Source organism: Streptomyces marokkonensis, assembly GCF_008312835.1.
GTDB classification, from domain to species: domain Bacteria; phylum Actinomycetota; class Actinomycetes; order Streptomycetales; family Streptomycetaceae; genus Streptomyces; species Streptomyces marokkonensis_A.
The window spans coordinates 1-54,260 of record NZ_VSKS01000023.1 but is presented as its reverse complement, the minus strand read 5'-3'; the positions used below and the strand labels follow the sequence as shown (position 1 = coordinate 54,260).

Below are 54,260 nucleotides of genomic sequence, written 5' to 3'. Positions count from 1 at the left end.
ACCGAGCTGCCGCTCACAGGGCGGGTTTCCCCACCAGCAGGACGAGCAGCACCGCTCCGGCGGAGCTGACGCCCGGCCTGTTGGCCCGGATGCCCACCGTGAGCAGCAGGAGGCCGACGATGCCGGCCGCACCGTACTTCCACTGGACGAGCTGTTCGACGGTGACGACGAGGACGGCGGAGATCAGAGCGATGAAGTGCATGGTGTCCCCCTTGACGGTTGAGCCAACTTGGCAAAGTTGGCGACCAACTCTGATTAAGTTGTCCCCAATTGGCAGCTGGTCTCAAACAACTTTCAAACAACTCCCGTAAGGTGGATCGAAGTTGTAGCGTTTGGTCGTGGCCCAGGAGAACGTGGCAGTGAACGGCAGTGGCAAGCACTCGCCCCAGGAGATCGCCGACATCCTGCGGGAACGCATCCGGGGCGGCGAGCTCAAGGCGGGCGACCGGTTGCCGACCCAGGCCGAGTTGGCCGAGGAGTTCGGCGTGGAGCGCGGAACCGTCCGCCAGGCCCTGCGCGCCCTCCAGGAGGACGGCCTGCTCAGCAACGTCAGCAAGGGCAGCCCGCCGCGGATCGCCGGACCGGCCCCCGTGCGGGAGGAGCCCCAGCCGACGATGGTGGGCCTCGCACCCCGCCTGACGGACGCGTTCGAGTCGGCCCGGGTGCGGATCGACGCGGTGTGCCTGACCTCGGAGAGCTTCATGGTGGCGCTCGGTGAGCCGCTGCGGCACATCCATGAGGGCCGTACCCGCCCCGAATCCGTCGACGTCCGCATCCTGCTGCCCTCCCGGAACATCAACCTGGCCTTCCCGGTCCCCGTCGAGGAGGGCAGCGGCGGCGGCAACCCGGTGCACGAGCGCTGGCTGTCGATGCGCAACGCACAGGCCCGCGTGCTCCAGCACAACCTCCTCGCCCTGCGCGCCACCCACGGCATCGACGTGCACGTCTCGTTCCGCGCGCTGCCCTTCACCCCGCCGGTGAAGCTGTACCTGCTCAACGGGGAGGAGGCACTGCTCGGCTACTACCTCCTCACCCGGCGCGAGGAGGAGTGGGAGAGCCGCACCCTGGAGATGTACGACGCCCTGGGCTCCACGTCCCTGCTCTTCTCCTTCGTCAGGCAGGCCGGCCAGCGGGACCAGGCGTTCGTGGACGAATCCCAGAAGTGGTTCGACGCCCTCTGGGAAACCATCACCACGGACCTGACACTCTCCTAGTGACTTCTGAGACGACACAGACTGATGCGGTGACGGCCGAGACCGAGACGGAACGGAACGAACTGCGGGCCCTGTCCAGAGGTGTCCGTGTCGTGCTGTGGGACTTCGACGGCCCCATCTGCAGGCTGTTCGCCGGGCACTCGGCGGAGCGGGTGGCGAACGACCTGGCGGCCTGGCTCGAGGGACGCGGCCTGCACGGCCTGCTCACGGAGTCCGAACGCGAGTCACTGGACCCGCATGTCGTCCTGCGCGCCGTCGACCGCCGGCACCCCGGCAGCGACCTGGTCGCGGAGCTCGAGGAGCGCCTCACCCAGGAGGAGCTGCGGGCCACCGCCTCCGCGATGCCCACCCCGTACGCCGATCCCCTGATCCGCACCTGGACCGCGGTGGGCGCCCGCCTGGCCATCACCACCAACAACTCTCCGCGCGTCGTGCGCGAATACCTCGCCTCCCGCCGGCTGGTCCCCTGCTTCGCCCCCCACATATACGGCCGGACCCAGGAGCTGAACCACCTGAAACCGCACCCCCATTGCCTCAACCGCGCCCTGAACGCGATGGGCGCCGCACCCACGTCTGCACTGATGATCGGCGACACCCCGTCCGACCTCTTCGCCGCGCGGGCCGCCGGCGTACCGTTCCTCGGCTACGCCCGCAGCGACCGCAAGAGCAAGCTCCTGCGTGACGCGGGCGCCACGACGGTCGTGGACTCCCTGGAGCCCGTACTCCGCCTGGTCCGTGACCTGCGTCAGGCCTGAAGCATCAGCACGGTGAGCATCATCGCCGCGCCGACGGCGAGGCCGTCCCGGCGCGCCCGTGCCCACACGCCGATGAGGAAGAGGAGCACGAGGCCGACTGGGCCCAGCCGTGTCTCCGCGAGCACGCTCAGGGACAGCTCGCCGAGGCCCATGAGCACGTGGGACAGGGGCATGGTCCGACCAACTCCTTCCGCCTTCGGATAAGTGCTCAACTTGTCGTCCAATTGGACTGGTTGTGCTGATTGTGGTCTGCCCGGCCCGGTTGATCCCTTAACCAACTTGGTACATAAGGGAATTGGCGGGGTGCGGCGACTGGTTGGTTTGTCGGTGGACTGAAAGCGGTATGTCCCGGTTGTGGGCGGACAGCGGACCGGCAAAGGCGGCGGTGGCAGGGAGTTCCAGCGGGTCGCGGACGAGCTGCGCGGGCGGATAGGGGACCCGTACCCACTGGGGGCGTTCCTGCCTGCGCAGCGTGCCCTGGCCGAGGAGCTGAGAGTCTCCCGTGACACGGTGCAACGGGCGCTGCGCGAGCTGGAGAACGAAGGCTGGATCCAGTCGCGGCGGGGCAGTGGCTCGCGGGTGATCAAAACCCAGCGCATACAGTCCTCGGCCGCCAAGGCGACGCGGTTGCGCGGGCAGGTGACGCTGGCCCCTTTCATCAGTGAGGCCTTCGAGCAGCCCGATGTCATCCTGGACGTCTACACGCTGACGTCCGAGTCGCTCGACGCGCACATCCGGCTCCAGTCGGAGCGCATTCGCGGCGGCTTCATCTCACCGCAGCGCATCACCTTGCGCATGCTGCTGCCGGACTCGACACTGCCGCTGCCCTATCCCCGGGTCAAGGACGACCGGAACGACACCCGCCTCAGGGAACGGTTGCGCACCATCACCGAGTCGCACACCGCGTCGCTGCTGGGTGCGCTCAGAGACCTGCAGACGGAAGGTCTCGTGCCCTCGGTCGACGTGCGGATCCGGCACACCCCGCTCACTCCCACCTTCAAGCTCTACCTTCTCAACGCCGTCGAGGTCCTGCACGGCATGTACGAGATCATCGAGCGGCCGCTGGAGCTGGAGCGCGGCGAGGTGGTGACCGCGCTGGACGTCCTGGGCCTCGGTGCCACCCTCACCCATCACGTGATGACCGGCGATCCGACCGCTCCGGGGTCGGTCTTCGTCGACAGCATGCAGCAGTGGTTCGACTCGGTCTGGCACCTGCTTTCGGATTGAACGGCATGCTGTAGCCTGCGCGCACCGATTGAGCGACCGCTCGCCCCCGCCCGTACCAGGAAGCACATCAGCCGACTCGGACGGGCTTCCGCAGCCTCGGGCAGACGGGTGACACAGCGCCCGACGCGACCCGGCATGCGGTACTTCGCGTGCGGGACAGCGCGCCGCATGCCTACCGTCAGTTGTGACTCCTCTCGTACCTCCTGGAGCGGCCAGTGGGCGCACCCCCTGTTCCCCGACCCGCCCTCGGGGGACCCGTCGCGCCCGACGGCCGGCTCCGGGATTTCGTGGAACTCGCCACCCGGTGCGGGCAGGCGAGCAGCGGTCACCACAACCAGAACTACGTACTGCCGCTGACCGACGCGACGGCACGGCTGCTGGGCCGTGAGGCGGGGTCCTCCGTGACGGTGCGGATCCGCCGGGCCGAGGCACTGCCGGTCGTGATCAGGACCTGGGCCAACGAGGACGAGATCCTGGGCGCGGTCAGGGGGATCCTGCCGCATGTACCGCAGTGCCTGGCCAAAGGGGCCGGCTTCGCGATCCACAGCTATGTGGAAGGAGTGCCGCTCTCCAGCGTCTGCGGGAACGACAAGCCCGTGGACACGCTGCTCATCAAGGCGCTGGCCGGACTGCTTGCCCAGATGGCCCAGGTGCGGCGCAGCGCGCTGCCGCCTTTGCCGGCGGGCTGGCCTCGTAACGACACCGACAGCCAGGGTTTTCTGCGCAAGCTCGCGCACCTGGCGGACCAGCAGATCCGCCAGCCCAATTGGGCTGCTTTCGGTGGACTGTTCGCGGCACTGGGCATGCCGGAGGACGCTCTGGTCAGGTTGGCCGAGCGGGTCCCCGTCATGGCGCGGCGCCCTTACAGCCTGCTGCACGCCGACCTCCACCGCGACAACCTCATCGTCGCCTACGGAGCTCCCCCGCTCATCTGTGTCGACTGGGAGCTGGCGACCTACGGTGACCCGCTGCATGACCTGGCGACCCACCTGGTGCGCATGCGTTACCCCGCCCACCAGTGGTCCGAGGTGATCGACGCGTGGGAGGAGGCCATGCGGGGCATCCGCCCCGCCGCCGTCAACGGACTCGCGAAGGACCTCGGCCACTACCTGGCCTTCGAGCGTGCGCAGTCCGTCTTCCCGGACGTGATGAGGGCCGCGCGGTCCCTGGAGGAATCGTTCTCTCAGAAGAACCTGGACGAGGCGACGGCGGAGGTGGGCCGGGCGCTGGAGGCGGCCGCCCTGCCCCTGCGGCTCAGGAACGTGCCAGGTCCGCAGGAGATCGAACGGGCGCTGTTCCGCTGGCTGGCGTCCCGCCGTGACCGGGGCCGCGGTGGCCGCGGCCTCATCGCCCAGGCCTTCGGCTGGCAGCCGGACCGGCGGCTGTCGCTGCCGGACGACTTCCCCGAGACCGCTGTTCTGGGCGCACTGGAGGTGGAGGGGGCGGCCCCCGCGGGCCGGGTGTTCAAGGGGACTGCCCATCTCAACACCGTGGTGCGGGTTCCGGCCGTCGACTGTCCCGTCGTGGTGCGACGGAGACTGCCCGAGGTCTTCAGACGGGAACCACGCCTCCTGAGTGAGCACGCCGTGCTGCGCGCCATCGAGGAGGCACCCGTCGCCGTGGCGGCGCCGAGAGCCCTGGCACTGGGCGAGACCTACCTGAACGACAGCTTCGCCATCCACACGTACGTGGGTCCGCACGACATCAACCGGCCCCCGGATCATCCCGTGAACGGCCTGCTGCCGCACGAAGCGGACGGACTCGTGGACCAGCTCTGCGCCCTGACCCGGGTGGACTACAGGCAACTCGATCCGCTGGCGGGCGAGCGGGGCTTCCACCGGTGGCTCAAGAGCGAGCTCGTCCGTCTGGTCAGGGAGCTGCCCAGGAAGACGCGGCAACTGGCCCGGCAGCTGGGCCTGCCGGACGCCGAGCGTCTGGATCAGATCCTGTCCCGCCAGGAAGTGAGCCATCGGGAGCCGTCCCTGCTGCACGGTGACCTCAACCCGTGGAACCTGGTGCGCCGGGACGGCTCCGACGCGCTCACCATCATCGACTGGGAGATGGCCCTGATCGGCGACCCCCTGTACGACCTGGTCCGGCACATGCACCTCACTCCGACCCGGCCGGAGATCCGGGACCGGATGTTCCGCCGCTGGGAGGCCGGGCTGCCGGCCGAGTACACCCGTGACTGGCGCGCGGACTGGCAGGTGTACCGCCGGCTGGAGATCGTCCGCTCCGCCTACATCGACCTCGACCGCATCGTCACCGGCGCGAGCCTGGACGCGCCCAATGTCCGCCGCGCCGTGGACTCCTACGCGGTGACCCTGGCTGTCGCCACGGGGGCGCTCGGTCTTCCGGTCCGCTCCACGGCGAACCCGTATCTTGTCCGGGCCCTGGTGTAGGAAGGCCGCGGGCCTGCGGGATCCGGTGCGTAGGCTCACCGCATGAGTGAGATCGGGCTGCGTGAGCGCAAGAGGCTGCGGATGTACCGGACCGTGTCGGACACCGCGATCCGGCTCTTCCTGGAGCGGGGCTTCGACGCGGTGTCCGTGGCCGAGGTGGCCGCCGCGGCGGAGATCTCCAAGCCGACGCTGTTCCGGTACTTCCCGGCGAAGGAGGACCTCGTCCTGTACCGGATCGCCGATCACGAGGGCGAGGCCGCGCGGGTCGCCGGGCGGGGGCCGGCGCCCGTCGAGGCGCTGCGGCGGCACTTCCTGGAGGGGCTTCAGCGGTGCGACCCGGTCACCGGGCTAAGCGACGATCCCGAGGTGCTCGCCTTCCACACGCTGCTGTACGGCACCCCGTCGCTGGTCGCGCGGCTGTACGGCCACCTGGAGCGGGCCGAGGAGGCGCTGGCCGGGGCCCTCGGGGGCGGGCTCGGCGCGCGGCTGGCGGCCGGGCAGATCATCGCCGTACGGCGGATCCTCGCGCAGGAGAACTGGCGGCGGATCGCGGCGGGGGAGCGGATCGAGGAGGTGCGCGGCGACGCGGTGGCGGCGGCGGAGCGGGCGTTCGGGGTGCTGGCGGAGAGCCTGCCACAGCTCTGTGACTGAGTAAAAAATGTGACTCAATCACTTTATTCGCTACGCTCGGTGGAATGACGTCACCCGAACCCGCCCTCCGGCACGCCCTCGACCAGGAACGCGCCCACCACGACCGCTGCCGCTCCGCCCTCGCCCTCATGGCCGAAGGCGCCGACGAGCAGGTCGTCACCGGAGAGGACGTCTCCGCGTCCGGCGCCGACGCCGAAGTCCTCGGGTACCGGCTGCGCAGCCGGGCCGTGGAGCTGCGCGAGCTGCCCCCGGGGCCGCTGTTCTTCGGGCGGCTCGACTTCGGCCCGCACGACCCCCGCCACCGCGGGCAGAGCTACCACGTCGGGCGGCTGCGGATCACCGAGCAGCCGGCCGCCCCGCCCCTCGTCGTCGACTGGCGGGCGCCCGTCTCCCGCGCCTTCTACCAGGCCTCCGCCCGGGATCCGCAGGGCGTCGCCGTACGCCGGCGGTTCGGCTGGGCCCCCGGCAGCCGGGGTGATGCCGCCGACCTGACCGGCCTGGAGGACGAGCACCTGGAGCAGGGGGAGGAGCGGTCCGGCGGCATCGTCGCCCGGGAGATCGAGCGGCCCCGCGTCGGCCCCATGCGGGACATCGCGGCCACCCTCCAGCCCGAGCAGGACGACCTCGTCCGCGCGGACCTGGACCTCTCCGTGTGCGTGCAGGGCGCGCCCGGCACCGGCAAGACCGCCGTCGGCCTCCACCGGGCGGCGTACCTGCTCTACACCCACCCGCAGCGCGTCCGGCGCGGCGGGCTGCTCGTCCTCGGACCCAACCGCACCTTCCTCTCCTACATCGCCGAGGTCCTGCCCGCCCTCGGCGAGACCGGCGTACGGCAGTCGACCCTCCTCGAGGAGATCGCCCGGCACCCCGTGACCGGGACCGACGACGAGCGCGCGGCCGTCGTCAAGCACGACGTCCGGATGGCCGAGGTGCTGCGCAGGGCCCTGTACGCGCGGGTGCGCACCGACCGGACCGACTCCCTCGCCGTCCCCGACGGCTCGTACCGGTGGCGGGTCGGGGCGGAGGAACTGGCACGGATCGTGGCGGACGTGCGGGCCGGTGAACCGCCCTACGGAGTGGGACGGGAGCGGGTGCGGGCCCGGATCGTGCGCGCCGTGCGGGAGCGGGCCGAGCGGCGCGGCGGGCCGCGGGGCACCGCCTGGGTGCGCCGGATCGAGCGGGCACGGCCGGTGTCGGCGTACGTCGACGCCGTCTGGCCGGAGGTGCGGGCGGAGGAGGTGGTGGCGGAACTGCTCGGTGACCCCGGGCGGCTGGCCGCTGCCTCCGGGGGACTGCTGGACGCCGGGGAGCGGAAGGCCGTGCTGCGGGCGGGGCCGCCGCGGTCGTGGAGGTCGGTGCGCTGGTCGGCCGCCGATCTGGTGCTGCTGGACGAGGTGGCCGGGCTGATCGGGCATCCCGCGGGATACGGGCACGTCGTGGTCGACGAGGCGCAGGACCTGTCCCCGATGGAGTGCCGGGCCGTCGCCCGCCGGGCCGCCTTCGGCTCACTCACCGTGCTGGGCGATCTGGCGCAGGGGACCACGCCGTGGGCGGCCCGTTCGTGGCCGGCGGTGCTGCGGCACCTGGGGAAGCCGGATGCGGCCGTGGTGTCGCTGACCACCGGGTTCCGGGTGCCGCGGGCGGTGGTCACGCTCGCCAACCGGCTGCTGGAACGGCTGGACGTCGACGTTCCGCCGTCCCGTTCGCTGCGCGGGGACGGCGAGGTGCGCGTCCGGGAGGTCCCCGACGAGGGCGCGGTGCCCGGCGCGGTCGTCGCCGCCGTACGGGACGCGCTGGAGCGGGACGGCTCGGTCGGGGTCGTCGCGGCGGACGCCGACGTGCCCCGGCTGCGGCGGGCGCTGGCCGGGGCGGGAGTGGCGGCGGCCGGACCGGAGGACCTCGGCGCGCGGGTCGCCGTGGTGCCGGCGAGCGTCGTCAAGGGACTGGAGTACGACCATGTGGTGGCCGTCGAACCGGCGGCGATCGCTCAGGCGGAGGAGCGCGGCCTGCACCGGCTGTACGTGGTGCTGACGCGGGCGGTGTCCCGGCTGGAGGTGGTGCGGGCGCGCCCGCTCCCCTTCTGACTCCTCGGCGGCGGCCTGACTCCTCAGCGGCGCCCGATCACCTCCGCCACCCGGGTGTACCCGTCCGTGCCGTGCCCCAGGGCGACGACCCGCCGGGCCTGGCCCTCGATCACGCGCATGAGACTGGCGTCGATGCCGTGGGCCTCGGAGGCGTGGACGACGTGGGCCATGGTCGACACGGCCGAGGTGACCGGGTTCAGCTCGCCCGAGTAGGTGCCGGCGTCGCTGTCCGCCGCGAACTCGGTGAACAGCGGCGGCAGGATGGCGGCGATGCCCTGCGCGAAGGGGGCGAGGTCCGCGCCGGTGACGCCCTCCGCGCGGGCCAGGGTGAGGGCGTGCACGTAGCCGGCCATCGCCGTCCAGAAGATGTCCAGGAGCGCGATGTCGTACACGGCGGCCCGGCCGGCGTCCTCGCCGAGGTGGGTGTGGGTGCCGCCGAGCGCCGCCAGCACCGGCCGGTGCTCCTCGTACAGGTCCGCCGGGCCGCTGTGCAGGAACACCGCGTCGTCCGTGCCGATGGCCGGCGTCGGGGTCATGATCGCGCCGTCCAGGTAGCGGATGCCGTGCCGGCCGGCCCACTCGGCCGTGTCCCGGGCGCGTTCGGGGGTGTCGGCGCTCAGGTTCACGACCGTACGGCCCTTGAGCGCGGTGGTGACCTCGGGCCGGCGCAGTACGGCGTCCGAGGCGTCGTAGTTCACCACGCAGACGACGGTCAGCGGGGCGGCGGCGACCGCCTCCTCGGGTGAGGCCGCCGGGACGGCGCCCCGCGCGAGAAGGTCGCCGTCCCGGCCCGGGGTGCGGTTCCAGACGGTGGTGTGCAGACCCGCGTCCAGGAAGGCGGCGGCCAGCGCGCGCCCCATCGGGCCGAGACCGATGACGGTCACGGATGCGGAGGGGGCGGTGTTCTCGGGCATGCGGACAACTCCATTAAGGTATAGGGCAATTGCTGAGGAAAGGGGCGCAGATGGTGCACCGACGCCACGATCCGGACGTCTGCGGGGTGACCGCCGCGATCGCCGTGATCGAGGGCAAGTGGAAGACCACGTTGCTGTGGATGCTGGAGTCCGGTCCGCACCGGCCGGCCGAACTGCGCCGACGGGTGCCCGGGCTCAGCGAGAAGGTGCTGACCGGCGCGCTGCGCGAGATGGAGGCGGACGGCCTGGTGCACCGGGAGGTGCACGACGTGCTGCCGCCGAAGACGGTCTACTCGCTGACCGCTTTCGGCCGTGAGCTCGCCGAGGCGCTCGCGCCGCTGTCCGACTGGGGACACCGCCGTCTGGAGAGGCTGACCGAGGCCGTTCCCCCGGTCTCCTGACGCATACCCGCACCACCTCCGTTCCCCGTGCGTCCCGGCCGGCTCACCTCAAGGTTCGCCCGCGCGGCGCGGGCTGCCAAGTACGCACAAAAAAGTGGGTGGGCCGCCGTCAGACGGAGGTGCCGGGCTCCTCCTCCACGGGCGGCATCAACGCGCGCAGCCAGCGTTCCGTCTGGGCGACGTGTGCCTCGGCCGCGCCCGCCGCCGCGCCCGGGTCGCGGTCGGCGATGGCGGTGGCGAGGATCCGGTGGTCCGCGTCGCTCTTCTGGCGCAGCTCGGGGCCCTCGGGGAGGGTGAAGACCTGGTACTTGCGGGAGCGGGCGCGGAAGACCGCGAGCAGGGAGGCGAGCGTGGGGTTGCCGCCCGCGCGGGCGATCTCGGCGTGGAAGCGGTGGTCGAGTTCCGAGGCCTCGGTGGGGTCCTCGGTGGCCTCCATGGCCTCGATGAGGGAGAAGAGCGTCTCGACGGTCCCGGATGTCGCCCGGGCGGCGGCCTTGGCCGCGACGTGGGCCTCCAGGACGCGGCGGATCTCGTAGACCTCCAGCAGTCCGGGCAGCGGCAGGAGTTGCAGGGTCAGCGAGAGGCTGCCGATCAGGTCCTCCGGCCGGAGCTGGGAGACGTACGTGCCGGAGCCGTGGCGGGGCTCGATGACGCCCAGGGCCGCGAGCATCCGCACCGCCTCGCGGAGCGAGCCGCGGGAGACGCCCAGTTCCTCGCAGAGGTCCGCCTCGGGGGGAATGCGTTCCCCGGCGCCGAGCCGTCCCGTCGCGATCATGTGCCGTAGGCCGTGGAACGCCTTGTCGACTGCGGACATCCGATTCCTCCCCTGACCGACCGGCGTCGGCGCGCGCCTGCCCCGACTGCACTGTAGCGAGGCGAGAGGTCGGATGTCTTCGACGTGTCAGTCGTGAGTCATCCGATATCTCTTGGCGCAGAGGTCTTGTCATGGCCGAAAAACGCATGCCACCATCCCGAGTCATCATACGTCTCGGCCTGAGGGTCTGATGTCCCCGGCCCGATGTCCCTCGCGGATGGGAGTCATGTGAGCGAGACCGAGGTCACCACCGCGCCCCGCCCCCTGCTGCTGGCCGACGGCCGGCCGGCGGCGCGGGCGTGGTCGCTGGACCCAGCCCTGCGCCATCTCAACCACGGCTCGTTCGGTGCCGTACCGCTGGTCGCCCAGGAGCGGCAGCAGGAACTGCGCGGGGAGATGGAGGGCGCGCCGGTGGTGTGGTTCCCCGAGCTGCCGCGGCGGCTCGCGGCCACCCGGGTCGGCCTCGCCGCCTTCCTCGGCGCGGACCCCGGCGACCTCGCCCTGGTGCCGAACGCGAGCGCGGGCGTGAGCGTCGTGTACGCCGGTCTCGAGCGGCGGGGCGGCGGGGAGATCGTGGTCACCGACCACGGCTACGGCGCCGTGACGATGGGCGCCGAGCGACTGGCCCGCCGCTGGGGCGGCCGGGTGCGCACCGCCCGGGTGCCGCTGGACGCGGACGAGGAGCAGGCGTACGAGGCGGTGATGGCCGAGGTGGGGGAGGCGACCGGTCTCCTGGTCGTCGACCAGATCACCTCGGCGACCGCCCGCCGGCTGCCGGTGGAGCGGATCGGCGCGGAGGCACGGCGGCGCGGTGTGCCGCTGCTCGTCGACGGCGCGCACGCACCCGGGCTGATCGCCTCCCCGCTGTCCGGGCTTCCGTGCGACTTCTGGGCGGGCAACCTGCACAAGTGGGGCTGCGCGCCGCGCGGTACCGCGGCCCTGGTGGCGCGCGGGCCGCTGCGGGACGGGCTGTACCCGCTGATCGACTCCTGGGGCGCCGCCGACCCCTACCCCGACCGCTTCGACCAGCAGGGCACGGTCGACGCCACCGGCTACCTGGCCGCGGCGACGGCGCTCGACTTCGTCGACACCACCTGGGGCTGGCCCGCCGCCCGCCGGTACATGGACGACCTGGCCGGGTACGCCGAGCAGGTCGTGGGCGCCGCGATCGCCCGGCTGACCGGGGCCGACGCCTTCGTCGACGTCGGCATGCCGGTGCCCGGCATGCGGCTGGTGCGGCTGCCCGACGGGCTCGCCGACAGCCGCGTGGCCGCCGACGCCCTGCGCGACCGGGCCGCCGCCGACCTGGGCGTCGAGGCCGCGTTCACCAGCTTCGGCGGCGTGGGCTACATGCGGCTGTCCGCGCATGTCTACAACACGGCCGAGGACTACGAGTACTTCGCCGAGAGGTGCGTTCCCGTGCTCGGCGAGTGGGCCCGCGCGGCGCGCGCGCAGCGGGACCGCACCGTCTGAGGCCACGCCGCCGTATCCCCGTCACACCCAAGGAAGAGGTCAGCACGATGAGAAGAAGGACGGCAGCCCTCGCGCTCGGCACCGCCGCCGCGATGGTCCTGACCGGCTGTTCCACCATGAGCCCGGGTGAGAGCGGGACGGTCACCCTCAACATGGTCGAGAGCCTGACCAACCCCGCCCGCACCGATCTGCTGAAGGAGCTGATAGCCGACTTCGAGAAGCAGAACCCGAAGACCGAGGTCAACCTGGTCTCCCCGCCCACCGAGCAGGCCGACCAGAAGATCCAGCAGATGCTCCAGTCCGGCAGCGGCGTGGACGTCCTGGAGGTGCGGGACATCACCGTGGGGCCGTGGTCGAACAACGGCTGGCTGTACGACATGAAGAAGGACCTCGCCGGCTGGAAGGGCTGGGAGGCGCTGACCGACAACGCCGTCGCGGCCTCCGAGGACGGCGAGGGCCGGACGTACTTCGTCCCCTACGGCTTCTACGGGCTGAGCCTCTTCCACCGCACCGACCTGATCGAGGAGGCCGGCTTCGACGAGCCGCCGGCCACCTGGGAGGAACTGCTGGAGCAGGCCTCCGCGATCCACGACCCGTCCGAGCGGCGGTACGGATACGCCTTCCGGGGCGGCGCCAACGCGCACAGCAACGCCACCGCCGCGATCGAGGCGTACGTCGCCGACGACATCGACCCGGCCAACGGCTACCGGCTGAAGGACGGCAGCACGATCTTCTCCGCGCCGGGGGCGCTCGACGCGATGGAGACCTATCTGAAGCTGTTCCGGGAGGCGTCGCCCAAGTCGTCGGTGGCCTGGGGCTATCCGGAGATGGTCGAGGGCTTCTCCAACGGCTCCACGGCCTTCCTGCTCCAGGACCCCGAGGTCATCGCCACCGTCTCGGAGTCCAAGTCGATCCAGCAGGACCAGTGGAGCACCGCGCCGCTGGTGGCAGGCCCCAGCGGCAAGACCGTGCAGCCGCTGGCCACGGCCGGCTGGGGCGTGGCCGAGGGCAGCGAGAACAAGGCGGCGGCGGTGAAGCTCGTCGAGTTCCTCTCCCAGGGCGAGGCGTCGACGGCGTTCACCAAGAAGAACAGCCTGGTGCCGATCCTGAAGTCGGCGGCCGAGGACGAGTTCTACCGGACCGGCCCGTGGGCCAGCTACGTCACGATGACGGAGAACCCGGACAAGTACCTCGTCGTCACCCAGCCGCGCGGTGTCGCCTGGTGGGCGGAGTGGCAGCAGCGGGCCGACACCGACGTGCAGAAGATGATCCTCGGCAAGCTCTCGCCGAGGGAGCTGCTGGCGGGCTGGGACGCGTACTGGACCGAGAAGTGGAAGAAGTAGACATGTCCACCACGTCCACGTCCGGCGACCGGAAGGCGCCCCCCGTGCGGAAGGGGGGCGCCCCGCCCGGCCGCGGTACGGCGGGGCGCCGCAAGCGGGAGTTCACCACCCGGCGCGGCCTGGTCATCGCCGCCTTCATGGCGCCGGCGGCGGTCTTCGTGGCGGTCTTCACGTACTACCCGATGATCGCCGGCAGCCAGATGGCGTTCCGGAACTGGAACCTGACCGACCTCACCGACACCTCCTGGGTGGGCCTGAAGAACTTCCGTGACGTCTTCACCGACCCCGCGTGGAGCACGGTGCTGGACAACACCGTGCTGTGGGTGGTCGGTTCGATCGTGCCGCAGCTGGTGATCGGGTTCGCGATCGCGCTGTGGCTGCGCCGGCGGTTCCGCTTCCGGGGGCTCTACCAGGCGCTGATCTTCTTCCCCTGGGCGATCTCCGGGTTCCTCATCGGCATCCTGTTCCGCTGGCTGTTCAACAGCGAGTTCGGCGTCGTCAACGACCTGCTGCAGAGGGCGGGGCTGATCGACGAGCCGATCGCCTGGCTGGCCGATCCGCGGACGGCGATGATCGCCGTGCTGGTCGCCAACGTCTGGTACGGCGTCACCTTCTTCGCGATCATGATCCTGGCCGCGCTCCAGTCGGTCCCCGACGAGCTGTACGAGGCGGCGGCGCTGGACGGCGCGAGCAGGACGCGCACCCTGTTCCAGATCACCATCCCTTACATACGGGTCACGCTGGCGCTCACGGTGCTGCTGCGGGTGATCTGGATCTTCAACTTCCCCGACCTGATCTTCGGCATGACCGGGGGCGGGCCGAACAACGAGACGCACATCGTGACCACCTGGATGATCAAGATCACGCAGCAGGGCGACTACGGCAAGGCGTCCGCCCTCGGCCTCCTGGTCGTCGCCATCCTGCTGGTCTTCGCGGTGTTCTTCCTGCTGGCGACGCGGGAGCGGGGGACCGCCACACATGGCGCCAAAAAGCGAGGTGTACGGGCGTGATCGGCAAGGAAACCACGGCCGGCCGGGCCACCAAGTTCACCTTCCTGGGCCTGTGGCTGGTCTTCTCCCTCTTCCCCCTCTACTGGATCACCATCACCTCGCTCAAGGCGCCCGGTGACATCTTCACCTTCCCCATCGCCTACTGGCCCGAGCGGTTCTCGCTGGAGAACTACCAAGGCCTGTTCGGCACCGCCGACTTCGGGACGTACCTGGTCAACAGCCTGGTGGTGGCGACCGTCGCGGGTGTGGTCGCGACGGCGATCTCGACGCTGTCGGCGTACGTCCTGGCGCGGTTCGAGTTCCGCACGAAGTCGGCGCTGCTGATGGCCGCGCTGGTCACGCAGATGATCCCGTCCTTCATCGCGCTGGGCCCGCTGTACCTGCTGATGACCGACCTCCGGCTGGTCGACAACCGGCTCGGGCTGATCCTCGTCTACATCGCCGTGTGCGTCCCCTTCTGCACGGTGATGCTGCGCGGCTTCTTCGCGAACGTCCCGGACGCGCTGGAGGAGGCCGCCATGATCGACGGCCTGTCCCGGTTCGGGGCGCTGGTGCGCGTCCTGCTGCCGGTGATGCGGCCCGGGATCGTGGCCGCGTTCATCTTCAACTTCGTCAACTGCTGGAACGAGCTGTTCCTGTCGGTGACGCTGATGAACAGCGACGAGAACAAGACCGTGCCGACGGCCCTGAACGGCTTCATCTCCAGCTTCAACATCGACTGGGGATCGATGTCCGCGGCGGCCGTGCTCACCATCCTCCCCACCATGGTCCTCTTCGCCTTCGCCAGCCGCCACATCGTCCAGGGGCTCACGTCGGGGGCGGTGAAGGGGTGACCCGGGGGACCGGCGGCGTTCAGGTCCGCCGTCCGGCCTCCCGGGCCGCGTGCTCCAGACGCTTCCGGTAGGCCTCCCACCAGGCCGGGTCGGCCGACGGCAGGCTGGAGTCGGCCCCGCTCAGTCCCGCGGTGCCGTCGATGAGTTCGCGGAGGATGTCGGCGTGACCGGCGTGGCGCTGGGTGTCGGCGATCACGCGGACCACGGCGTGGTGCAGCGTCAGCTCGTCCCTGCCGTCCGGCCACCACGGCACCCTGCCGGTCGTGTCCAGCGGCAGGGCGTCGAGCGTGGCGTCCGCGTGCGCCCACGCCCGGCGGTACAGGTCCACCACGAACGCGCGTGACTCGTCCGCGGTGGCCCACATGTCCGCGTTGCTCTCCGCGGCGTCCGCGAGCCAGGGAAGGGGTTCGCCGGACGGGCGGCCGAAGGTGTCGCCGAGGTAGCCGAGTTCCACACCGGCCACGTGTTTCACCAGGCCCAGGAGGTTGGTGCCGGTCGGCGTCATCGGGCGGCGGACGTCGTACTCGGAGAGGCCTTCGAGCTTCCACAGCAGGGCGTCGCGGGCCTGCTGGAGATAGCGGTGGAGGTCGGACTCGGCGGTACCGGCTGCGGCGGTCATGCGGGTCAGTCTGCCGCCTGCGGTCCGCCGCCCTTCCGGTCGGGGGCCGGTGCGCCGGCAGCCGCTGCCCAGGATCGGGAACCCGGCGGAACCGGTCGGGGCCGCGTGCGCCGTCAGCCGGTGTGCAGGACCCGGAAGCGGCCGGGTTCCGCCGGGTCCCGGTCGACGACCTGGACGGGCGCCCACTCCCACTGCCACACGCCGGTGCCCGGCGTGCGGGAGAACCGGATCCGTCCGCGGGTGCCGTCGACCGCGACACGCGCCCAGGACGCGGCGGTGCGCGCCCGGTCACCGCCGTGCGGACGCAGCACGTCGGCGAGGACGGCGACCGTGTCGTAGCCCTCGAAGGCGACGAAGGAGGGGGCCTCGGCCAGCCGTTCGCGCAGGGCCGTTCCGACGCGATCCCCGAGCGGGGTGAGGCGCTCGGGCAGGTAGCGCAGGAACGGGATCGCGGCGCCGTCCTCGCCCAGCGCCGTCGCCCACTCGTGGAACTCCGGCTGCCCGGCCGGAGCGCCGATCGTGATCCCGGCGAGGCGCCGGTCGCGGCGGACGGACCGGACGATCGGCACCGCCGGCTCCGGGTGGCCCGCCAGCAGGAGGAGCGCGGTGGCGCGGTGCGCGGCGAGCGCGTCGCACACGGCCGCGGGGGCGAGCGCGCGCAGGTCGAGTGCGGTGACGGTGGCGCCGCGCGGCGCGAGGCGGTCCCGCAGGATGCGGGTCCCGGACGCCCAGTAGACGCTCGGTTCGGCCGCCACGGCGACGCGTCGGTGCCCCGCGCCGAGGAGGAAGTCCGCGTAGAGCCGCCAGCCGTGGGACTGCGCCGGGGCGATGCGGGCGACCCGTTCCGTCGGCTGTTCGGTGAGCGCGTCGAGAACCGCCGAGGAGCACAGGAACGGCAGGCCGAGGGCGTCGGCCCGGGCGGCGGCGGCGCGCGCGACGACGCTGTGGTACTCCCCCGCGAGGGCGGCCACGCCCAGCCGGGCCAGCTCGTCCACGGCCGCCGCGGCCCTCACCGGATCGGCCGCGGTGTCCCGGACCACCAGTTCCAGCGGCCTCCCGCCGATCCCGCCGGCCTCGTTGACGTCGTGGACGGCCAGCTCGAGTCCGGCGAGCAGGTGCCGGCCCGCCTCGGCCCAGCCGGGCCGGGTCAGCGGGGCGAGCGCGCCGATCAGCACGGATGATCCGTCGGTGCGCTCCGTCTCGTCCCGCCGTGACCGGCGCGCCTGGGTGACCATGCCGCACATTGCATCCGCCGCCGGCGCCGGAGGGCAACCGGTTTCCCGATCTGTGCCGTGGCGCACTCTTGCAAGCAGATGCTTGCAATAGTTAGCGGGGTGGGGCAGGGTGGAGGCATGGCATCGCTCAACGTCGGCAATCTCGGTGAGTACCTGCGCGAGCAGCGGCGCAACGCGCAGTTGTCGCTGCGGCAGCTCGCCGACGCCGCCGGGGTGTCCAATCCGTATCTCAGCCAGATCGAGCGCGGGCTGCGCAAGCCGAGCGCGGAGGTGCTGCAGCAGGTCGCCAAGGCGCTGCGGATCTCCGCCGAGACGCTGTACGTCCGGGCCGGCATCCTCGACGCGGAGCGTGGCCGGGACGAGGTGGAGACGCGGGCCGCGCTGCTCGCCGATCCCACACTGACCGAGCGTCAGAAGCAGGTGCTGCTGCAGATCTACGAGTCCTTCCGCAAGGAGAACGGGTTCGGCGGCGCCGATGACGGTGAGGCGACGGTGGAGCCCGGGGCGGCGGACGCGGCAGCCGGGTTCTCGGAGGTCGTCGACGCGCGCGACCGCGCGGTGACCGCGCCGGACGGCGGTGCCGTGATACGCCGGAGCGGTACGGCCGACGGCGGCACGTCCGACAGTGGTACGTCCGCCGAGCGCCGCCCCCGTGCGAGCGGCGGCAGTGACAACGGTCCGCGGCGGACGGCCGGCTGAGCCGGACCAGGGCACCGGCCGCCCGCCGCGGACCACAGGAAAAGACCCTCAGCCGAAACGAATCCGGGAGGACCATCACCATGGCCATCACCGACGACCTGCGCAAGACCCTCAGCGACCCGACCCCGCTCTACTTCGCCGCCGGCACCGCCGACCTGGCGCTGCAGCAGGCCAAGAAGGTGCCGGCTCTGGTGGAGCAGCTGCGCGCCGAGGCCCCGGCCCGCATCGAGGCCGTCCGCAACACCGACCCCAAGGCCGTCCAGGAGCGGGCGACCGTCCGGGTCCGGGAGACGCAGGAGAACCTCCAGGCCAAGGTCGGCGAGCTCATCGGCTCGCTCGACACCGACCTGAAGAAGCTCGGCGAGAACGCCCAGGACTTCGCGCTGCGCGGCGTCGGCATCGCCGCCGAGTACGCGGTCAAGGCCCGGGAGACGTACGAGAAGGTCGCCGAGCGCGGCGAGCAGACCGTGCGGACCTGGCGCGGCGAGGCCGCCGAGGGCATCGAGGACATCGCCGTGGCCGTCGAGCCGGAGCCGGCGCCCCGGCCCCAGCCGGTCGAGGTCACGAACGGCAAGCCCGTCGAGGCCGCCGCCGCGAACGGGGACACGGCGGGGAAGAAGCCCGCCGCCGCCAAGAAGGCCCCGGCGCGCAAGGCCACCGCGAAGAAGACGACCCCGCCCGCCCAGTAGGCGCCGTGCGGACGAAGGGGACGGGCCGGGCACTCTCGTGGTGCCCGGCCCGTTCTCCGGGTATCCGGACCGGGGATGCGGGTACGGTGACGGCGTGAAGACGGCGTAAGAGACGAGCCGAATCGGGTGGTGGACGTTGTGCTGATGCAGGGCTTCGCGGGGTTCATGTGGCTGCTGAGCATGGCCCTGATCGTTTTCAGTGGCTTCGCGCTGATCGACGCCGCCACGCGCCGTGAGGACGCCTACCGCGCGGCCGACAAGCAGACCAAGCCGTTCTGGCTGATCATCCTCGCCATCGCCTTCGTCGTGAACCTGATCTTCAACATCCTGTCGTTCCTGCCGATCATCGGGCTGATCGCGACCATCGTCTACATGGTCGACGTCCGCCCGGCCCTGCGTGGCCTGCCCGGCGGCGGCCGTGCCCGCAGGGGCGGCTCCAGCAGCGACGGCCCCTACGGCCCGTACAACGGCGGCCGCTGAACCACCGCGGGCCGGCCCCGCGCCGCACGGGCGCGGGGCCGTGTCACACCGCCCGGTCCAGCAGCAGGACCGCCACGTCGTCCGTCAGCTCACCGCCGTTGAGGTCGCGCACCTCGTTCACCGCGGTCCGCAGCAGTTCCTCGCCGCGCAGCCCCTCGGAGAGCTGGCGGCGGATCATCTCGACCATGCCCTCCTGGCCGAGCCGTTCGCCGGTGCCGCCGACCCGGCCCTCGATCAGGCCGTCGGTGTAGAGCATCAGGCTCCACTCGGCACCCAGCTCCACCTGCGTCCGCGGCCAGCGGGCGCCCGGCAGCAGTCCGAGCGCCGGGCCGTTGTTGTCGTACGGCAGCAGGCGCGCCGGCACACCCGGGCGGGCGAGCAGCGGTGACGGGTGGCCGGCCAGGCACAGTCCCGCCCGGCGGCCGTCCGGCGCGATGTCCACCGTGCACAGGGTCGCGAAGATCTCGTCGTCCGCGCGTTCGTGCTCCAGCACTTCCTGCAAGGTGCCGAGGAGCTGGTCCCCGCACAGTCCCGCCAGGGTCAGCGCGCGCCAGGCGATGCGCAGCTCCACACCGAGGGCGGCCTCGTCCGGGCCGTGCCCGCAGACGTCGCCGATCATGGCGTGCACGGTTCCGTCCGGGGTGCGGACGACGTCGTAGAAGTCGCCGCCGAGCAGGGCGCGCGAGCGGCCGGGGCGGTAGCGGGCGGCGAAGCGCAGCGGGGAACCGTCAAGGAGCGGGGTCGGCAGCAGGCCGCGTTCCAGCCGGCGGTTCTCCTGGGCGCGCACCCGGCCCTCGGCGAGCCGGCGCTCGGCGGAGTCGGACCGCTTGCGCTCCACCGCGTAGCGGATCGCCCGGCTCAGCAGCCGGCCGTCCAGCTCGTCGCGGACGAGATAGTCCTGGGCGCCCACCCGTACCGCCTCGGCGCCGCGCTCGGCGTCGTCGGCGCCGGTGAGGGCGAGGACGGCGTGCCGGGGCGCGAGCTCCAGGACGTGCTTGAGCACGGCGAGCTCGTCACCGTCGCCGGTGCGGCCCGGTGCGGGCAGGGCGAGGTCCAGCAGGATGCAGTGGACGTCGTCGGTCAGCAGCCGCTCGGCCTCGGTGAGATTGCGGGCGGTGCGGATGCGAATCGGCTTGCCGGACTGGTCGAGCAGGTCCGGCACGATCGGTGAACCGCCCGGATCGTCCTCGATCAGCAGCAGTGTGAGGTTGGTGTGGGCGGCCGTCTCGGCCCGGTCCGGCGCGGTGCCGGTCCGGTCCGGGGTGCCGCTCTGGGACGGGTCCGCCGCGCGGGGGGCCGTCGTCCGGGCCTCCGGGGAGACCGGGGCGGAGCCTGTGCTCTGTGCGGCGGCCGGCGCCTGACCACTTTCCGCGGCCGGGATCGCTCTCTGCCGCGGTACGGGTGCGGGCATTGTTCCGGGTTCCTTCCCTCCCCCCGAGGGCATGGCACGGGCGACGGATCTCGGCCCTGTCCCCGGCTCCCACCTCCGTGTGCGAGCAGGGGATGCCCCTTCGAACGGGGACCATAGCGGTTGACGGCGCCGCAGCGGAATGGTGTGAGCGGCGCCGCTCCGCCATCGGCCGCTGTCATATGCCGCGTTTGCTACCGCAGTTGGACAGGCCGGAGATGCCGCGTGAATGACGAACGTCACGTCCGCAGGGGGTTTGGCGGCAAGATCCACGTGTGATGGGTCACGTGGCCCATGTCACGGGGGTGTTGGGCGGACCGGGGCGGGGTTCGCCCGCCGGTCAGTCCGCGGCCGCGTCCGGCCGTACGACCCCGAGGATCGGCATCGACCCGGCCCCCGCGAGCGTCACCGACCGCCCGGGACGCGGGGCGTGCACCATGACGCCGTCGCCGACGTACATCCCGACATGGCTGGCGTCGCCGAAGTAGATGATGAGGTCACCGGGCCGCATGTCCCTGACGGCCACCCGCTTCAGCTGCTTCCACTGGGCCTGCGAGGTGCGCGGGATGCCCTGTCCGGCCGAGATCCAGGCCTGTGAGGTGAGCCCGGAGCAGTCGTACGTGTTCGGCCCCTCCGCGCCCCACTGGTACGGCTTTCCGATCTGCGCGGTGGCGTAGGCGACGGCCTTCCTGCCCTGCTTCGTCGCCCGGCCGTCGATGTCGTCGAGGATGCCGGAGCTCAGCCAGCTCGCCTGTGCCTGATCGGCGGCCCGCTGCTCCAGCAGGGCCAGGCGCTCCTTCTCCACCTGCTCCAGCTCGGACTCGACCTCCTCGGCCGCCTCGATCTGCTTCTCGATCTTCTTCTGCGCCGTGGCCTTGGCCTTGCGGCCCGCCTCCAGCTTCTTCCACTGGGCGTCCGCGTCCTGCGCGTACTGCTCCAAGTCCTGCTGTGTGCGGGTCATTTCGCCGATCAGCCCCTTGGCCGCGTGCTCGCCCTGCCGCACCCGGCCCGCGCCGTCGAGGAAGTCCTGCGGATCGTCGCTCAGCACGAGGTGGGCCTCGGGAGGCAGCCCGCCACCGCGGTACTGGGCGGCGGCCGCGGCGCCCGCGCGCTCCTTCAACCCGTCGAGCTTCTCCCGGCCCTCGACGATCTTCTTCGCCAGCCGGACGATCTCGGCGGACTGCTGCCGGGCCTTCTCCTCGGCGGCGTTGTACTCCTCGGTGGCGACGGCCGCCGCACGGTAGAGCTTGTCGAGCTTCTTGCGTACGGCTTCGAGTTCCTCGTCCTGGTCGCCGACCACGGTGACGCTCGCGGTCGTGCCCGGAGGCGGTGGGGGAGTGGGGGCCGCGAACGCCGTACCGGGCACCGCCAGTACGGTGACCGCGCAGACCACGGCCACGGCCGCCGTGAGCAACCCGCGCTTGCCCGTCCCCATGACGCACCCCCGCCTGTTTAACCGTCAGTAACATTCAGTCGCCGGGGGGATGCTGCCATGCCGGCGCGCGAAACGACAGGGGGAGTACTTCCCGCCTCTCCCGGCCGGGCGTTCCCCGGCACGGCGATCGCCCCGCCGATGTGACGAACGACTCACGGAGATCGTTCCCGCCGCCGGGTCAGCCCCGCGGCGCCAACGCCTCCCACCGCACCGTGACTTCCCCCTGCCGCCATCGCGCCGGCCCGTCCGTCACCGGCCAGCCGGCCGTGAGGTCCCGTACCGTGCGGATCCAGCGCTGCCGGGCGCCGTACGCGGCGTAGGGCGCGGCGGCGGCCCAGGCGCGGTCGAAGTCGCGCAGGAAGGCATGCACCGGTTCGCCGGGGACATTGCGGTGGATGAGCGCCTTAGGGAGTCGTTCCGCCAGGTCCGAGGGGCGTCGGAGCGAGCCCAGCCGGGTCGCGAAGGTGACGGTGCGCGGACCCTCGGGGCCGAGCGCGACCCACACGTGCCGGCGCCCGATCTCGTCACAGGTGCCCTCGACCAGCAGTCCGCCGCGCGAGCCCGTGGCCGGGTCGGCCGGCGCGAGCCGTGCGCACAGCCGCCGCCACGCGGCGTCGACCTCCGCCTCGTCGTACTGGCGCAGCACGTTCGCCGCGCGGATCAGCACCGGCCGTCCCGGGACCGGCACCTCGAAGCCGCCCCGCAGGAAGACCAGCCCCTCGCGCTCGTACGGCCGCGCGGCCGCGACCCGGTCCGGTTCGATCTCGACGCCCGCCACGCATGTGCGCGGCGCCACGGTACGCAGCCGGTGCAACAGCTCGACCGGCGTCCAGGGCGCCGCGCCGTAGCCGAGGTCGACGGCGAGGGGGTCCCGCGCGCGGCGCAGTTCCGCGCCGTGCGCGGCCGCGATCCAGCGGTCCATGCGGCGCAGCCGGTTGGGGTTGGTGGTTCCGCGCGTCACCGTGCCCACGACGGAGCGGGAGGCGGCGCGGACTGTCATAGGGACGAGGGTAAGGGGCTCCTCGAGCGGAGCGCGGATACCGGTACCAGTACGGGTATCACCGCACGGGGAGACGCGTCCCGCGCTCGAACGGTTGAGCGACTCCCGGTAATGATTCGGCAAAGACCGGAATCGGGGAGGGCGTCCGGAAATTGCGACGCGGCCTGCCGCTGTTGACGTCCCCGAGGGCAGCACACCCTCCGCATGCCATGCCCGCAGCGAGGAGGAACGCCACGTGAGCCAGTACATCGCGAGGCTCGGGCGGCGCTCCCCCGCCGCACCGCCGCGGCTGCGCCTGCACCGCAGGCCCCGCCGCGTGGCGATGCTCTCCGTGCACACCTCCCCGCTCCACCAGCCGGGCACCGGCGACGCCGGCGGCATGAACGTCTACATCGTGGAGCTCGCCCAGCGCCTCGCCGCGATCAACATCGAGGTCGAGATCTTCACCCGGGCGACCACCGCCGCCCTCCCGCCCAGCGTCGAGCTCGCCCCCGGTGTCCTCGTCCGGCACGTCGACGCCGGCCCCTACGAGGGACTCGCCAAGGAGGACCTGCCCGCCCAGCTGTGCGCCTTCACCCACGGCGTGATGCAGGCCTGGGCCGGACACCGCCCGGGCCACTACGACCTGGTCCACTCCCACTACTGGCTCTCCGGCCACGTCGGCTGGCTCGCCGCCCAGCGCTGGGGCGTCCCCCTGGTCCACGCCATGCACACCATGGCCAAGGTCAAGAACGCCAACCTGGCCGACGGCGACACCCCCGAGCCCGCCGCCCGCGTCATCGGCGAGACCCAGATCGTCGCCGCCGCCGACCGGCTCATCGCCAACACCGCGGAAGAGGCTGGCGAACTCCTGCGGCACTACGCCGCCGACCCCGGCAAGGTCGCCGTCGTCCACCCCGGCGTGAACCTGGACCGCTTCCGCCCCGCCGACGGCCGCGCCGCCGCGCGGGCCCGCCTCGGCCTGCCCGGCGACGCCCTGATCCCCCTCTTCGCGGGCCGCATCCAGCCCCTCAAGGCCCCCGACGTCCTCCTCCGCGCGGTGGCGGCCCTGCTCGACGAGCGCCCCGAGCTGCGCTCACGGATCTGCGTCCCCGTGGTCGGCGGCCCCAGCGGCAGCGGCCTCGCCAAGCCGGAGGGCCTGCAGAAGCTCGCCGCGCGGCTCGGCATCGCCGACGTCGTGCGCTTCCACCCGCCCGTCGGTCAGGAACAGCTCGCCGACTGGTTCCGCGCGGCGTCCGTGCTCGTCATGCCGTCCTACAGCGAGTCCTTCGGCCTGGTCGCCATAGAGGCGCAGGCCGCCGGCACCCCGGTGCTCGCCGCCGCGGTGGGCGGACTCCCGGTCGCCGTACGGGACGGACACACCGGTTTCCTCATCCAGGGCCACGATCCCCGCGCCTACGCGCGCGTGCTGCGCGACCTCGCCGACCACCCGCACCTCGCCGCCCGCATGGGAGAGGCCGCCGCCCGGCACGCCCAGTCCTTCGGCTGGGACACCGCGGCCGCCGCCACGGCCGACGTCTACACGGCCGCGACCCAGGCCCACCGCCGTCACGTACGCTCGCACCATGGCTGACAAGGCAGCGGAAGCGGAGCGGGCGGCGCAGGTCATCGAGGGCGTGCTGAAGGACGCCGAACTGGAGTGGGAGAACCCCGCCCCCGGCAGTTACGTCGTGAAGCTGCCCGGCACCCGCAAGCTCTCCACGACCGTCTCCCTGATCGCGGGCCGGCACACGCTCTCCCTCAACGCCTTCGTCATCCGTCACCCCGACGAGAACGAGGGCGGGGTGCACCGCTGGCTCCTGGAGCGCAACCTCAGGCTCTTCGGCGTGAGTTACGCCGTGGACCCGCTCGGCGACATCTACGTCACCGGCCGCCTGCCGCTCTCCGCCGTCACCGCGGAGGAACTCGACCGACTCCTCGGCCAGGTCCTCGAGGCCGCCGACGGCAGCTTCAACACCCTGCTGGAACTCGGTTTCGCCTCCGCGATCCGCAGGGAGTACGACTGGCGGGTCTCACGCGGCGAATCCACCCGCAACCTGGACGCGTTCACGCACCTGCTCCAGCGTCCCTCGGCCGGTAACGACCCGGAGTGACCCCCACCAGCCTCCGGAAGTGCCGGGTGAGATGCGCCTGGTCGTAGAACCCGGTGGCGACCGCGACGCCGCCCGGTGACCGCCCCTCCAGCAGCAGCCGCCGGGCCCGCCCGACCCGGCGGGACGTCAGGTACTGGTGCGGCGCGATGCCGTACGCCCTGCTGAACGCCCGTACGAGATGGGCCGGATGGGCGGACAGCAGCGTGCCCGCCTCCTGAAGGGTGAGACCGTCGACCACCCGATCGTCGAGCAACTCCCGCAGCCGACGGGCGAGTACGGGATCCCGCCGGGGTGACCGAGCGGCGTCCCGCGACCGCAGATGCCCCCGCAACCGCTCCCCGACCAGCGTCAGCCTGCTCTCCGCCTCCAGTTCGTCCCCGGGCCGCAGAAGCGCGGAGTGCACCTGTGCGACGCGCCGCCGCAGCAGGGGGTCGCGCAGATCGGGCCGGTCGACGGCGGCCCCGATGAGATCGTCGCCGAGCCGGCTGGTGTCGAGGTACAGCACACGCTTGCGGAAGCCGCCGGCGGTGGCGGGGGCGCCGTTGTGGGGGACGTGCGGCGGCAGCAGGGACACCGTGTCGTGCGGGGTGCCGTGCTCGTGCCGGTCCAGGTCGTACCGTACGGCGCCGTCGTCGACGATGAGCAGCGTCCAGGCGTCGTGGACGTGCATCGGGTAGGCGTACTCGGTGAAGCGGGCGTGGAACACCTCGACGACGCCCGGCACCCGGGGCCGCCAGGCGGAAACCGTCGCCCCTGAGGTCGCCCGGGAGGCCATGCAAACAACGTACAAGACGCCGGCGCGGCCGGACCGGCAGTCTCACTCCATGAGCACAAGCACCCGCTTCGACACGAAGATCGCCGTCCTGCTGCGCGAGGACCTGGAACCCTGGCAGCGCCTCAACGTCACCGCCTTCCTGGTCAGCGGCCTGGGCACGCAGTTCCCCGAGGTGATCGGGGAACCGTACGAGGACGCGGACGGCGTGCGGTACCTGCCGATGTTCCGCCAGCCGGTCCTGGTCTTCCAGGGCACGAAGGAGGTCCTGAAGGCGGCACACGCGCGTGCGCTGACCCGCGCCCTGCCGCGCGCGGTCTTCACCGGCGACCTGTTCGCCACGGGCCACGACGAGGCCAACCGCGCGGCGGTACGCGCCGTCGGCACGACGGACCTGGACCTGGCCGGCCTCTCGGTCCACGGCCCGAAGAACGCCGTGGACAAGATCCTGAGGGGCGCCAGGATGCACCCGTGAGACGCTGACGGCATGACCGCGCCCGGCCGCCCCTTCCTCTTCCTGGACGTGGACGGCCCTCTGCTCCCCTTCGGCACCGGCACGCCCGCGCGGGAACCGCTCACGAACTCCGGCAACCCCCTGCTGACCCGCCTCGACCCCACGGTGGGCGCCCGCCTGCTCGCCCTCGCCTGCGATCTGGTGTGGGCGACGACCTGGCAGCACGAGGCGAACGACACGATCGCCCCGCGCCTCGGGCTGCCCCGCCTGCCGATGGTCTCCTGGCCGGAGGACGACGACGCCCCCGCGCCTCGTGGCCTCCACTGGAAGACCCGCCGTCTGACGGAGTGGGCCGGACGCCGCCCGTTCGTCTGGCTGGACGACGAGATCGGCGCACCGGACCGAAACTGGGTGGAGGCAGCCCACCCGGCCCCGGCCCTGCTGCACAGGGTGGACCCGGCGAAAGGACTGACGGAGGCGGACTTCGAGGTGGTGCGGGAGTGGCTGGGGCTGCGGTCAGCCTGAGGACGGGGCGGGTCGGGCCGAGGGGCGCGGGGTGCCGTGGAAGACCTGGGCGGTGTGCCAGGCGCGGTGGGACGCCGCTATGGGGGCGGTGCCCGGCTGGGGGCCGATGAGCGGGCGGCCGGAGAGGTCGGTGACCTGGGCGCGGGCCGCGGCGCTGTGTCCGACGAAGCTCTGCGAGACCAGGACGCGGTGGCCGTCGCCCACGCCGAGGACGCCCTTGTCGAAGAGTTTGTGGTGCAGGGAGCAAAGGCACAGCCCGTTGTCCACGTCGTCCGGCCCGTCGAACGCCCACCAGCGCACATGCGCGGCCTCCAGCCCGACCGCCACCGGCCCGATCCGCCCGTCGTAGCCGCAGAAGGCACACCGGTACTCGTACGCCGTCAGCACCAGCTCCCGCATCCGGCGGTCCCGCTGCCGTCGCGCGGCTGTGAGGTGGGTGATCTCCGCCGGTTCCAGGTCCAGGCCGACCGCCTCGCACAGCTCGCCGTGCAGCGAGGACGGGAAGTTCGCGTCGAGCAGGACCTGGGCCATACGCCCGAGCAACGACGGCTCCCGCCGCAAAGCCACCCGCAACTCCGGCACGAGCCGCCCGGCCGCGTTCGTCGCGCGCAGCTCCCGCACGCCGGTCCCCGGACTGCCGGACCCGCGGTCGCTCCGCACCTCCCACACACCGTCGCCGACCAGGTGATGGAACGGATAGGCGGGCGAAGTCCGCCTCCCCGGCCCGTACTCGTCCAGCAGCCGCCGCAGATCCTCCTCCACGGCGCTGTACGGCAACTCCCCGTCACCGTCCCGCTGGAACCGCCCGAGCGCGTAGAGCAGCAGCAGCGGCTTGTGCGGCGCCCGCACCCCACCCCGGCTCCACTGCCGCAACTCGGCGGTGCGCTCGACCCAGTTCATGACGGCTGATCGTAGTGAGTTCAGACGCCTCGCCGACGGGTGATGTGTGCCCCGCGCCAGGTATCGCGGTCGGACCGTGTCCCGTCCCCGGCGGCTCTCTCGACGGGCGATCAGTGTGAAACGGGCATACCGCCGGAGCGGACGCACGGTCGAGCGGTGCTGTACCGCAGGGGCAGCCTCCGCCTCCCGTGTCCGTCGGTTCCCCTTCCCCACTGACAGGAGAAGACGGCCCATGGCCACAGCATCTGAGACTCCGGTACTGGACACCCTCGTCGCGATGACGGTCGACTCGGTCGAGCGGTGCGGGCTGGACCAGGAGACGTTCATGCTCACCCGCATCGCGGCCCTCGCCGCGTCGGACGCCCCGCCGATCTCCTACATCGCGCACATCGACCCCGCCATCCAGTCCGGCATGACCGCCGAGAAGGTGCAGGACGTCCTGGTCGCCATCGCGCCCGTCGTGGGAACGGCCCGCGTCATGACGGCGGCGGCGAACATCGCCAAGGCCCTCGGCATCACGATCGCCGTCGCCGACGCCGAGACGGAGAGCCGGGCGTAGGGACGCGTGGACACCTGGCAGTCCGGCGGCCGTCGCGGATCCCGCGGCGGCCGCCGGTCAGCGTGATCAGCGTGAGCAGACCACGCTGACCAGCGTGAACGAGGCGTAGAAGGGTCCCTCGGAGAGGCCGGCGAACCAGTCACGGCCGCGGGCCGGGTCGATGTGGCCCCCGTCGATGGCCCGCTGCAGATTGCGGCCCAGGCCCAGCGTGTGGTCCGCCTCCCGGAAGTCCAGGAAGACGGGTGTCACGGCGCTCACGTCCTCGACGCGGAAGCCCGCCCGTCCGGCGAGGCGGGCGAGGCCGCGGCCGATGGCCGCGTGACGGACCACCTCCGCCGTGGTGAAGCGGGTGAAGGCGCGGCTGGTGTCGAGATCCTCGGAGTCGACGACCAGCGTGTCCCAGTCGGGTTCCGCGAGGCCGATCCGCGCGCCCGGCCGGGTGGCGCGACGCAGTTCCGCGAGGACGTCGGACGGTTCGGCCACATGCATGAGCACGCGGTCGACCTTGGCGCGGTCCACCGTCCCCGGCTCGACGGGAAGTGCGTGGGCGTCCCCCTCGCGGACCTCCACCCACCGCAGGTCCGCCGTGCGGATCCGGGCCTGCTCCAGCATCGCCCGGTCCCGGTCCACACCGATCACGGTGCCGGTCTCACCGACGCGTTCCGCCAGCGCGGGCAGATCGGTACCGGGTCCGCATCCGACGTCCAGGACCGTATGACCCAACCGAACGTCCAGCGACTCGAGGAGCCGCTGCTTGTAGGCACGGCCGGTGTCGCTGGCGGCCGCCCGTAGCATGTAGGCAGCCTGATCGGGGCGCGGTACACCGAGAGTTGACGACATGCGCGCAAGTCAACCACTCCGCTGCACGCCACCGGTCAGCTCACTTGCCGATTTCGGGGCCGTACCACTGAAGCGCCTGGCCTGTGACGGCGGCGATGCATTCGAAGTCCCGGTCGCGGTGCAACAGGGTCAGCCCCTGGAGCTCGGCCGTGGCGGCTACAACGAGGTCGACGGCCCCGGCGCTGCGGTGCTGACCGCGCTGGGTGAGGATCTCCTGAACCTGCCAGGCACGTTCGTAGGCACGGTCGTCGACCGGTACCCAGCCGAAAAGCGAGCGCACGTCCTCGATGCCTTGTGCCCGGTCGGTGGCGGAACGTGCGCTGTAGAAGAACTCCAGTTCCGTGATGGGGCAGGTGGCGATGAGCCCGGCGGCTGCCGCCCGGTCCCAGCCGTACTGCTCGGCGTCGCCGCGCAGCAGACGGGCGAGGGCGCTCGTGTCGATCAGGAACAGCGCGGCGTTCACCGGCGGTAGTTCCCCTTGTCCTCAAAGAGGTCCAGGTCGAAGGCGCCGTCCCCGGCTGCTGCCCGCAGACGGGTGAGCGCCAGTGCACGGCGGCGGTACTCCAGCACCTCGCGCAGAGCGGTGTTCACGGTCTCCTTCTTGGTGCCGGTGCCCAGAGCCTTGGCCACGTCTGCCACCAGATCATCGTCCAGGTCGATCACGGTCCGACTCACGATGTACACCTCCACATATATCGATGCTGCCATCGACTATATATTAGTGGCTGTTCGAGGAGTGTCCGATCAGCGGCGGGAGCAAGACCGAGGCCCGGGTGGTCGCTCCGCACGACCGTTTCCGCGTCCCTGGAGCCGATCTCTGAGTCCGGGCACGTGAGGCGATCGGTGTGCTGGTCAGGCTCGTCCAGAAGGCGGGGGCCCTGGGTGTCCACCTTTCCGTGATGCGCCCGCGGCGGTGCGGACGCCGAATGGTCCGTCCAGCCCTACGCGTGCCTGTCCGGCGGGGACGTAGGCAGGCCCGGCGGCGACCGGCGCGTGATCGGGGCGGCACCGGGGCAGCCGCCGAGGAGGGAGCAGGCATCTGCCCGCCGAGCGTGACCGGCGTTCACCATGATGAGACGGTGATTTCCTCGTGGACGCGTGATTCGCTCCCTTCCGGGTGGTAAGTCCAGGTGCGTGAGAGGAAAAGGATCGACCTTTCGGCACGGCGGCAGGCGGCTGTGCAGGCGGTTCGCCGCCGCCCTGTCCATGCCCGTGCTCGCGCTGTGGCTGCTCGTGGGCTGCGGTCGCGACGACCCGTTGAATGAACCCGCCGAGCGGTACGGGATGGTCGAGGTCGACCCCGCGCGCGCCGTTCGCCTGTCCGTGGCCGAGGTGACCGCGGGTGAGCTGGTGGTGCTGGAGCTTCAAGAACCCGAGTCGGACTCGCCTGTGTGGGAGAGCTGGATCGTGGACCAGAGCGGGCGGATCCGGACGGTCCGGCTTGGTGCCACCCGGGGTGAGGTGCTGGGGGGCGGCGCCGGCCCGGATCTGACGGAAACCGAGCGGCAGCAGCTGGTGCGGCGTCTGGAGGAGACCCGGATCCTTCCGGACGAAGCGGCTCGAGAGGCGGCCGACACCGGCGAGCTCGTCACCGCCATCAGGCTCGACGAACGTAACGGCGACCCGGTCTGGAACGTCCATGTTCTCGGTGTGGCAGACGAGACGGCGGTGGTCCACACGGTGGACGCGAGGACGGGCGCGGTACTCGCACGCCGATCGGCCTGACACCCCGATGGCCTGGCACCACACGAAGCGTCCGGACGGGAACCGGCCCGCAGACGGGCGAGCACTCCGAGACGTGTCGACTCCTCCTCCGTACCTGTCCGGCTCCCAGGACGCCCCGGCCGACGGCCCTGATCAGGGCGGTCCGGTGGGGATGCCGTCGACCGGGATCATCAGCGTGGTGACGGGGGACGGCCCGGTTCCGGTGGGCACCAACGGCATGGGTGAATCCGAGATGACCGGCGGAGGCTTCGCGCGTCTGGGGACTCGTAACCGGACGGTGCCTCCGATGCGGGCGCCGACTGGAACGCCGGACACGACGCACGTGACGGGTCACGGGTCGACCGTGCGTCCGTGGATACGGCCGTGGCCCCATCGACCGGCCAGAGCTTCGTCGACGAGTCGTGTCAATCCGGTGAGCCGGGAATACTCGGTGGCGTGACGGTCGCGCTCGTCGATGGTGGAGCGCAGCCGGGCGAGCGCGGCGACGATGGGCGGGTGCCGGTCGGGTGTGGTGCACCACGCGAGTTCGCGCAGCAGCGTCGCGACGCGTTCCAGGACGGCGGGCTCGGCGGCGCCGTAGCGCAGGGGTTGCGCCACGGCAAGGTCCAGCAGATCCGCCAGATCCGGGCGTCGCAGTACGACTCTGACCCGCCGGTCGTCGTCGCGCAGCAACCGGGGTCCGAGATCGTGCTGTGCCAGTTCGCACAGCAGCGCAGCGGAGTGGGACAGGGCGTGCACGGCGGTCGTCGGATCGTTGATCCCCGGGGAGAGCGCTTTGACGGCGATGTCGGTGAGCTGCCGGAGCCCGAAGGCGATGTCCTGGCGGCCGGTGCGCTCGGGGCCGGTGTGCACCGTCTCGCGGATGTCTCCGGCCAGCCGTGACCGTGCTTCGGGGGAGAACGGCTCTTGCATGCGGGGCCAGGCGGCCCCCACGGGTGTGGCGGCGATCAGCGAACTTCCGGGATGGCGGTCGATGAGCAGGACTGCGTCGGCGTCGACGGCTGCCCGCAGCAGGGCTGCCTCGTCGACGGACGTGAGGAAGCCGGAGACGCCGATGCTCAGGGGCAGGGCGTCCGCGGGCGGTTCCGGCACGCCGGAGGACGGTGCGCCGGCGGAGTCACCGTGGGCCGTGTCCTGCCCTTCCTTCAGCAGCCGACGGACGGTGCGGTCGGCGGACGAGTGGACGCTTGTCATCAGCGTCTCCACCCGGATCTCACGTGCCAGGTGGGACAGGAACAGGACCAGAGCGAGCAGGCTGGCCAGGGTGAGCAGGAAGGCCACCGTGATCGACAGCGCGGGGACGAATCCGGTCCGTTCGTCCTCGCCGGTGCGTACGGTGCGCAGGACGGTCAGGGCGTAGGTGAACGTCGCGAGGAAGATCGACAGGGTGGTCCGGACATAGCGGTCCGCATTGAAGGTCCGCAGCACGCGCGGGGAAAACTGGCTGCTCGCCAGTTGCAGTGTCAGCACAGTGAGCGAGAAGGTCAGCGCCGTGACCGTGATGAGTGAACCCGCAATGGCGGCCAGCACCGCACGAGCGGCGTCGGAGCTGCCGCCGAACAGGTAGTCCCTCAGCCACGGCGGAAAGCCGTCGTGAAGCCGTTCGTCCAGCCGGGGCAATGCCACACCCGCGACGACGGCGAGCGCGACACCCAGCGTGGGCAGCGGCCACAGCTGGACCCGGAGTGTGTCACGCATCGGCGCGACGCAAGCGGGCTGGGCAGCCGGCCGTGGCCGACGTTGCCCCCGGCACCGGCGGACCCGGCAAACGCGGTCGCAACGCGCTCCGCTTCGGCGTCGCCGGGCCGACCGGAGGCGTGAGTGCTGTGGAGCCGGTCGGCCCGGTCACGGCGTGCTCACCACTGGTTCTCTCCTCTCGGTGGGCTGGTTGCGCCACCCGCCGCTCGCCCTGCGCCGACTCCTCACCCTCGGTGCCGACTTCACGATCATCGGCAGGGCTCGATGAGTGGTGACCGACGGCTTTCCGACCACATTAGTGCGGACGGACGGAAGGGACTAATGGTGTCGAATGCCCGGACCGACTGCTCTCGGAGCCCGCTCGCCGGCTTGCCGCCTGGTGCGCCGTCATGCTGCCGGCCACAGGAGTCGGCCAGGTGTATTGCCCTGTGAGGTCGGGGACGCGGCCGGCGGGTGATGTGCTTCAGCCGCAATCGAATGAGATACGCCGTGATCGCTGCGGGGCACTCGCAGGTGCATGCTGAACGTTCTGCTGACCACCTTCGGTGCCTTGGCCCTGGTGGTGGCCGCACTCTCGAAGCGCATCGAGCGGGCTCCGCTCACCGCCCCCCTGCTGGCTCTGCTGACCGGCGTCGCCGTCGGCCCCGCAGGAGCCGGCGTCCTCGATCTGCCCACCGTGGCGGAAGGGCACAAGGAGCTGCACGAGGCCTGCCGCCTGCTCCTCGCCGTCTCGGTGATGGCTGTGGCCTTGCGTTACCGGTTCAGCGTTGTGCGGGCGCGGGTCAAACCCGTGGCGCTCCTGCTGACCGTCGCGATCGCTGGGATGGCTCTGGTGACCACGGTGGTGTCGGCTGCCGTTCTCGGGGCCGGGCTGGGCGCGGCGGCACTGTTGGGCGCGGCCCTGTGTCCCACGGATCCGGTACTGGCCTCCAGCGTCGTCACCGGCGGAGCCGCCGAGAAGACCGTCGCGGAGCGCACCCGGCAACTGCTCTCCTTGGAGTCGGGCGCCAACGACGGCCTTGCCCTGCCCCTGGTACTCGCCGCGATCGCGATCGCCGGGCCCCTGAGCGGTGGCGAGGCGGTGCTGGAGTCCCTCTGGCAGGTCGCGGGCGCCACGCTGCTCGGAGCGGCGATCGGCCGGCTGGGCGGCAGAGTGCTGCGGGGCGCCGAGCAGCACCGCACCATGCAGTCCGGCCCGCTGCTCCTTTACACCCTGATGCTCGCCCTGCTGGTGCTGGGCATGTCAGGGCTACTGCGCGTCGATGGTGTCCTGGCCGTCTTCGTCGCCGGTCTGGTCTTCAACGCGACCAGCTCGATCGACGAACGAACGACCGAGAACAAGATCGATGAGGCGATCAACCGGTTCGCCGTCCTGCCGCTGTTCGTGGTGTTCGGCGCCATGATCCCGTGGCGGGAGTGGGGCGACCTGGGATGGTGGCGCGGTCTGCTGCTGGTCCTGGGCACGTTGCTGCTGCGCCGCCTGCCGGTCGTGCTCGCCCTGATGCGCCCGCTGTCCCTGAGGTGGCGTGACGCGCTCTTCCTGGGCTGGTTCGGGCCCATCGGCGTCTCAGCCCTGTTCTACCTGACGATGGAGGCCCACCGGCTCAGCCCCGATCCTCAGGTACTGGCCGCCGGGACGCTGATCGTCGCCGCCAGCACCGTGGTACACGGCGTCACCACCGCACCTGCGCTGAAGGCCTACCGCACAGCGAGCCGGCGGACGAGGGCCTCCGAAAGCGGCGTGGGACGACCTCACCGCTGACGGTCCCGTATCGCGCCCGTCGGCCCCTACGCGGGCACGGCCGTATGCGGCGCGGCAGAGATCTTGCCCGTATCGATTCTTCTCAACGCTCCGGGTACACCGGTGGCCCAGGCCGACGTACGGATCGTCCGCTGTCGGGCAGACCGGGCGCAGCAGGCCCGGACGGGCTCCGCGATGACAGGGACGTCGGTGGGTAGGTGTGCCAGTCTCAGGGTCCCCAAGTGGGCCGAGGGAGAGGCGCCCGCCGGTCCGGTGCCGACGTCGGGAGTGTCTGATCTACAGCGGGAGAATGTCAGGTGGTACTCGTCATAGTCTTCGGGGCGGCACTGCTGGTGGCGGTACTACTGTCCGGGCTGGCCGCCCGGTCAGTGCTGTCCACCTCGCTGCTGTTCCTGGTGGGCGGCGCGCTCGTCAGTGACGGGTTCCTCGGTCTGATCCACATCACCCCGGACAGCGACATCGTCCGGGTCACCGCCGACCTGGCGCTCTTCGCGGTGCTGTTCACCGACGGCATGCACGTCTCCTTCCCGGCCCTGCGCCGGGCCTGGCGCAACCCCGCCCGCGCGCTCGGGCTGGGCATGCCGCTGGCCTTCCTCGGGGTCGCGCTGCTGACGCACTTCCTGGTGGGCCTGGACTGGACGACGTCCTTCCTGGTCGGCGCGGTGCTGGCACCTACCGACCCGGTGTTCGCCTCGGCCATCGTGGGCCGCGAGGAGGTTCCCGCCCGGCTCAGGCAGCTGCTCAACATCGAAAGCGGCGTCAACGACGGTCTCGCACTGCCGTTCGTCCTCGTCTTCGTCGCGGCCGCCGCGCCCGCCGGTCACGCCGAGGACATCGGTTTCGCCGCGATCGCCGGTGAACTGCTCCTCGGGCTTCTCTTCGGCGTGGCCCTGCCGCTGCTCGTGCACTGGCTGGTCCGATTCCGCCTGCTGGGCGCGGAACCCTCGCTCCAGCCCCTGCTGCCACTGGCGGTCGGAGTCATTCTGTATGCGGCCTGTCACCTCACCCATGCCAACCCCTACCTGGCCGCCTTCTCCGCGGGCGCGGTGATCGCCGCCGTCGCGCCGCAGGCCAAGGGCGCCTTCGAGCCGCTGGGGGGCGCCCTGGCCGAGCTGGCCAAGTTCGCGGCACTGCTGGTCTTCGGCGCGCTGCTCACCCCGCACCTCTTCGGTGATGTGTCGATCGGCGGCTACGCGGTGGCGGTCCTGTCCATCGTCCTCATCCGCCCGGCCTCGATGCTGCTGTCCCTGGTGGGCACGGATTTCGACCGCAAGGAGAAGCTCACGGCGGCGTGGTTCGGGCCCAAGGGCTTCGCCTCGGTGGTCTACGGACTGCTGGTGCTCCAGGCCGGCATCCCGCAGGGTGAGGAGGCGTTCACCCTGATCGCCGTCACCATCGCCTTCTCGATCGTCGCCCACAGCAGCACGGACGTACCCATCGCACGGATCTTCGACGTCGAGGAACTGATCGGCCTCCCCGACGACGACAGGAAACCGCAGCGTCAGCCGTCGTCCCTGAACAGGGAAAGCAGCAGCACAGGAGCCGACAGCCACCACGACCGACATCATGCGGACTGAGCAGCCCTGCCCAGCGGTTCTTCGGGTAGGTCAGTGGCCCGCCGGACCCTCGCGGACGAGGAACCGGCGGGCCGGGACGACGCAGCGTGACCGGTGCCCGGCCGGCTCAGATCCGGTGGCGGGCGGCGGCCTTCAACTCGCCTATGAAGGCGGTCCAGGAGCCGCCTCCGAAGCAGAGTGCGGGACCTTGCGGGACCTTGCTGTCACGGACGGGGACGGCGTCGGGGAATCCGTCCGCCACTTCCACGCAGTCTCCGCCTTCCTGATTGCTGTAGCTGCTCCTGCGCCACGCGACGCCGTTCAGATCGGGACGGAACCTTCGCTCCACGGTGGTTGTCCTCCATCACGGATCGGATCATGTCGAGCGACATGAGCGGGGGCAGGGCTGCCGCCCGTAGCTGATGGTAGGTCAGGGCAAAAGCCCTGACCTCGTCCGGATCCTCGATGAGTTGGCCGTAGTGCGCGCCCTCCGTGTAGGCCACGTCGGAGCCGTCGGGAAGGGTGAGAATCGTCAGTGAGCCGCCCATCGCGTCGTGCTCGCCCTGGTCGAAGGGCAGCACCTGAACGGTGATGTGCCGCTCCGACGCGGCGTCGAGCAGTCGGGCCAACTGCTCGTGCATCACAGTGCGTCCACCGATCGGTCGTTTCAGCACTGCCTCGTCCAGAACGACCCGCAGAACTGGCCTGTCCTCCGAGGCAAGTCGTTCCTGGCGTCCCATACGGGCCGATAGCCTCTCCTCCAACTGCGCCTCGCTGCTCAGCGTGAGCCCAACGCTCAGGACGGCCCGCGCATACTCCTCTGTCTGTAGCAAACCGGGCACGACGTGGGCCGCGTACTGCGCGATCGACACCGCCCGTTCCGAGTACGCCATGAACTTCCGCGACCAGTCCGGAAACGTCTCCCGGTACACGTACGGCCACAGCTCCACGAGCAGATCGTCCGCACCGAGCACCGCGTCCAGCGCCCGCGCCAGTTCCAGCGTCGGTTTCGCTCCCGAGGCCCGCTCGATCTGGGTGATCCGCGTGCCCACCACGTGGACCAGCGCACCGAGTTCCGCCTGAGTCAGTCCGGCCGCCGTACGGAGCTTGCGCACCCGCGTGCCGAACAGCGCCGCCATGGACGTCCTGGGGTCAATTCCGTTGGCCAAAGGGTCACTTCCGTCCTTTACGAACCGAAAGGTAAGGCTGTGTCACCTTCCGAGCGTAGGACGCTCCGACGACCCTTGAGCACGGAACGTGATGACTCGCGCACGTCGCGAGACGACAGGCAAGGACGGCCCGCTGTGCTCCCAGGAACGACGACGACCACCACCACGCGCGAGGCGCAGTTCGCCTCGACACCCCGTGGCGCCCGGCTCGCGCGGCGTTTGTCCGTGCGGTGGATGGAGGAGTGGGGGCACCCGCCGGAGTCGGACGCGGCCTGCGCGGTCGCCCTGGTCGTCGGCGAACTCGCCGCGAACGCCGTTCAGCACGGCCGCGTACCGGGGCGGGACTTCCGCCTCGGGCTCGTGCACGACGAGCCGTCCGGGCTGGTCCGGGTCGAGGTCGCCGACGCCGCGTCCGGCAAGCGGCGGCCGCCCGTGGCCCCGCCCTCGGCCTGCCCCGAAGGGGAGTCGGGCCGCGGCCTGTTCCTGGTGGACGTCCTGGCCGAGCGCTGGGGCTGGGAGCCACGGCACCCCGTGGGCAAGACGGTGTGGGCGGAGGTGTCGTGTCAGCCGGGGTGAGAAGTCGCGTACAACCATTGGCGGTTCGTGCGCGTCGAAGATCGCAGTTCAAGTGTCCGTCCACAGGACGCTTCTGGGACCCCGGAGAAAAATGCCCTCCTCACGCACCGTCCTCGCCGCCGCGGCGGCACTCGCGACGGCACTCTGCACGCCGCTCCTCGCCGCCCCGACGGCGTCCGCGGCGCCCGCCGAGCTCGCCGACGACTTCAACGGCGACGGCTACCGTGACCTGGTCATGCTGGGCGGAACGCACGGCAAGGACGGCCGGGTCACCGTCGTGTACGGCACGTCGACCGGACCCGGCACCCGCGTCCAGACCATCCACCAGGACTCGGCGGGCATACCCGGCGCGGTGGAGGAGGGTGATCAGTGGGGCTTCGCGGCGACCACCGCCGACCTCGACCGCGACGGCTACGCCGACCTGGTCGTCGCCTCACCGGGGGAGGACGTCGGTGACGTGCAGATGCGCGGCGGACTGACCGTCGTATGGGGCGGGTCCAAAGGGCTGGGCTCCGGCACCGTCTTCCACTCGCCCATCGCCCCCGAATACGTCGGCTCCGGCGACCAGTTCGGACTGGACGTCGTCGCCGGCGACTTCGACGGCGACGGCGACCAGGACCTCACGGCGATCAGCCAGAGCCGGGCCGGCGCGATCCTGCTCGAGGGCCCCTTCACCCGCACCGGCGGAAAGGCCGGCTGGCAGCGCCTCGGCGAGGACTACGGCTACCTGAGCGCCTCCCAGCTCACCGCGGGCCGCGTCACCGCGGATGCCGCCACGGACCTGTACATCCTCGGCGACGACCTGGCGGGTGGCGACGACCCCGACATGCGGGCCTTCTTCCACCGTGGAGGCGACGGCTTCGCCCGGTCCGCGGGTCAGGTACGCGTGCCGGACGACCTCGGCCACCAGGTCGGCGGCGGAACGATCACCACTGTCGGCGACTTCGACAAGGACGGCTACGGCGACCTCGCCATCGGCCGCGGCTACGAGCAGCCGGACGCGGAGCGGGGATACGTCACCGTCCAGTACGGCGGTCCCTGGGGCCCGAACACCGCGCGCAAGCCCGTCAAGTTCACGCAGAACACGGCGGGCGTACCCGGCGGTGTGGAGGACGGGGACCACTTCGGCTCCTCCGTCTCGGCGGGCGACGTCAACGGCGACGGATACGCCGACCTCGCCATCGGCGCCTCCGGCGAGGACCTGGCGGGCAAGCGCGACGCGGGCATGGTCACCGTGCTGCTGGGCCGGGCGGGAGGCCTGTCCGGCACCGGCGCCAAGGCGTACGACCAGAACACCTCCGGTGTCGCGGGCGGCATCGAGCACGACGACTTCTTCGGCTGGAGCGTCAAGCTCACCGACTACACCCGCGACGGCCGCGCCGACCTGCTCGTCGACACGAACGACTGGCTCGACAACAGCCGCCACGGCATGATCCACCTGCTGAAGGGCTCCACGACGGGCACCACCGGCACGGGCTCGAAGACCTTCACGGTGAACACCCTCAAGCTCTCGTACACGACGCTGTTCGGCCCCTTCCCGCACTGAACCGAGGACACGCCTTGCGCAGCAGAACCACGACGATCACTCTCGCCGCGGCCGTCCTCGGCTGCGGCCTCGTCCCCCTCACCGTCGCCTCTCCGGCCGCCGCCGCCCCCGCCAAGTACGCGGACGACTTCAACGGCGACGGGTACCGCGACTACGCGTACAGCAGCGGCGTCACCGATGCGGGCTCGGACGGCTCCGGAACGGTCGGCATCATCTACGGCACCGCCACCGGGCCGGACGGGCGCAAGCAGAACATCACGCAGAACAGCGCGGGCATACCCGGCGCCAACGAGGCGGGCGACTTCTTCGGTGGCAAGTTGGCCGGGGCGGATTTCAACGGCGACGGATACGCCGACCTCGCGGTGGCCGTCCCGGGTGAGGACGTCGGCACGGTCAGCAATCAGGGAGCCGTCGTGATCCTCTGGGGGTCCGCGTCGGGTCTCTCCGGGGGCACCTCGGTGCCGAACAAGGCGCCCGGCAAGGGGCACGACATGGGTTACGCCCTCGCCGCCGGGGACTTCAACGGCGACGGCAAGCCCGACCTGGCCCTGATCAACAACTACAACGCGCACGTGTACGTCGGCTCGTTCACCAAGTCCGGCTTCAGCGGCAAGGTCACCAAGCTCGACAACGAGAGGATGTTCGCCCGGAAACTGGTTGCCGGGAAGGTCACCAAGGACAAGGCCGCCGACCTCGTGGTCATCGGCGCGGTGGACGGAAGCGAGCACACCGTCACCGGCGCCTGGTTCATCCGCGGCGGAAGCACCCTCACCCGGGGCACGACGTACAAGCTGGGCACCGGCGAGGACACCAGCTGGGAAGTCGACGCCCGGATAGCCGACTTCAACAAGGACGGGTACGGGGACATCGCGCTCGGTCACCCCAACGCCAACGGCAAGGGCGGCGTCCTCGTCTGGCGCGGCGGTTCCAGCGGCCCCGGCGGCGTGACCCGTATCAACCAGAACACCGCGGGCGTCGCCGGCGGCATGGAGGTCGGCGACCGCTTCGGCGCGCGGATCTCCGTCGGTGACGTCAACCGCGACGGTTATCCGGACCTCGCCGTGGCCGCCCCCGGAGAGGACCTGGGTGGATACGCCGACGCGGGTGCCGTCCACATCCTGCGGGGCAGCGCCTCCGGGCTCACCGGAGCGAAGTCGCAGTTCTTCGACCGCACCAGCTCGGGTGTGCCGGGAGGTCTGGAGGAGAACGCGACCTTCGGCGACCACCTCCGCCTGCGCGACTCGAACCGCGACGGATACGCCGACCTCTTCACCGACTACCTCCGCCTGCGCGGCCACTCCGGCGGCATCACGGCGTCCGGCATCCAAGGGGCGGTCTGGTCGAACTTCATGGAGTAGAGCACTGTCCGCGACAGCCGCTCCCCCCACCGACGCCCTATTCTGAGCCGCGAGCGGCAAGGGCCAAGTCGGCTATCGAAGGGCGGGGGCGGCGATGTCGTTTCGGGGGGCGAATCCCGAGGACCTGGAGCAGTTGGCGAAACTCCTGGACGGGCGCGGTGGTGTGGAGGACCGGCTCGACGAGGCCTTCACCCGTGCCGCCCGTCTGGGGGTGAGCGGGCAGCTGGCGCCGCTGAAGCCGATGCGGTCCTGGACCCGCGACGAGGCCGCGGACCTGCGTAAACGCGCGCTCCTGCTCCGCCTGGAGAACGGCGACCCGACGGCCGGGCTGCTGTGGGCGGGGTTCACCGCGAAGGACCTGGAGAAGTACCAGGGCGAGGGGATCAAGCCGGAGACCCTGCTGCTGGCCAACTCGGTGGCGGCGAGCGACGATCCGAACGCGAAGGACCTGGCACGGCAGCCGGGGGAGAAGCTCGGCGACTGGATCATCCGGCTCGAGGCGCACGCGCTCACGAAGATCCCGGGTCTGGAACCGCACGAAGAGACCCTCACCGAGATGCTCAAGTTCGGCAGCGACGCGTTCAACGTGGCGGCCGCCGTCCAGGTCTCGGTGGCGAGCGGCTTCTCGGGCACGAAGGTGCTGCTGGGAAACGCGGTGAAGACGGGCCGACTCGGGCCGATGAAGGACGCCCTCGCCGCACGCTGGACCGCGTCCGGCAGCAACCCCATCCTGCGCTGGGCGGGCACCAAGCTCGGCAACTACAACCCGCCCATCCGCTCGCTGGCCGCCCCCGGAAGCTGGCTCCCCGGCCAGCTCGGCAACATGGCCTCCCGCAGCCAGAGGTACCAGCGGGTCGCCAACGTGCCCTTCAGCTCGGGCTTCCTGGGCGACCGTTGGGGCGGCGGATGGGACGCGCTGCGCAGGCGCGGCTTCATGAACGCGAAGCTGCTGGGCTTCACGCCCAACCAGGCCATCAACTTCTTCGCCGGGTCGGACGACGTGGCCCGCATGTACGGCGGGCTGACGCACTCGGGACAGGCGGTCGTCCGCGCGGGACAGGCCAACCTCCTGACGGTCGGCAAGGCCGGTGGATTCAGCGCGGCGGCGAAGACCGCCGGGCTGTGGCGCGGAGCCGGCATCGTCGGCTCGGCGGGCGCGACGGCCTTCTCCGTGGCCAACATCGCCACCATGGACCACGCCAAGGAGTGGGAGAAGAGCAAGGCCGGCTACCTGGCCAACTACGCGGAGGCCGGCTTCAACGCCTCCCTGACCGCGGCGATGGTCGCCCCCACCCCGCTCACGATCGGCCTCGCCGTGGGCACCGGCCTGGTCTACGGGGGACTGAAGGTCGTCGAGCACTGGGACGACATCACGGAGGGCGCCGACAAGGCGGCCGAGTGGGTGGGCGACAAGGCGAGCGACCTCGGCAACGACATCGCCGACGGCGCCAAGAAGCTGGGCAGCGCGCTGAACCCGTTCGATTAGTCAACCCAAGAGATGAAAGCCTTTGCCGCCATGGAAACGAGTAGTGAGTCCCTCGAGTTCGAGCTGCTGCCGTACAAGACCAAGCCGAGTAAGCGGGAGCGGCCCAAGGCCGGGGTGGAGGGACAGATCGGTCACTTCGGCCCTGTCGTTGTGGAGCGCTGCCCGCTTCTCCATCCGCTTGCGAAGGGAATGGACACCGCCCGACTGTCCGGACCTGACTTCCCGGAGACGGTCTTCCGGGGAAAGCGCAGATTGGGACGGCCGTCACTGTTCAAAGCCGAGCTCACACTCGACGGCCACATCGCGGAGTTGCGATTCAACTCACGCGCCGTGCGCAAGAAAGACCGAACACTACGCATCGGACACCAGGGACGGCAGTACATCTACTCCATCGAGAGCCTGGGTATGAAGAGGATCCTCGAGAGGGAAGGCGTTCGGGTTTCGATCGGACCCGGTCGGCACGTGCCGCCGGCCACGACCTACAGCGCCGGCACGGCCACCGGCCCGGTGGACGCCCTGGACCTGGCGATCGCCATCGTGCTGGAGGAGGTGGACACCGACGCCCTCACTCTGGCCGGCACCGCACTGTCGGCACCCTTCGCCCTGTTGCAGCGCTGGTCGGACGAGGCGGAGTGACGGACCGGGGCGGCCCTGCTCAGCGCGGCCCCAACTCCCCCTTCTCCGGAATCAGACCGGTCAGCTTCCGCCAGATCTCCCCGGCGTCCGAGCGGACCAGCTCCAGAGGACTCTCCGGCGTGACCTGGCCGGGCAGGATCGGCTCCTCCGGCTGCTCGCGTACCCAGTAGCCCCGGGAGCCGCAGTCCCAGACGGCGAGGCTGCGGAGCATCGGGGCGTGCGCGCCGTCGTGCTCCCCGTCCCAGGCGACGGTGACACGCCAGTACGCGTTCAGGGCGAGGACCAGCTCCGTCAGCGGGCCCGCCATCTCCCCGGAAGTACCGGCGCCGGTGAGCGCCTTGTGCACCGCGCCCCGGTCCTCGTCGAGCTCTCCGGACGGAGCGGCCAGGACCCCGAAGGCGGCGTCCAGGGCCTTCATGGTCGATACGACGCGCGGCGCCGCCGGCTGCTCGTCGGCACCACGACGCAGATGGACCATGCGGGCGAGTTCGAAGACGAGCGTGCTCGGCTCGACGGGGATGTACTCCGACTCCTCCTCGCCCGGCCACCCTTCGTGGACGACCACCGTGTTCGGCCCGACGACGACCCCGTGGTGCACGGGACCGGCCTCGCCGGTGATCTCGACACCGATGGTGAGAACGGGAGCCTCGAGAGCCTCCACCAGCTCCCTCAGAAGCGGCGAGAGCTGCCCCTCCTCGCCGACGAGCCCCAGTTCCTGCAACTCCCCGAGCGTCGGGAAGAGTTCGGCGTCCGGAGTCTCACCCGCGGCGAGCCGGGCGATCACCCGGACATGACGGTCGGCCAGCCGCAGCCGTGACCGGGAACTGTCGTAACTGGGCATGAACACATCCTCCGCACTGTGGGCCGGTACGAGGCTAACCCGGCCGGAGTGACGTGGACGGTCCTCAGGCGGCTCCGGGGAACGCCGCCCGCGTGGCGGAGCCGGGACCGGGTGCCTCCTCGGGCACGAAGGTCTCGTCGTCCCCGAAATCAGGGGACTGGAAGGGGTTGGTCGCCGGAGGCGGTGACGCCGCGGCGGAACGCCGGGGCTGCCCCTCCGGGGAGGAGAACAGCGAAGTCAGTTCGATGAGAGATCTCTCTTTCGGTACAGGTCCCCGAAGGGACCTGGTGTGCCGTGACCGGGCACAGCGGTTCTACAGCTTGGTCATCTTGGCGTACGGGCTCAGGATCCGCGTCTGTGTCGAGCCGAAGTCGACGAGCGCCGCGATCCCCTCTTCGAGGGCGACGACCCGGCCGAGTCCGTACACGTCGTGGGTGACCTGGTCACCCACGGCGAAGTGCTTGGGAGGCGGTGCCACAGCGGCCTTGAAGGGGCTGGTGGGCAGATGGCGCTTGGGAGCAGCAGATTTTGTCATTGAGGCCAGTATGCGCCCCCGAGAGCCCTGCGCGCTGTGGTCGCGGTCTCTTTGTTCGCGCCACCGGTGGAGCGACAGCGGTCGTGACGCTCGCCGCCCCCCGATACCCAGCGGCAATCCCCTTGCGCCGACGAGAAGCGGGGCCGGAAGATCGCGTCAGCATCCTGACCGGATCTTTCCAAGGGGGGTTCATGTACGACAGATACCGTGGCGCGTTAGTGGGGCTGGGCGCCGTCGCACTCTCGCTCACACTCGGTGCGCTCCCTGGCACCGCCTACGCGGCCGACAAGGGGCAGGCTCCCCGGGCCGCCGGGACACCACTGAGCCGGGAGGGCTACTGGCCCTTGGAGGCGGCACCCGGCGGCATCGCTCCCAACGTGGAGCCCGGCGGCCTGCCGCTGACACTGAACGGCGACGCCTGGATCTACTACAACGACGACATCTTCGGGGATGCCGCGCTGGTCGATCAGGGCGACCTCAGGCTCGACGGCGACGGTGACTGGGCGGCGACCTCGGCGGCCCCGGTCGGCGGGGACGGGAGCTTCACCCTCGCCGTGCGCGCCCGCCCGGCCGCGGCCGACGACCGGACGCAGACCGTCCTGTCCCTCCCCGGCTCCCACGCCGACCGCCTGGCGATCCGCTACCAGGCGGCGACCGGGAAGTGGGAGGTCGTGGTGTCCACCGAGGACAAGGCGGATGCTCCGCAGGTGGTCATCAGCGAGGAGCAGGCCCTGCCCGACGACGACCCGTACGGCGTGGGCGACCACCTGGCCGTCGTCTACGACGCTCCCGCTCATGAGCTCCGCTTCTACGTGAACGGGCAACTGGCCAACACGTCCACCGCGGCGGACACGACCTCGTGGACGGCCTCGGGCGGTCTTCAGGTGGGCCGCTCGGCGATCCGCGGTGAGTACTTCGAGGGCACGGTGGACGAGGTACGCGCCTACTCCGGCGTCGCGAACCCGACGATGATCAGCCAGATGTCCGCACTGACCGGACTCCCCGACCTCTGAGCACCGGGCGGACCAGGCCTCCTCCCCGCGGCGAAACCGCGGGGAGGAGGCCCGAGCCGTCAGGACACGCGTGTCCTCAGACCTGCGCGTAGGTCAGGCAGTCGACCTGCTCGCGCTCGTAGCCGACGGTGATGGACGGGGCATGGCACTCCAGCCCGGTGTTGTGCCGGCAGTCGGCCATCTTGCAGGCACCGACCCGCCCGGTGACGGACGGCTCCCCGCCCTCCATGTCCGCGCCCATGAACGTGTCGCAGACGGGGTTGGTGAGGTCTCCCACGGTGATCGCCACGGCGTGGCAGGTGTGGTCGTTGTTGTAGGCGCAGCTCTCGGCCGCGCATTCGCTGATGACCGGCAGTTCCATGACGGGTGTGGCTGCCACGGCAGGGCCTTCCCTTCTCGAGGTGTCCGACGGACGGATCACCGCGGCGGCGGCCCACCCCGAACGCCGCGACACGACGCCACCGCCCACTCACGAAGCGTTCCGTCCCCGACTCCCACTCTCCGCGATGTCCGAGACCACCGCACTCCGACAGCCCCACCAGAAGCCCCCTCCCGGCGGAGACACCACAGGCAGGGGGCCTACTGGCACGGGCCCGCTTCTGTTCCAGCGGCGGAACCACATCGCATCCCGGCCAACGACTCGGCGACTCTGACGCCGGTGAGGGCCTCGAAGACGCCGGACGCCGGTGCGTACACACGGTCAGGCCGGCCATGGGTGATCGTCGTCTGCCACGAATGGCCCGCTCCTCCGCGTAGCCGAACCACGCCGTCACCCCCCGGGCCGGTTCAGGGCGCCGAGCCTGTGGCGCCGCGGGGACTCGGGTACCGCGGGCCCGGGAGCGGTCGGGCCGGCGACCACCGGCATTCACCTGTCCCGGGTGATGCGGAACCGCACTCGGCGGGCCCACGGTGGAGGACACCCCTGACGGGACCTCAGCAGCCGCGCCTCCGCCGGGGGACGACACACCCCTGTGGCGTGGTGCCGAGCATCAGAAAGGTGGTGGCCACATGTGCCGGTGGCTCGCCTATGCAGGAACGCCCGTCCTGCTCGACACCGTGCTCTACAAGCCGGTCCACTCGCTGATCGACCAGAGCCTGCACGCCCGGATGGGCGTCGAGACGACCAACGGCGACGGGTTCGGCGTCGGCTGGTACACAACGGAGGACGACACTCCCGCGGTCTTCCGGGACACCGGCCCGGCATGGAGCAACCGCAATCTGCGGGAGATCGCCGACCACGTCCGCTCCCCGCTGTTCTTCGCTCACATCCGGGCCTCGACCGGCACCCCGGTGCAGCAGACCAACTGCCACCCGTTCCGCCACGGCCGCTGGATGTGGATGCACAACGGCGGGATCACCGACTTCCACCGGATACGGCGCGATCTCGCCCTGGCGGTCGACCCGGAACTCTTCCTCGACCTCGAGGGATCGACGGACTCCGAGATGATGTTCTACCTGGCCCTCACCTTCGGTCTGGAACAGGACCCGCCGGGCGCCGTCGCCCGCATGGTCGGCATGGTGGAGCGGACCGGGCATGAGCACGGGGTGGAATTCCCCCTGCAGATGACGGTCGCCGTGACCGACGGCGAGCAGACGTGGGCCTTCCGCCACTCCAGCCAGGGAGCTTCCCGCTCGCTGTACTACAGCACCCAGGTGGAGGCGCTACGAGCACTCCACCCCGACATCGAATTCCTGCAGGAGGTCTCCGACGAGACCCGCCTCATCGTGTCCGAACCGCTGGGCGATCTGCCCGGCGCCTGGAACGAGGTCCCCGAGAGCAGCTACGGCATCGTGCGGCCCGCAGGGGACAACCTGCTTCCCTTCGCTCCGCAACCCGTGTAGGGCACGAGGGCGGCCTGGTCCTGTGGCCGTCCTGCGGCTATGGCTTCGTCGGACCGGGCTGGGTCTGCGGGATCCGTGAGGTGAAGAACATCGCGAGGAGCGCGGCGAAGGCGAGGATGGCCAATGCGGCGCGCAGCCCGTCGATTCTGGCGTCCTCGTTCGCGTCGAGTGCCGCCTGAGCGACCTCCTCGCTCGTGCCCGCTTCGTCGAGCACGGACTCGAGCTGGGCGTCCGACAAGAACGGCACGCCGCTTTCGAGCTCGACAGTTGCCTGGCTCTTGACCTCGGCCGGGATCGCCGGGTTCTGCTCCACATTGGTGAGGAAGGAAGTCGTCATCGCGGCGATCAGGATCGACCCGGCGAGCGCCGTACCGATCGAGGCGCCCAGGTTGGTGACGGAGTTCTGGACACCGCCGACCTCCGCGCTCCGTGATTCCGGCACCGCGGACACGGTGACCGACCCGAGCTGGGACGCCAGCGCGCCCATGCCCAGCCCGATCAGCAGCATGGGAATGGTGACGATCTCCGCACCGGCGTCCGCGTCGAGTGCGGCCAGCAGCACCACCGCGCCCGCGAGCAGCGCGAGGACCCCGAGCCGCACCACCCGCCGGGGTGAGACGTCCGGAAGGTAGCGGGGGATCAGGACGGCGGCCGCCAGCAGTGTCACGGAGAGCGGCAGGAGACGGGCACCGGTCTTGAGCGCGGACAGGCCCAGGGCGACCGACAGGTAGAGCGGTACGACGAAGAACACGCCCATCTGGACGAGGTACTGGAAGAAGAACATCGTCAGCCCGCCGGTGAGCTGCTTGTTCTGCAGTATCGCCGGGTCGACGAGTGGCTCCCTGCGCCGCTCCACCATACGGGCCTCCCAGCGGAGGAAGAGCCAGATCAGCAGGAGACCGGCCAGCATCAGCCACACGGTCAGCGAGATCCCGAGCCACGCGGGCGCGTCGGGCTTCGGCTGGAACCAGCCCCATTCGTCGGAGCGGAGTACGCCGTAGACGAAGACCCCGAGCCCGATCGCGGACAGCACGGCACCGGCGAGATCGACGCGAGGGCGTTCGCCGACCGGCGCGTCGGCGATGCGGCGGGCGAGTGCCAGGATGCCGAGCACCACGAGGACCTCTCCGGCGAAGACCCATCGCCAGGAGAAGTAGGTCGTCGCGACACCTCCGATGAGTGGCCCGACCGCGATCGCCACGGCCCCCGCGGCCGCGACGAGACCGTAGGCGGCGGGACGGCGTTCCGTGGCGAAGTTGCCGGCCACGAGCGCCACGATCGCGGGCAGGATGAGTGCCGCACCGATCCCCTCGAGGAACGACCAGCCGAGCAGCAGCATGGGCAGGTTCGGTGCGAGCGCCGTGGTGAGGGAGCCGCAGCCGTAGATGACGCATCCGATCGTGAAAGCGCGTTTGCGCCCGATCAGTGCGCCCACCTTGCCGCCGGGGATCATGAACATCGCCATCACGAGGGTGTAGGCCGTGATGGCGCCCTGGACACCCGTCACCGTCGTGCCCACGTCTTCGGCCACCGTCGCGATCGAGACGTTCATGACCGAACTGTCGAGCGCCATCAGGAACTGACCGGCCGCGAGTGTCAGCAGGACCATTCGCGTCTTTTCCGAACCTGCGGCGGTTTGTGCCCCGGATGCCATGCGCGCATCGTCCCAGCAGTCCCGCAGACCGGAGCCCGACCCGCCTCGGGAGGTCGACCGGTTGGCGGAGTCACACGCAGATGGGCCGTGAACTGCTCGTCGAGCACTACCGGTCGGACGTCCCGAGATGCGGAGGGACCCCGGTGGGCAGAGATTGGAAGTAGCCCGACCGGCCGAACGGCGGTCGGGCCCCGAGTCATGGCATCGGACGGATCCGACCAGCACACGCAGTAGCGCGAAGCTCAGACGGACGGAGAGCCACCCCGGGCAGGGGTGGCTCGTCTCCGCCGGTGCATGCCCCCTCCCGGCGGAACCCGCAGGCAGGGGGCCTACTGGCGGGCGCTTACTTCTTCTTGCCCTGGTTCTTGACCGCCTCGATCGCGGCCGCCGCCGCCTCCGGGTCGAGGTATGTGCCGCCGGGGGTGACCGGCTTGAAGTCGGCGTCGAGCTCGTAGTACAGGGGGATGCCCGTGGGGATGTTCAGGCCCGCGATGTCGGCGTCCGAGATGCCGTCGAGGTGCTTGACCAGGGCGCGCAGGCTGTTGCCGTGGGCGGCGACGAGGACCGTGCGGCCGGTGAGGAGGTCCGGGACGATCGAGTCGAACCAGTACGGGAGCATGCGGACGACGACGTCCTTGAGGCACTCCGTCTGCGGGCGCACCTCCGGCGGGAGGGTCGCGTAGCGCGGGTCGTTGAACTGGGAGTACTCGGCGTCGTTGTCGAGCGGGGGCGGCGGGGTGTCGTAGGAGCGGCGCCACAGCATGAACTGCTCCTCGCCGAACTCCGCGAGGGTCTGCGCCTTGTCCTTGCCCTGGAGGGCGCCGTAGTGACGCTCGTTCAGGCGCCAGCTGCGGTTCACCGGGATCCACAGGCGGTCGGCGGCCTCCAGCGCGAGCTGCGCGGTGCGGATCGCGCGCTTCTGGAGGGAGGTGTGGAGTACGTCGGGCAGCAGGCCGGCGTCCTTGAGCAGCTCGCCGCCGCGCGTCGCCTCCTTCTCGCCCTTCGGGGTGAGGTTGACGTCCACCCAGCCGGTGAACAGGTTCTTCTCGTTCCACTCGCTCTCGCCGTGGCGGAGGAGGATCAGCTTGTACGGTGCGTCGGCCATGGGCCCGAGCGTAATAGACGCCCCGCGAGGGCCGCGCGCCCTGCCCGCTGGGCGGACGCTTGACGGGATCTGTTAATCGAGTGGCCTCCCGCACCCCTGCCTTTGTAAGTTGTGCTCGCCGCTTCAGCCACTTACATCTGCTTCCCGGGTCACTGGTTCACCGGGTTCTACGGGGGTTCCCATGTCAGTCGCCGGACTGAGACGTGCCGTGCGCGAGTCCGTCTCCGGGCTCCCCCCTGCGTTCTGGTGGCTGTGGACCAGCACCCTCGTCAACCGGCTGGGCGGCTTCGTCGCCACCTTCATGGCGCTCTACCTGACGCTCGACCGCGGGTACTCCGCCTCCTACGCCGGTCTCGTCGCCGCGCTGCACGGGCTCGGCGGGGTGATCTCCTCGCTCGGGGCCGGCGTGATGACCGACCGGCTGGGGCGACGGCCCACGCTGCTCGTCGCCCAGACCGCCACCGCGCTGTCCATCGCGCTGCTCGGCTTCATGCGCGACCCGGTCGCCATCGCGGCTGTCGCCTTCCTGGTCGGCATGGCCTCCAACGCCTCGAGGCCGGCCGTGCAGGCGATGATGGCGGACATCGTGCGGCCGGAGGACCGTATCCGGGCCTTCTCGCTCAACTACTGGGCCATCAACCTCGGCTTCGCCGTCTCCTCCGCGGGCGCCGGGTTCATCGCCGAGGTCAGCTATCTCGCCGGGTTCCTGATCGAGGCCGGAATGACGCTGGTGTGCGCCGTCGTCGTCTTCGTGAAGCTGCCCGAGTCCCGGCCGAGCGGCAAGGACTCCCCGGACGCCGCCGGCGCGGGCGAGTCCGTCTCGCTCCTGACCGTGCTGCGCGACGGGCGCTTCATGAGCGTCGTCGGGCTGTCCTTCCTCATCGCCGTGGTCTTCCAGCAGGGGTACCTGGGGCTGCCGGTCGCCATGGGGGAGGCGGGGTTCACGCCTGCGGACTTCGGCATGGCCATCGCCGTCAACGGTGTGCTGATCGTCGTCCTGCAGCTGCCGGTCACGCGGTTCATCGAGCACCGGGACCCGCGGCAGCTGCTCGTCGCCTCGTCCCTGCTGGCCGGGTACGGCTTCGGGCTCACCGCCTTCGCCGGGTCGGTCGCCGTCTTCGCCCTCACCGTGTGCGTGTGGACGCTCGCCGAGATCGTCAACGCGCCGACCCAGACGGGGCTCGTCGTCCGGCTGTCCCCCGTGCACGGGCGCGGTCGCTACCAGGGCATGTACACCATGTCCTGGGCGGTCGCCGCCCTCGTCGCCCCGCTGATGTCCGGGTTCGTCATCGACCACTGGGGCGCCGAGTGGCTGTGGGGGATGTGCGCCGTCGTCGGCACGGTGGCCGGCCTCGGATACGGGCTGCTGATGCGCCGGCTGCCGGAAGAGACCGCGGAAACGGTCGCTGTGGAAAGGGCGCGGACGGCGGAGGCGGTGCCCGAGGTCAAGGCTTCCTGAGCAGAGGCGGAGGCCCCGGCGGCCGTCGTCGGCGCCGGGGCCTCCGCTCGTACGGAGTCAGCCGCACTGGCAGGGGTTGCCCGACTGGCACCCGCAGCCGCAGCCCGAGCCGCAGCCGCAGGCGGCGATCAGGGTGAGGTTCCTGACCTCGGCGGGCTGCTCGGTCTCGCGCTCCTGTGTGGGGTCGGGCGTCGTACCGGGAGAATCGGCCATGGGTCCCTCCTCGGGGCTGGGGCCTGCGCACACCACTCCCCATTGGATGCCCGCCCCCCTGGGCGCATCAACGGCGCATTGGGGCTCGTACGCGCCCGGGCCGGCCTCGCGCACGCCTGGGTCAGTCCCGTGCACGCCCGGGCCGGTCCCGTGCACGCCCGCCGCGGTGCCGCGGACCGCGGTCAGGCGCCCTCCACCCCCGGCACCGTCTGGATCTCCGTCTGGAGCTCCGCCTGGATCTCGTCCGCGTGCTCGCCGGTGACCAGGTAGACCACCCGCTTGGCGACCGAGACCGCGTGGTCGGCGAACCGCTCGTAGTAGCGGCCCAGCAGCGTGACGTCGACGGCCGTCTCGATGCCGTGCTTCCAGCGGTCGTCCATCAGGTGCTGGAAGAGCGTGCGGTGGAGGAGGTCCATCGCGTCGTCGTCCTGCTCCAGCTGGAGCGCCAGGTCCACGTCCTTGGTGATGATCACCTCGGCCGCCTTCGCCATCAGGCGCTGCGCGAGCTGGCCCATCTCCAGGATCGTCGCGTGCAGATCGCGCGGGACGCCGCGCTCCGGGTAGCGCAGCCGCGCGAGCTTCGCCACGTGCTGGGCGAGGTCGCCGGAGCGCTCCAGGTCGGCCGACATCCGCAGCGAGGTGACGACTATGCGCAGGTCGGTCGCCACCGGCTGCTGGCGCGCCAGCAGGGCGATGGCCCGCGCCTCCAGCTCGTGCTGGAGCTCGTCGACCTTCTGGTCGGCCTCGATCACGCTCTCCGCCAGCTTCAGATCGGCGTCCAGGATGGCGGTCGTGGCGCGCCCGATCGCCGACCCGACCAGCCGGGCCATCTCCACCAGACCGTCGCCGATCGAATCCAGTTCCTCGTGGTACGCGTCCCGCATCAGGGTTCCTCTCGTGCGTCTGTCCGGGCTTCAGGAGCCCGGGCTCCTGCCCACGCTCCCACGTTCCGACTCCTACGCGTCCGGTTCCGTCACCCCAAATGAACCATCCCTGGCTCCAAGGTGAACTCTGGGCGACGAGTGTTCGAGCTCGCCCGCCGACGGCTGTGGGCACCGGCCCCGCCATGCCTAACCTGGGAGCATGGACGTGAACGCGGCGGTCGCCGCAGTGGCTGCGATCGCCGGAGTGCTCACCGGCGTCATCGCCACGCTGGCGTTCCGCTTCAGCGAGCGCGAACAGCGGCGCCCCACGCGTACCTCCCTGCACACGGACCCGGTGCTTCCGCCGGGTGTGGACACCGTGCTGTCCGTGCTGCGCTCGTCCGCCGTCGTCCTCGACGAGGCCGACGGCGTCGTCAAGGCCAGCTCCGCCGCGTACGCCCTCGGACTGGTCCGCGGGGGCAAGCTCGCCGTGGAGCCCATGCTGAAGATGGCCCGCGACACCCGGCGCGACGGCGAGATACGCCAGGTCGAGCTGGACCTGCCCCGCCGGGGGACCGGGCGCGGCGAGGCCCTCGCGGTGTCCGCGCGGGTGGCGCCGCTCGGCTCCCGGCTGGTTCTGCTGCTCGTGGAGGACCTCACCGAGGCCCGCCGCATCGAAGCGGTGCGACGCGACTTCGTCGCCAACGTCAGCCATGAGCTGAAGACCCCCGTCGGCGCGCTCTCGCTGCTCTCCGAGGCCGTGATGGACGCCTCCGACGACCCCGAGGCCGTCGAGCGCTTCGCCGGGCGCATGCAGATCGAGGCGACCCGGCTGACGAACCTGGTGCAGGAGCTGATCGACCTCTCCCGGGTGCAGAACGACGACCCGCTGGAGGACGCCGAACCGATCCGCGTCGACGAACTGGTCGCCGAGGCCATCGACCGCTGCCGGCACGCGGCGGGCACCAAGGAGATCACCATGGCCGCGGGAGGCACCGCCGACCTGCGGGTGTGGGGCAACCGGGGCCAGCTCGCCGCCGCGCTCGGCAATCTCGTCGAGAACGCGGTCAACTACTCACCCGCCCGCACCCGCGTCGGCATCGCGGCCCGTACGGTCGCCCAGCCCGGCGGGGACCTGATCGAGATAGCCGTGACCGACCAGGGCATCGGCATCTCGGAGAAGGACAAGGAGCGCGTCTTCGAGCGCTTCTACCGCGTCGACCCCGCTCGCTCCCGTGCCACCGGCGGTACGGGTCTTGGCCTCGCGATCGTCAAGCACGTGGCCGCCTCGCACGGCGGGGAGGTCACGGTGTGGAGCGCCGAGGGCCAGGGCTCCACCTTCACCCTGCGGTTGCCGGAGGCCCGTGCGGCCCGCGACCGCGCCCACCAGATGTCCCACCGGGACGACACCGAGGACCTCGACGGCGAGGCCGGACGGACGTCCCACCCATCCCCCCACTCTTCCGATTCATCCGCGTACGAAATTCCCTCCCCGGAGGTCCTTCCGTGACCCGTGTGCTCGTCGTCGAGGACGAGGAGTCCTTCTCCGACGCCCTGTCGTACATGCTGCGCAAGGAGGGCTTCGAGGTCGCCGTCGCGACCACCGGGCCCGACGGACTCGACGAGTTCGAGCGCAACGGCGCCGACCTCGTCCTGCTCGACCTGATGCTGCCCGGCCTGCCGGGCACCGAGGTGTGCCGCCAGCTGCGCGGCCGCTCCAACGTCCCCGTCATCATGGTGACCGCCAAGGACAGCGAGATCGACAAGGTGGTCGGCCTGGAAATAGGTGCCGACGACTACGTCACCAAGCCGTTCTCCTCGCGCGAGCTGGTCGCCCGGATCCGCGCGGTGCTGCGCCGGCGCGGTGAGCCCGAGGAGGTGACCCCCGCGGCCCTGGAGGCCGGTCCGGTCCGGATGGACGTCGACCGGCACGTGGTCACCGTGGGCGGCACGAAGGTCGACCTGCCGCTGAAGGAGTTCGACCTGCTGGAGATGCTGCTGCGCAACGCCGGGCGGGTGCTGACCCGGATGCAGCTCATCGACCGGGTGTGGGGCGCGGACTACGTGGGTGACACCAAGACGCTCGACGTCCACGTCAAGCGGCTGCGGGCGAAGATTGAGCCGGACCCGGGGGCGCCGCGGTACCTGGTGACGGTGCGGGGGCTTGGGTACAAGTTCGAGCCGTAGGGAGGCCTGGCGGTGAGTCGGCGGGCGGAGTCCGGCGCAGCACTGCGAAGCCCGCGCAGCGGTGCGAGGGGTGCGTCGGGGGTGGTGTTCGAGCCGGACCCGGGGGCGCCGCGGTACCTGGTGACGGTGCGGGGGCTTGGGTACAAGTTCGAGCCGTAGGGAGGCCTGGCGGTGAGTCGGCGGGCGGAGTCCGGCGCAGCACTGCGA

56 protein-coding genes are annotated in these 54,260 nt (G+C 71.2%); 32 read left to right on the top strand and 24 right to left on the bottom strand.

Translation table 11 applies throughout. The features are described from left to right. Positions 1 to 13 precede the first annotated feature (13 nt). Positions 14 to 202, bottom strand: a complete 189-nt coding sequence (locus tag F1615_RS30175) for a hypothetical protein (RefSeq protein ID WP_149552235.1) — start codon at positions 200 to 202, stop codon at positions 14 to 16. Between the two features lie 130 nt (positions 203 to 332). On the opposite strand from F1615_RS30175, the gene F1615_RS30170 reads away from it, so the two are divergent. Next, complete coding sequence (locus tag F1615_RS30170) at positions 333 to 1,214, top strand: GntR family transcriptional regulator (protein WP_149552234.1); 882 nt, start codon at positions 333 to 335, stop codon at positions 1,212 to 1,214. A gap of 29 nt (positions 1,215 to 1,243) precedes the next feature. Continuing rightward, positions 1,244 to 1,969 (top strand): HAD family hydrolase, encoded by a 726-nt coding sequence (locus F1615_RS30165; protein WP_244328908.1) that lies wholly within the window; start codon positions 1,244 to 1,246, stop codon positions 1,967 to 1,969. Here F1615_RS30165 and F1615_RS30160 read toward each other — a convergent pair. Continuing rightward, the gene (locus tag F1615_RS30160; RefSeq protein WP_149552232.1) at positions 1,960 to 2,142 is read right to left on the bottom strand and encodes a hypothetical protein; all 183 of its coding nucleotides are present in this window, start codon (positions 2,140 to 2,142) and stop codon (positions 1,960 to 1,962) included. The two genes, F1615_RS30165 and F1615_RS30160, sit on opposite strands and share 10 nt — an antisense overlap. Before the next feature lie 181 nt (positions 2,143 to 2,323). Between F1615_RS30160 and F1615_RS30155 the strand changes: the two genes are divergently transcribed. The 4 genes from F1615_RS30155 (at position 2,324) to F1615_RS30140 (ending at position 8,333) form a co-directional block, all read left to right on the top strand. Further along, the gene (locus F1615_RS30155; protein ID WP_149552231.1) at positions 2,324 to 3,196 is read left to right on the top strand and encodes a winged helix-turn-helix domain-containing protein; all 873 of its coding nucleotides are present in this window, start codon (positions 2,324 to 2,326) and stop codon (positions 3,194 to 3,196) included. 215 nt (positions 3,197 to 3,411) lie between these two features. Further along, positions 3,412 to 5,598 (top strand): aminoglycoside phosphotransferase family protein, encoded by a 2,187-nt coding sequence (locus tag F1615_RS30150; protein ID WP_149552230.1) that lies wholly within the window; start codon positions 3,412 to 3,414, stop codon positions 5,596 to 5,598. 42 nt (positions 5,599 to 5,640) lie between these two features. Beyond that, positions 5,641 to 6,249, top strand: a complete 609-nt coding sequence (locus F1615_RS30145; protein WP_149552229.1) for a TetR family transcriptional regulator — start codon at positions 5,641 to 5,643, stop codon at positions 6,247 to 6,249. Positions 6,250 to 6,293: 44 nt separating this feature from the next. Then, complete coding sequence (locus F1615_RS30140) at positions 6,294 to 8,333, top strand: HelD family protein (protein WP_149552228.1); 2,040 nt, start codon at positions 6,294 to 6,296, stop codon at positions 8,331 to 8,333. A 23-nt stretch (positions 8,334 to 8,356) separates the two neighbouring features. Here F1615_RS30140 and F1615_RS30135 read toward each other — a convergent pair whose 3' ends face one another. Then, a complete protein-coding gene (locus F1615_RS30135) occupies positions 8,357 to 9,247 on the bottom strand; it encodes an NAD(P)-dependent oxidoreductase (protein ID WP_149552227.1) in 891 nt (296 codons plus the stop codon). 50 nt (positions 9,248 to 9,297) lie between these two features. Between F1615_RS30135 and F1615_RS30130 the strand changes: the two genes are divergently transcribed. Further along, on the top strand, positions 9,298 to 9,648 hold the full coding sequence (locus F1615_RS30130; RefSeq protein WP_149552226.1) for a winged helix-turn-helix transcriptional regulator: 351 nt from the start codon (positions 9,298 to 9,300) through the stop codon (positions 9,646 to 9,648). Between the two features lie 109 nt (positions 9,649 to 9,757). On the opposite strand, the gene F1615_RS30125 is transcribed toward F1615_RS30130, so the two are convergent. Next, positions 9,758 to 10,462, bottom strand: a complete 705-nt coding sequence (locus F1615_RS30125) for a FadR/GntR family transcriptional regulator (protein ID WP_149552225.1) — start codon at positions 10,460 to 10,462, stop codon at positions 9,758 to 9,760. A 228-nt stretch (positions 10,463 to 10,690) separates the two neighbouring features. Here F1615_RS30125 and F1615_RS30120 point away from each other — a divergent pair, with 228 nt between their 5' ends. The 4 genes from F1615_RS30120 to F1615_RS30105 are packed head-to-tail and all read left to right on the top strand — an operon-like array spanning position 10,691 to position 15,121. Beyond that, positions 10,691 to 11,935, top strand: a complete 1,245-nt coding sequence (locus tag F1615_RS30120; RefSeq protein WP_149552224.1) for an aminotransferase class V-fold PLP-dependent enzyme — start codon at positions 10,691 to 10,693, stop codon at positions 11,933 to 11,935. A gap of 47 nt (positions 11,936 to 11,982) precedes the next feature. Beyond that, positions 11,983 to 13,278, top strand: a complete 1,296-nt coding sequence (locus tag F1615_RS30115; RefSeq protein ID WP_149552223.1) for an ABC transporter substrate-binding protein — start codon at positions 11,983 to 11,985, stop codon at positions 13,276 to 13,278. Between the two features lie 2 nt (positions 13,279 to 13,280). After that, positions 13,281 to 14,288 (top strand): carbohydrate ABC transporter permease, encoded by a 1,008-nt coding sequence (locus F1615_RS30110; protein ID WP_149552222.1) that lies wholly within the window; start codon positions 13,281 to 13,283, stop codon positions 14,286 to 14,288. Next, positions 14,285 to 15,121: a carbohydrate ABC transporter permease gene (locus F1615_RS30105; protein WP_149552221.1), complete on the top strand. Its 837-nt coding sequence runs from the start codon at positions 14,285 to 14,287 to the stop codon at positions 15,119 to 15,121. Before F1615_RS30110 ends, F1615_RS30105 begins: the two co-directional genes overlap by 4 nt. A 19-nt stretch (positions 15,122 to 15,140) precedes the next feature. On the opposite strand, the gene F1615_RS30100 is transcribed toward F1615_RS30105, so the two are convergent. Together F1615_RS30100 and F1615_RS30095 are read right to left on the bottom strand one after the other, a co-directional pair. Next, positions 15,141 to 15,740: a DinB family protein gene (locus F1615_RS30100; RefSeq protein WP_149552220.1), complete on the bottom strand. Its 600-nt coding sequence runs from the start codon at positions 15,738 to 15,740 to the stop codon at positions 15,141 to 15,143. A gap of 113 nt (positions 15,741 to 15,853) precedes the next feature. Further along, positions 15,854 to 16,984, bottom strand: a complete 1,131-nt coding sequence (locus tag F1615_RS30095) for an ABC transporter substrate-binding protein (RefSeq protein ID WP_149552219.1) — start codon at positions 16,982 to 16,984, stop codon at positions 15,854 to 15,856. Between the two features lie 108 nt (positions 16,985 to 17,092). Here F1615_RS30095 and F1615_RS30090 point away from each other — a divergent pair, with 108 nt between their 5' ends. The 3 genes from F1615_RS30090 to F1615_RS30080 all read left to right on the top strand — a co-directional run bounded on the left by F1615_RS30090 (position 17,093) and on the right by F1615_RS30080 (position 18,843). Then, a complete protein-coding gene (locus F1615_RS30090) occupies positions 17,093 to 17,674 on the top strand; it encodes a helix-turn-helix domain-containing protein (protein ID WP_149552218.1) in 582 nt (193 codons plus the stop codon). Between the two features lie 80 nt (positions 17,675 to 17,754). Then, entirely contained in the window at positions 17,755 to 18,363 is a 609-nt protein-coding gene (locus F1615_RS30085) for a hypothetical protein (protein ID WP_149552217.1), read from the top strand. A gap of 144 nt (positions 18,364 to 18,507) precedes the next feature. Further along, a complete protein-coding gene (locus F1615_RS30080) occupies positions 18,508 to 18,843 on the top strand; it encodes a DUF2516 family protein (RefSeq protein ID WP_208818446.1) in 336 nt (111 codons plus the stop codon). A 43-nt stretch (positions 18,844 to 18,886) separates the two neighbouring features. On the opposite strand, the gene F1615_RS30075 is transcribed toward F1615_RS30080, so the two are convergent. The 3 genes from F1615_RS30075 to F1615_RS30065 form a co-directional block, all read right to left on the bottom strand. Beyond that, entirely contained in the window at positions 18,887 to 20,254 is a 1,368-nt protein-coding gene (locus F1615_RS30075; protein ID WP_149552216.1) for a PP2C family protein-serine/threonine phosphatase, read from the bottom strand. Between the two features lie 337 nt (positions 20,255 to 20,591). Then, positions 20,592 to 21,686 carry a C40 family peptidase gene (locus F1615_RS30070; RefSeq protein WP_149552215.1) on the bottom strand — a complete coding sequence of 365 codons (1,095 nt, stop codon included), beginning with the start codon at positions 21,684 to 21,686 and terminating at the stop codon, positions 20,592 to 20,594. Between the two features lie 178 nt (positions 21,687 to 21,864). Beyond that, positions 21,865 to 22,686, bottom strand: coding sequence for a class I SAM-dependent methyltransferase (locus tag F1615_RS30065; RefSeq protein ID WP_208818442.1), 822 nt, complete (start codon positions 22,684 to 22,686; stop codon positions 21,865 to 21,867). 235 nt (positions 22,687 to 22,921) lie between these two features. On the opposite strand from F1615_RS30065, the gene mshA reads away from it, so the two are divergent. After that, positions 22,922 to 24,259, top strand: coding sequence for a D-inositol-3-phosphate glycosyltransferase (gene mshA / locus F1615_RS30060; RefSeq protein WP_149552214.1), 1,338 nt, complete (start codon positions 22,922 to 22,924; stop codon positions 24,257 to 24,259). Further along, positions 24,252 to 24,779, top strand: a complete 528-nt coding sequence (locus F1615_RS30055; protein ID WP_149552213.1) for a YbjN domain-containing protein — start codon at positions 24,252 to 24,254, stop codon at positions 24,777 to 24,779. The genes mshA and F1615_RS30055 overlap by 8 nt, the downstream gene beginning before the upstream one ends. Here F1615_RS30055 and F1615_RS30050 read toward each other — a convergent pair. Next, entirely contained in the window at positions 24,733 to 25,554 is an 822-nt protein-coding gene (locus tag F1615_RS30050) for an AraC family transcriptional regulator (RefSeq protein ID WP_149552212.1), read from the bottom strand. The genes F1615_RS30055 and F1615_RS30050 overlap by 47 nt on opposite strands. Positions 25,555 to 25,603: 49 nt before the next feature. Between F1615_RS30050 and F1615_RS30045 the strand changes: the two genes are divergently transcribed. After that, positions 25,604 to 26,026: a DUF2000 domain-containing protein gene (locus tag F1615_RS30045; RefSeq protein WP_149552211.1), complete on the top strand. Its 423-nt coding sequence runs from the start codon at positions 25,604 to 25,606 to the stop codon at positions 26,024 to 26,026. Between the two features lie 12 nt (positions 26,027 to 26,038). Then, positions 26,039 to 26,530: an HAD domain-containing protein gene (locus F1615_RS30040; RefSeq protein WP_149552210.1), complete on the top strand. Its 492-nt coding sequence runs from the start codon at positions 26,039 to 26,041 to the stop codon at positions 26,528 to 26,530. On the opposite strand, the gene F1615_RS30035 is transcribed toward F1615_RS30040, so the two are convergent. Further along, positions 26,522 to 27,430 carry a phosphorothioated DNA-binding restriction endonuclease gene (locus tag F1615_RS30035; protein ID WP_149552209.1) on the bottom strand — a complete coding sequence of 303 codons (909 nt, stop codon included), beginning with the start codon at positions 27,428 to 27,430 and terminating at the stop codon, positions 26,522 to 26,524. The two genes, F1615_RS30040 and F1615_RS30035, sit on opposite strands and share 9 nt — an antisense overlap. Positions 27,431 to 27,662: 232 nt before the next feature. Here F1615_RS30035 and F1615_RS30030 point away from each other — a divergent pair, with 232 nt between their 5' ends. Further along, positions 27,663 to 27,989, top strand: a complete 327-nt coding sequence (locus tag F1615_RS30030; protein WP_149552208.1) for a carboxymuconolactone decarboxylase family protein — start codon at positions 27,663 to 27,665, stop codon at positions 27,987 to 27,989. 66 nt (positions 27,990 to 28,055) lie between these two features. Here F1615_RS30030 and F1615_RS30025 read toward each other — a convergent pair whose 3' ends face one another. The 3 genes from F1615_RS30025 to F1615_RS30015 all read right to left on the bottom strand — a co-directional run bounded on the left by F1615_RS30025 (position 28,056) and on the right by F1615_RS30015 (position 29,504). Next, positions 28,056 to 28,784, bottom strand: coding sequence for a methyltransferase domain-containing protein (locus tag F1615_RS30025; RefSeq protein WP_244328906.1), 729 nt, complete (start codon positions 28,782 to 28,784; stop codon positions 28,056 to 28,058). An 85-nt stretch (positions 28,785 to 28,869) separates the two neighbouring features. After that, positions 28,870 to 29,292, bottom strand: coding sequence for a PIN domain nuclease (locus tag F1615_RS30020; protein ID WP_149552206.1), 423 nt, complete (start codon positions 29,290 to 29,292; stop codon positions 28,870 to 28,872). After that, a complete protein-coding gene (locus F1615_RS30015) occupies positions 29,289 to 29,504 on the bottom strand; it encodes a type II toxin-antitoxin system VapB family antitoxin (protein WP_149552296.1) in 216 nt (71 codons plus the stop codon). Before F1615_RS30015 ends, F1615_RS30020 begins: the two co-directional genes overlap by 4 nt. A gap of 459 nt (positions 29,505 to 29,963) precedes the next feature. Between F1615_RS30015 and F1615_RS30010 the strand changes: the two genes are divergently transcribed. Then, positions 29,964 to 30,554 carry a PepSY domain-containing protein gene (locus tag F1615_RS30010; protein WP_149552205.1) on the top strand — a complete coding sequence of 197 codons (591 nt, stop codon included), beginning with the start codon at positions 29,964 to 29,966 and terminating at the stop codon, positions 30,552 to 30,554. A 330-nt stretch (positions 30,555 to 30,884) separates the two neighbouring features. Here the strand turns inward: F1615_RS30010 and F1615_RS30005 are convergent, their stop codons facing one another. After that, a complete protein-coding gene (locus F1615_RS30005; protein WP_149552204.1) occupies positions 30,885 to 32,252 on the bottom strand; it encodes a DUF2254 domain-containing protein in 1,368 nt (455 codons plus the stop codon). A gap of 517 nt (positions 32,253 to 32,769) precedes the next feature. Between F1615_RS30005 and F1615_RS30000 the strand changes: the two genes are divergently transcribed. Further along, positions 32,770 to 34,014: a cation:proton antiporter gene (locus F1615_RS30000; RefSeq protein ID WP_149552203.1), complete on the top strand. Its 1,245-nt coding sequence runs from the start codon at positions 32,770 to 32,772 to the stop codon at positions 34,012 to 34,014. A 296-nt stretch (positions 34,015 to 34,310) separates the two neighbouring features. After that, positions 34,311 to 35,591 carry a cation:proton antiporter gene (locus F1615_RS29995; protein ID WP_149552202.1) on the top strand — a complete coding sequence of 427 codons (1,281 nt, stop codon included), beginning with the start codon at positions 34,311 to 34,313 and terminating at the stop codon, positions 35,589 to 35,591. A gap of 106 nt (positions 35,592 to 35,697) precedes the next feature. On the opposite strand, the gene F1615_RS36560 is transcribed toward F1615_RS29995, so the two are convergent. Together F1615_RS36560 and F1615_RS29985 are read right to left on the bottom strand one after the other, a co-directional pair. Continuing rightward, positions 35,698 to 35,832 carry a DUF397 domain-containing protein gene (locus F1615_RS36560; RefSeq protein ID WP_244328905.1) on the bottom strand — a complete coding sequence of 45 codons (135 nt, stop codon included), beginning with the start codon at positions 35,830 to 35,832 and terminating at the stop codon, positions 35,698 to 35,700. After that, the gene (locus F1615_RS29985; RefSeq protein WP_149552200.1) at positions 35,795 to 36,709 is read right to left on the bottom strand and encodes a helix-turn-helix domain-containing protein; all 915 of its coding nucleotides are present in this window, start codon (positions 36,707 to 36,709) and stop codon (positions 35,795 to 35,797) included. The genes F1615_RS36560 and F1615_RS29985 overlap by 38 nt, the downstream gene beginning before the upstream one ends. Positions 36,710 to 36,874: 165 nt before the next feature. On the opposite strand from F1615_RS29985, the gene F1615_RS29980 reads away from it, so the two are divergent. The 5 genes from F1615_RS29980 to F1615_RS29960 all read left to right on the top strand — a co-directional run bounded on the left by F1615_RS29980 (position 36,875) and on the right by F1615_RS29960 (position 42,341). Next, positions 36,875 to 37,315 carry an ATP-binding protein gene (locus tag F1615_RS29980; protein WP_244328904.1) on the top strand — a complete coding sequence of 147 codons (441 nt, stop codon included), beginning with the start codon at positions 36,875 to 36,877 and terminating at the stop codon, positions 37,313 to 37,315. 91 nt (positions 37,316 to 37,406) lie between these two features. After that, entirely contained in the window at positions 37,407 to 38,861 is a 1,455-nt protein-coding gene (locus F1615_RS29975) for an FG-GAP-like repeat-containing protein (protein WP_149552198.1), read from the top strand. A gap of 14 nt (positions 38,862 to 38,875) precedes the next feature. Next, on the top strand, positions 38,876 to 40,219 hold the full coding sequence (locus F1615_RS29970; protein WP_149552197.1) for an FG-GAP and VCBS repeat-containing protein: 1,344 nt from the start codon (positions 38,876 to 38,878) through the stop codon (positions 40,217 to 40,219). A gap of 94 nt (positions 40,220 to 40,313) precedes the next feature. Then, the gene (locus F1615_RS29965) at positions 40,314 to 41,705 is read left to right on the top strand and encodes a PE-PGRS family protein (protein WP_149552196.1); all 1,392 of its coding nucleotides are present in this window, start codon (positions 40,314 to 40,316) and stop codon (positions 41,703 to 41,705) included. A 12-nt stretch (positions 41,706 to 41,717) separates the two neighbouring features. Then, positions 41,718 to 42,341 carry a hypothetical protein gene (locus F1615_RS29960; protein ID WP_244328903.1) on the top strand — a complete coding sequence of 208 codons (624 nt, stop codon included), beginning with the start codon at positions 41,718 to 41,720 and terminating at the stop codon, positions 42,339 to 42,341. Between the two features lie 19 nt (positions 42,342 to 42,360). Here F1615_RS29960 and F1615_RS29955 read toward each other — a convergent pair whose 3' ends face one another. Both F1615_RS29955 and F1615_RS29945 read right to left on the bottom strand, forming a co-directional pair. After that, positions 42,361 to 43,182, bottom strand: a complete 822-nt coding sequence (locus F1615_RS29955) for a hypothetical protein (RefSeq protein WP_149552195.1) — start codon at positions 43,180 to 43,182, stop codon at positions 42,361 to 42,363. Positions 43,183 to 43,495: 313 nt separating this feature from the next. Next, on the bottom strand, positions 43,496 to 43,717 hold the full coding sequence (locus F1615_RS29945) for a hypothetical protein (RefSeq protein ID WP_037930805.1): 222 nt from the start codon (positions 43,715 to 43,717) through the stop codon (positions 43,496 to 43,498). A gap of 191 nt (positions 43,718 to 43,908) precedes the next feature. On the opposite strand from F1615_RS29945, the gene F1615_RS29940 reads away from it, so the two are divergent. Beyond that, positions 43,909 to 44,730, top strand: coding sequence for a LamG domain-containing protein (locus F1615_RS29940; protein ID WP_149552194.1), 822 nt, complete (start codon positions 43,909 to 43,911; stop codon positions 44,728 to 44,730). Between the two features lie 76 nt (positions 44,731 to 44,806). On the opposite strand, the gene F1615_RS29935 is transcribed toward F1615_RS29940, so the two are convergent. Continuing rightward, positions 44,807 to 45,091, bottom strand: coding sequence for a DUF1540 domain-containing protein (locus F1615_RS29935; RefSeq protein WP_149552293.1), 285 nt, complete (start codon positions 45,089 to 45,091; stop codon positions 44,807 to 44,809). Between the two features lie 647 nt (positions 45,092 to 45,738). Between F1615_RS29935 and F1615_RS29930 the strand changes: the two genes are divergently transcribed. Continuing rightward, complete coding sequence (locus F1615_RS29930; protein WP_149552193.1) at positions 45,739 to 46,572, top strand: class II glutamine amidotransferase; 834 nt, start codon at positions 45,739 to 45,741, stop codon at positions 46,570 to 46,572. Between the two features lie 37 nt (positions 46,573 to 46,609). On the opposite strand, the gene F1615_RS29925 is transcribed toward F1615_RS29930, so the two are convergent. Together F1615_RS29925 and F1615_RS29920 are read right to left on the bottom strand one after the other, a co-directional pair. After that, positions 46,610 to 48,181, bottom strand: coding sequence for an MFS transporter (locus tag F1615_RS29925; protein ID WP_244328901.1), 1,572 nt, complete (start codon positions 48,179 to 48,181; stop codon positions 46,610 to 46,612). Positions 48,182 to 48,569: 388 nt separating this feature from the next. After that, positions 48,570 to 49,331: a phosphoglyceromutase gene (locus F1615_RS29920; protein ID WP_149552191.1), complete on the bottom strand. Its 762-nt coding sequence runs from the start codon at positions 49,329 to 49,331 to the stop codon at positions 48,570 to 48,572. A gap of 181 nt (positions 49,332 to 49,512) precedes the next feature. Here F1615_RS29920 and F1615_RS29915 point away from each other — a divergent pair, with 181 nt between their 5' ends. Further along, complete coding sequence (locus F1615_RS29915; protein WP_149552190.1) at positions 49,513 to 50,790, top strand: MDR family MFS transporter; 1,278 nt, start codon at positions 49,513 to 49,515, stop codon at positions 50,788 to 50,790. A 57-nt stretch (positions 50,791 to 50,847) separates the two neighbouring features. Here the strand turns inward: F1615_RS29915 and F1615_RS35775 are convergent, their stop codons facing one another. Further along, a complete protein-coding gene (locus F1615_RS35775; protein WP_167533904.1) occupies positions 50,848 to 51,003 on the bottom strand; it encodes a hypothetical protein in 156 nt (51 codons plus the stop codon). 182 nt (positions 51,004 to 51,185) lie between these two features. Then, the gene (gene phoU / locus F1615_RS29910; protein ID WP_149552189.1) at positions 51,186 to 51,887 is read right to left on the bottom strand and encodes a phosphate signaling complex protein PhoU; all 702 of its coding nucleotides are present in this window, start codon (positions 51,885 to 51,887) and stop codon (positions 51,186 to 51,188) included. A 199-nt stretch (positions 51,888 to 52,086) separates the two neighbouring features. On the opposite strand from phoU, the gene F1615_RS29905 reads away from it, so the two are divergent. After that, entirely contained in the window at positions 52,087 to 53,376 is a 1,290-nt protein-coding gene (locus F1615_RS29905; RefSeq protein ID WP_149552188.1) for a sensor histidine kinase, read from the top strand. Then, entirely contained in the window at positions 53,373 to 54,053 is a 681-nt protein-coding gene (locus F1615_RS29900) for a response regulator transcription factor (RefSeq protein WP_004929857.1), read from the top strand. The genes F1615_RS29905 and F1615_RS29900 overlap by 4 nt, the downstream gene beginning before the upstream one ends. Positions 54,054 to 54,260 lie beyond the last annotated feature (207 nt).

Excerpts from the sequence above, each read along its gene's own strand:
- F1615_RS30080 (WP_208818446.1), top strand. The coding sequence starts at position 18,508 with ATGCAGGGCTTCGCGGGGTTCATGTGGCTGCTGAGCATGGCCCTGATC.
- F1615_RS29930 (WP_149552193.1), top strand. The coding sequence starts at position 45,739 with ATGTGCCGGTGGCTCGCCTATGCAGGAACGCCCGTCCTGCTCGACACC.
- F1615_RS30135 (WP_149552227.1), bottom strand. The coding sequence starts at position 9,247 with ATGCCCGAGAACACCGCCCCCTCCGCATCCGTGACCGTCATCGGTCTC.
- F1615_RS30160 (WP_149552232.1), bottom strand. The coding sequence starts at position 2,142 with ATGCCCCTGTCCCACGTGCTCATGGGCCTCGGCGAGCTGTCCCTGAGC.
- F1615_RS30175 (WP_149552235.1), bottom strand. The coding sequence starts at position 202 with ATGCACTTCATCGCTCTGATCTCCGCCGTCCTCGTCGTCACCGTCGAA.
- F1615_RS29905 (WP_149552188.1), top strand. The coding sequence starts at position 52,087 with ATGGACGTGAACGCGGCGGTCGCCGCAGTGGCTGCGATCGCCGGAGTG.
- F1615_RS30100 (WP_149552220.1), bottom strand. The coding sequence starts at position 15,740 with ATGACCGCCGCAGCCGGTACCGCCGAGTCCGACCTCCACCGCTATCTC.
- F1615_RS29915 (WP_149552190.1), top strand. The coding sequence starts at position 49,513 with ATGTCAGTCGCCGGACTGAGACGTGCCGTGCGCGAGTCCGTCTCCGGG.
- F1615_RS30110 (WP_149552222.1), top strand. The coding sequence starts at position 13,281 with ATGTCCACCACGTCCACGTCCGGCGACCGGAAGGCGCCCCCCGTGCGG.
- F1615_RS30035 (WP_149552209.1), bottom strand. The coding sequence starts at position 27,430 with ATGAACTGGGTCGAGCGCACCGCCGAGTTGCGGCAGTGGAGCCGGGGT.
- F1615_RS30050 (WP_149552212.1), bottom strand. The coding sequence starts at position 25,554 with ATGGCCTCCCGGGCGACCTCAGGGGCGACGGTTTCCGCCTGGCGGCCC.
- F1615_RS30090 (WP_149552218.1), top strand. The coding sequence starts at position 17,093 with ATGGCATCGCTCAACGTCGGCAATCTCGGTGAGTACCTGCGCGAGCAG.
- F1615_RS30045 (WP_149552211.1), top strand. The coding sequence starts at position 25,604 with ATGAGCACAAGCACCCGCTTCGACACGAAGATCGCCGTCCTGCTGCGC.
- F1615_RS29965 (WP_149552196.1), top strand. The coding sequence starts at position 40,314 with ATGTCGTTTCGGGGGGCGAATCCCGAGGACCTGGAGCAGTTGGCGAAA.
- F1615_RS30030 (WP_149552208.1), top strand. The coding sequence starts at position 27,663 with ATGGCCACAGCATCTGAGACTCCGGTACTGGACACCCTCGTCGCGATG.
- F1615_RS29975 (WP_149552198.1), top strand. The coding sequence starts at position 37,407 with ATGCCCTCCTCACGCACCGTCCTCGCCGCCGCGGCGGCACTCGCGACG.
- F1615_RS30140 (WP_149552228.1), top strand. The coding sequence starts at position 6,294 with ATGACGTCACCCGAACCCGCCCTCCGGCACGCCCTCGACCAGGAACGC.
- F1615_RS29935 (WP_149552293.1), bottom strand. The coding sequence starts at position 45,091 with ATGGAACTGCCGGTCATCAGCGAATGCGCGGCCGAGAGCTGCGCCTAC.
- F1615_RS30025 (WP_244328906.1), bottom strand. The coding sequence starts at position 28,784 with ATGCTACGGGCGGCCGCCAGCGACACCGGCCGTGCCTACAAGCAGCGG.
- F1615_RS35775 (WP_167533904.1), bottom strand. The coding sequence starts at position 51,003 with ATGGCCGATTCTCCCGGTACGACGCCCGACCCCACACAGGAGCGCGAG.
- F1615_RS30095 (WP_149552219.1), bottom strand. The coding sequence starts at position 16,984 with ATGTGCGGCATGGTCACCCAGGCGCGCCGGTCACGGCGGGACGAGACG.
- F1615_RS29940 (WP_149552194.1), top strand. The coding sequence starts at position 43,909 with ATGTACGACAGATACCGTGGCGCGTTAGTGGGGCTGGGCGCCGTCGCA.
- F1615_RS30065 (WP_208818442.1), bottom strand. The coding sequence starts at position 22,686 with ATGACAGTCCGCGCCGCCTCCCGCTCCGTCGTGGGCACGGTGACGCGC.
- F1615_RS30145 (WP_149552229.1), top strand. The coding sequence starts at position 5,641 with ATGAGTGAGATCGGGCTGCGTGAGCGCAAGAGGCTGCGGATGTACCGG.
- F1615_RS29920 (WP_149552191.1), bottom strand. The coding sequence starts at position 49,331 with ATGGCCGACGCACCGTACAAGCTGATCCTCCTCCGCCACGGCGAGAGC.
- F1615_RS30075 (WP_149552216.1), bottom strand. The coding sequence starts at position 20,254 with ATGCCCGCACCCGTACCGCGGCAGAGAGCGATCCCGGCCGCGGAAAGT.
- F1615_RS30125 (WP_149552225.1), bottom strand. The coding sequence starts at position 10,462 with ATGTCCGCAGTCGACAAGGCGTTCCACGGCCTACGGCACATGATCGCG.
- F1615_RS30000 (WP_149552203.1), top strand. The coding sequence starts at position 32,770 with ATGCTGAACGTTCTGCTGACCACCTTCGGTGCCTTGGCCCTGGTGGTG.
- F1615_RS30040 (WP_149552210.1), top strand. The coding sequence starts at position 26,039 with ATGACCGCGCCCGGCCGCCCCTTCCTCTTCCTGGACGTGGACGGCCCT.
- F1615_RS29925 (WP_244328901.1), bottom strand. The coding sequence starts at position 48,181 with ATGGTCCTGCTGACACTCGCGGCCGGTCAGTTCCTGATGGCGCTCGAC.
- F1615_RS30115 (WP_149552223.1), top strand. The coding sequence starts at position 11,983 with ATGAGAAGAAGGACGGCAGCCCTCGCGCTCGGCACCGCCGCCGCGATG.
- F1615_RS30070 (WP_149552215.1), bottom strand. The coding sequence starts at position 21,686 with ATGGGGACGGGCAAGCGCGGGTTGCTCACGGCGGCCGTGGCCGTGGTC.
- F1615_RS30005 (WP_149552204.1), bottom strand. The coding sequence starts at position 32,252 with ATGCGTGACACACTCCGGGTCCAGCTGTGGCCGCTGCCCACGCTGGGT.
- F1615_RS29985 (WP_149552200.1), bottom strand. The coding sequence starts at position 36,709 with ATGGCGGCGCTGTTCGGCACGCGGGTGCGCAAGCTCCGTACGGCGGCC.
- F1615_RS29960 (WP_244328903.1), top strand. The coding sequence starts at position 41,718 with ATGAAAGCCTTTGCCGCCATGGAAACGAGTAGTGAGTCCCTCGAGTTC.
- F1615_RS30085 (WP_149552217.1), top strand. The coding sequence starts at position 17,755 with ATGGCCATCACCGACGACCTGCGCAAGACCCTCAGCGACCCGACCCCG.
- F1615_RS29945 (WP_037930805.1), bottom strand. The coding sequence starts at position 43,717 with ATGACAAAATCTGCTGCTCCCAAGCGCCATCTGCCCACCAGCCCCTTC.
- F1615_RS30055 (WP_149552213.1), top strand. The coding sequence starts at position 24,252 with ATGGCTGACAAGGCAGCGGAAGCGGAGCGGGCGGCGCAGGTCATCGAG.
- phoU (WP_149552189.1), bottom strand. The coding sequence starts at position 51,887 with ATGCGGGACGCGTACCACGAGGAACTGGATTCGATCGGCGACGGTCTG.
- F1615_RS30130 (WP_149552226.1), top strand. The coding sequence starts at position 9,298 with ATGGTGCACCGACGCCACGATCCGGACGTCTGCGGGGTGACCGCCGCG.
- F1615_RS29955 (WP_149552195.1), bottom strand. The coding sequence starts at position 43,182 with ATGCCCAGTTACGACAGTTCCCGGTCACGGCTGCGGCTGGCCGACCGT.